Here is a 56,321-nt window from a genome sequence, read left to right on the forward strand (position 1 = left end):
TTGTGGAACATGCCAGGAGAGGTTAAAGTCGGCGAGTTTCGCCAGGCGAGAGTGTTCATGGCTGGTGACCGACAGAACCTTACAGTTGTGCAGACTGAACTGGCTGGCAAAGCGCAGGATCTCTTCTGTTTCACCAGATACGGAAAGCACGATCGCCAGCGCGTTTCTGGCCATGTCGTTAGTTACCGGGAAATAAGGATCGTCAATGTGATTACTGAATTTACCGACGTTTGAGAAAAAACGTGCGCCATATTTTGCCAGCGCTCCAGACGTTCCTGCTCCGACGAATATAATACGTTCGGACGATAATATAATATCAACAGCCTGATCGAGCAGTTTATCGAACTCGTCGTTATTGACGCCTTTAAAGAAACTGATAATTTCGCTGGCACCGAAATTAGCCTGTTGCGGTTCATTCTGCTCTAAATATAATTTGAAGCGCACGCGAAATTCTGAGTAACCCTCACATTTAAGCTTGCGGCAAAAGCGCAGTACGGTGGTAGTGGAAACACCCACGGCATCGGCCAGTTCGCGAATGGTCATGTACATGACTTTGTCACGGTTTTTGATGACATAGTTGTAGACCAACATCTCAAGATTGTTGAGACTGGCGATGGCAGCGTGGGAGAACATACTCACAATGGCAAAACTCACTCATCAGACTTCATCTACAGGGAATAATAACATGCAGCCAAATGACATCACTTTTTTTCAGCGTTTCCAGGATGACATTCTGGCCGGACGCAAGACCATCACCATTCGTGACGAGTCCGAATCACACTTCAAAGCCGGGGACATTTTACGGGTTGGGCGCTTCGAAGATGACGGTTACTTCTGCACGATTGAGGTTGTTGGCACCTCAACCGTCACGCTGGATACGCTAACGGATAAACATGCCCAGCAGGAAAACATGACGCTTGAAGAACTCAAACATGTGATTGCCGAGATTTATCCGAATCAGACGCAATTTTATGTGATTGATTTTAAATGCCTTTGATTTAAAGAAACATCTGTTAGTTGAAAAATCACTTATAACACAATGATTTTAAAGGATTAATATTAATGTGATATTTATTTTAGCTAACAGGTGTTCACTGGAACCATTCTCAGTTACGCTAGAGGCGCAATAACGAAAGTGTTCGTTTCTGGGGAGTAACTTATGGTTCAGAAGCCATTAATCGCGCAGGGATATTCGTTGGCAGAGGAAATAGCCAATAGCATCAGTCACGGTATCGGGCTGGTGTTTGGGATTGTCGGACTGGTGTTATTACTGGTCCAGGCAGTAGATACCAACGCCAGCGCTATGGCCATTACCAGCTATAGCCTGTACGGCGGCAGCATGATCCTGCTGTTCCTCGCCTCAACCTTGTATCACGCGATCCCCCATCAGAGAGCGAAAATCTGGCTGAAAAAATTTGACCACTGTGCGATTTATCTGCTGATTGCCGGGACCTACACGCCATTCCTGCTGGTGGGGCTTGATTCGCCGCTGGCACGTGGACTGATGATTGTTATCTGGAGCCTGGCGCTGATCGGTATTTTATTCAAACTGACCATTGCGCACCGATTTAAGGTTCTGTCGCTGGTAACCTACCTGACAATGGGCTGGCTATCGCTGATTGTGGTGTATCAACTGGCGGTTAAGTTGGCAGCGGGAGGCGTGACGTTGCTGGCTGTTGGCGGTGTGGTGTATTCCCTGGGCGTTATTTTCTACGTCTGTAAGCGCATTCCTTACAACCATGCGATCTGGCACGGCTTTGTGCTGGGCGGCAGCGTTTGCCACTTCCTGGCGATCTATCTGTACGTTGGTCAGGCGTAATCATTGACGCCGGATGGAGGCTAGCGCCTTATCCGGCCTACAAAAGAAAAGCCAGCATGCCTGATAGACGCATCGCAATCAGGCATTATTCATTTACTCTTCCAGCGAATACGGCAGCGGTACGATTTGCAGCGTTTTTGCGTCGTCACGAACGCGGAACACGCTGTCGGCCTCCATGTCGTTATTCATCACAACCTGCACCAGTACCTGACCATCGGCCAGTTTTACTGCGGCAAGTACGGTACCGGTACGACGCCAGTTCTCGCCCATTTTTAATTCAAGGTCTTCGCCAGCTTCCGGTACTCGACCGGCGGCACCCGCCAAAGTCCACATGGCGCGTTTATTGGCTCCGCGGAATTTTGCACGAGCAACCATTTCCTGACCGGTGTAGCAGCCTTTTTTAAAGCTGATCCCGCCCAGAGCCTGCAGATTGGTAGCCTGTGGAATAAACTGTGCGCTGTTGGCTGTATCAATAACGGGGATACCCGCTTCGATATCCAGCGCCAGCCACTGCTGGCTGTTATTTAACTCTGCTTCGCCACGCAGCTTTTCAACCAAGGTTTCTGCTGTGGTGGCATCAACGATCAGCAGAAAACGTTCAGCAGGGTGTTCGAACCACAATACCGTGGAGGCACCTTCGGTAATGACCTGCTTATCACTGTTCGGTAATTCGCTAAAGAGATTGGCCAGCGCTGCACGTGCCTGGAATCCCGCTACGCCCAGCAGGACACGCTCGTCATCCGGGGCAATCGCCACCTTCGAGAAGACCGCGTATTTTTTCAGCTCGGTGAGCTGCGCATCACGCAGGCTACGGCGCTCAAGCCATGCAAAACCGTCACCCTGTCGGAACAGACGCAGGTTGCTCCACATTTTACCTTTGGCGTCACAATGTGCAGCTAACAGGTGCTGATGCTCGGTCATCTGGCTGACATCCGCCGTGACCTGACCCTGAATATACTTCTCACTGTCGACACCGGTGATGGTGGCGAGCGCCCAGTCATCGAGCGTCATTAGCGTCAGAGGCAAACGCGTTGACGCGAAAGGCTGGCGAGGAGGAAAAGATGTAAAAGCCATAATAATGTCCTGATTTGCTTAACGCAGTGATAATGACTAATGGTAAAAGAGCTATGGCCCATTGCAAGCGGTTTAAACAGGCTATTTGTGCCATATATTGCGCTTTGCGAGGAAACATCAAAAAATGGTGAATCCTTTGGCTTAATAAGGTTTTATTTAGCGAGCGAGCTTCAGTTTACTGATATTCCCGTAAAAGAGCGGGAAAAACACGTTACAATAGCGGGATACTTCGTTTTCGCGAGACAGGGAGAAGAACATGGATATTAACAACAAAGCACGTATTCATTGGGCATGCCGCCGCGGTATGCGCGAGCTGGACATCTCGATCATGCCGTTTTTCGAACATGAATATGACAGCTTAAGTGACGAAGAAAAACGTATCTTTATCCGTCTGCTAGAATGTGATGATCCAGATTTATTTAACTGGTTGATGAATCATGGGAAACCAGCTGATGCTGAGCTGGAGCAGATGGTGCGACTTATCCAGACACGGAATCGGGAACGTGGTCCAGTGGCAATCTGATTTACGCGTATCATGGCGCGCGCAGTGGCTTTCACTGCTAATTCATGGGCTGGTCGCGGTGTTTATTTTATTGATGCCCTGGCCATTGAGCTACACCCCATTATGGCTGGTTTTGCTCTCTCTGGTGGTATTCGATAGCGTTCGCAGTCAGCGTCGAATCAACGCTTGTCAGGGTGAGATTCGGCTGTTGATGGATGGTCGTCTGCGCTGGCAAGGGCAAGAGTGGTCTATCGTTAGCGCCCCCTGGATGGTTAAAACAGGCATGATGCTGCGTTTGCGCTCTGATGCCGGAAAACGTCAACATTTGTGGCTGGCGGCAGACAGTATGGATGATGCAGAGTGGCGGGATTTACGGCGGTTGATGCTGCAAAAGGCGAAGCAGAAGTAGTACTGACGGTAAGGTTGCGAGCTTAGCCGTCAGTCGGCAGAAATTCAGGACCAGTGCTCGGCCATTTCGCCAAGAATTTGCTCGCACCAGGCCTGAATGCGTTCATCGCTGAGATCGTACTGGTTCGTTTCATCCAGCGCCAAACCAACAAACAGCTGTCCATCGGCAATGACGGGTTTATCGCTGGTGAATTCGTAGCCTTCGGTGGGCCAGTAGCCGACAAACTTTACACCTTTGGTGATCAGTTTATCGTGCAACATACCCAGCGCATCCAGGAACCATTCACCGTATCCCAACTGATCGCCCATACCGTAAAGCGCGACAATCTTTCCTTCCAGGTTGAGGTCGTCCAGTTGCTCCCAGACAGCTTCCCAGTCCTCCTGAATTTCACCGAAATCCCAGGTTGGGATGCCCAAAATGAGCACGTCATACTGCTCCATTAGGGTCGGGGAATCGTCTTTGAGGTTGTGCAGTGTCACCAGTTCGGGACCCAGGATATCGCGGATTTTTTCTGCTGCCATTTCGGTGTAGCAGGTGCTGGAACCGTAAAAAAGACCCATGTTCATGACGTAAACATCTCAATTCTGCTGTAGCGTTGCGGGTAGTGTAACAGAATCGCCGCAATCCCGGCACAATGAGGCATAATGCATCAAAAATGAGAGTGGAATAAGGGGCGCGAGTGGAACAGGATCTGGCGCGCATCGAGCAGTTTCTTGATGCCCTGTGGCTGGAACGAAATCTGGCGGAAAACACATTAAGTGCGTATCGTCGCGATCTGACCATGCTTGTGGAATGGTTACATCACCGCGGCGCTTCGCTTGCGACCGCGCAAAGTGATGATCTGCAAGCCTTGCTGGCTGAGCGGATGGATGGAGGGTATAAAGCCACCAGTTCTGCACGTTTGCTCAGTGCGACGCGACGTTTTTTTCAGCATCTGTACCGCGAAAAATATCGCGAAGATGACCCCAGCGCCTCGCTTGCATCACCTAAACTTCCGCAGCGTCTGCCCAAAGATCTCAGCGAAGCGCAGGTAGAACGACTGCTGCAGGCGCCGCTTATCGATCAACCGCTGGAGCTACGCGACAAAGCCATGCTGGAAGTGTTGTATGCAACGGGCCTGCGCGTGTCTGAACTGGTAGGACTGACGATGAGTGACGTCAGCCTGCGTCAGGGCGTGGTACGGGTGATCGGTAAAGGTAACAAAGAGCGCCTTGTCCCGTTGGGTGAGGAGGCAGTGTACTGGCTGGAAACATACCTGGAGCATGGGCGTCCATGGTTGCTCAACGGCGTATCGATTGATGTGCTGTTTCCTAGTCAGCGGGCGCAACAGATGACCCGTCAGACCTTCTGGCATCGTATCAAACACTATGCTGTGTTGGCGGGAATCGACAGCGAAAAGCTGTCACCGCACGTCCTGCGGCACGCATTTGCCACGCATCTGCTCAACCATGGCGCAGATCTGCGCGTGGTGCAGATGCTACTGGGGCATAGCGATCTCTCGACAACGCAAATTTATACTCATGTCGCAACGGAGCGCTTGCGGCAACTACATCAACAGCATCACCCGCGAGCGTGAGTGCTGACAGGATAGGATAGGCTATGAAAAAACGTTTTATGATGTTCACCCTGCTGGCGACGGCGTTTTCCGGCATGGTACATGCAGACGACGCGGCAATTCGCCAGTCATTAGCAAAGCTGGGTGTGCAGAGCACCGAGATTCAACCTGCTCCGGTTGCGGGCATGAAAACCGTACTAACCAATAGCGGTGTGCTGTACGTAACTGAAGACGGTAAACATATTATTCAGGGACCGATGTATGACGTGAGCGGCGCAAGTCCGGTGAACGTCACCAACCAACTGCTGATGAAGCATCTGAACGCGCTGGAAAAAGAGATGATCATCTACAAAGCGCCGCAGGAAAAACACGTCATTACCGTTTTCACCGACATCACTTGTGGTTACTGCCACAAGCTGCATGAAGAGATGAAAGATTACAATGCGTTGGGGATCACCGTACGTTATCTGGCCTTCCCACGTCAGGGGCTGGACAGCCAGGCTGAACAGGACATGAAGTCTATCTGGTGTGCTAAGGACAAAAACAAAGCCTTTGACGACGCGATGACTGGCAAGGGTGTAAAAGCGGCGACCTGTGATGTGGATATCGCTAACCACTATGCGCTGGGCGTACAGTTTGGCGTCAGCGGTACACCGGCGATTGTGCTGAGCAATGGCTATGTCGTACCTGGTTATCAGGGCCCGAAAGAGATGAAAGAATTCCTCGACGCACATGCAAAACAAACCAGCGGTAAATAATTCGCGTGAAACAACAGATACAACTTCGTCGGCGTGAGGCCGACGAGACCGCCGAGCTACCTGCAGACTTGCCGCCACTGCTGCGCCGTTTATACGCCAGCCGGGGTGTACGTAGCGCGCAGGAGCTTGAGCGTAGCGTGAAAGGCATGCTGCCGTGGCAGCATTTGAACGGCGTCGAAAAAGCGGTTGAGATCCTCTACAACGCCTTTCGCGAAGGAACCCGAATCATCGTTGTCGGCGATTTTGACGCTGATGGTGCGACCAGCACGGCGCTAAGCATCCTGGCGATGCGCGCGTTGGGCTGCAGTAACGTTGACTACCTGGTGCCAAATCGTTTTGAAGACGGTTATGGTTTAAGCCCGGAAGTCGTTGATCAGGCCCATGCCCGGGGCGCTCAGCTGATTGTCACCGTAGACAACGGCATCTCGTCTCACGCGGGTGTCGAACATGCCAGAACGTTGGGGATCCCGGTCGTTGTGACCGATCACCACCTGCCAGGGGATACGCTGCCGGGCGCAGAGGCAATCATTAATCCTAACCTGCCCGACTGTGAGTTCCCGTCGAAATCGCTGGCAGGCGTTGGTGTAGCCTTCTATCTGATGCTGGCGCTGCGTACTTTCCTGCGTGACAAAGGCTGGTTTGATGAAAGCGGCATTGCACCGCCGAACCTGGCGGATTTGCTCGATCTGGTTGCACTTGGCACGGTGGCGGACGTGGTCCCGCTGGATGCCAATAACCGTATTCTGACGTGGCAAGGCTTAAGCCGCATTCGTGCCGGAAAGTGTCGCCCTGGTATTAAAGCGCTGCTGGAGATTTCCAATCGCGACCCCCTAAAGCTGGCAGCCAGTGATTTGGGTTTTGCCCTCGGGCCACGGCTGAATGCGGCGGGCCGTCTGGACGATATGTCCGTTGGTGTGGCGCTGTTGCTGTGCGACAACATTGGCGAAGCGCGTGTGCTGGCCAATGAGCTGGATGCGCTCAACCAGACGCGCAAAGAGATCGAGCAGGGTATGCAGGCCGAAGCACTGACCTTGTGTGAAAAGCTGGAACGCAGTAGCGATACACTACCGGGCGGCCTGGCAATGTATCATCCCGAGTGGCATCAGGGCGTTGTGGGGATTCTGGCATCGCGTATTAAAGAGCGATTCCATCGTCCAGTGATAGCGTTTGCCCCGGCAGGTGACGGTACTCTCAAAGGGTCCGGGCGTTCGATTCAGGGGCTACACATGCGCGATGCGCTGGAGCGCCTGGACACCCTTTATCCGGGCATGATCCTCAAGTTTGGCGGTCACGCCATGGCGGCGGGTTTATCGCTTGAAGAGGCGCAGTTTGAGCGTTTCCAGCAGCGTTTTGGCGAACTGGTAACCGAGTGGCTGGATCCTGCCTTACTGCAAGGTGAAGTGGTGTCGGATGGCCCACTGAGCGCGGCGGAGATGACCATGGAGATCGCACAAATGCTGCGCGATGCCGGACCGTGGGGGCAAATGTTCCCGGAACCGCTGTTTGACGGGCATTTCCGTTTGCTCCAGCAGCGTCTGGTCGGTGAGCGTCATCTGAAGGTGATGGTCGAGCCCGTGGGCGGTGGTCCGCTGCTGGACGGTATTGCGTTTAATGTCGATACCACCTGCTGGCCGGACAACGGCGTGCGCGAAGTTCAGCTTGCCTACAAACTGGATATTAACGAGTTTCGCGGCAACCGCAGCTTGCAGATTATAATCGACAATATCTGGCCACTTTAGCGTCACTAATCGCTATAAAAAAGGGCGTGGATTAGTTACAATCCCGCTCTTATCACCGCATTTTGACTAGTCCAATAAAAGAAATCAGACAATGTTTGAAATTAATCCGGTAAATAACCGCATTCAGGACCTCACGGAGCGCTCTGACGTTCTTAGGGGGTATCTTTGACTATGATGCCAAGAAAGAGCGTCTGGAAGAAGTAAACGCCGAGCTGGAACAGCCGGACGTGTGGAACGAACCCGAACGCGCTCAGGCGCTGGGCAAAGAGCGTTCCTCCCTTGAGGCCATCGTTGATACGCTCGATCAGATGAGCCAGGGCCTGGAAGATGTCTCCGGCCTGCTGGAACTGGCTGTAGAAGCCGACGACGAAGAAACCTTTAACGAAGCCGTAGCAGAACTCGATACGCTGGAAGATAAGCTGGCCCAGCTGGAATTCCGTCGTATGTTCTCCGGTGAATATGACAGCGCGGATTGCTATCTCGATATTCAGGCAGGTTCTGGCGGTACGGAAGCGCAGGACTGGGCAAGCATGCTGATGCGCATGTATCTGCGTTGGGCTGAAGCGCGCGGCTTTAAGACTGAAATCATTGAAGAGTCTGAAGGTGAAGTCGCGGGTATTAAATCCGTGACCATCAGAATTGCTGGTGAATATGCTTACGGTTGGCTGCGTACTGAAACCGGCGTACACCGCCTGGTACGTAAGAGTCCGTTCGACTCCGGCGGACGTCGCCATACGTCGTTCAGTTCGGCGTTTGTTTATCCGGAAGTTGACGATGATATTGATATCGATATCAACCCGGCGGACCTGCGTATTGACGTTTACCGTGCCTCCGGTGCAGGCGGTCAGCACGTTAACCGTACGGAATCTGCGGTGCGTATTACCCACATCCCGACCGGGATTGTGACGCAGTGTCAGAACGACCGTTCCCAGCACAAGAACAAAGACCAGGCCATGAAGCAGATGAAAGCGAAGCTTTATGAACTGGAAATGCAGAAGAAGAATGCCGAGAAACAGGCGATGGAAGACACCAAGTCAGATATCGGCTGGGGTAGCCAGATTCGTTCTTATGTCCTTGATGACTCCCGCATCAAAGATCTGCGTACCGGGGTTGAAACCCGTAACACGCAGGCGGTGCTGGATGGCAGCCTGGATCAATTTATCGAAGCAAGTTTGAAAGCAGGGTTATGAGGAACCAACATGTCTGAACAACACGTACAGGGCGCTGACGCGGTAGCCGACCTTAACAATGAACTGAAAACGCGCCGTGAGAAGCTGGCGAGCCTGCGTGAGCAGGGGATCCCGTTCCCGAACGATTTCCGTCGCGATCATACCTCAGACCAACTGCATGCTGACTTCGACGCGAAAGAAAACGAAGAGCTGGAAGCGCTGAACATTGAGGTATCCGTTGCTGGCCGTATGATGACCCGTCGTATTATGGGTAAAGCATCATTCGTTACGCTGCAGGACGTTGGCGGCCGTATTCAGCTGTACGTTGCTCGCGATGACCTGCCGGAAGGCGTCTACAACGAGCAGTTCAAAAAATGGGATCTGGGCGATATCCTCGGCGCGAAAGGTAAGTTGTTCAAGACCAAGACCGGTGAGCTGTCTATCCACTGCACCGAACTGCGTCTGCTGACCAAAGCGCTGCGCCCGCTGCCGGACAAATTCCACGGTCTGCAGGATCAGGAAGCGCGCTATCGTCAACGTTACCTGGATCTCATCTCTAACGATGAATCCCGCAATACCTTTAAAGTGCGTTCACAGATTATGGCTGGCATTCGTCAGTTCATGGTTGCTCGCGGCTTTATGGAAGTCGAAACCCCTATGATGCAGGTGATCCCAGGCGGTGCGGCAGCGCGTCCGTTTATCACTCATCATAACGCGCTGGATCTGGACATGTACCTGCGTATCGCGCCGGAACTTTACCTCAAGCGTCTGGTAGTTGGCGGCTTCGAACGCGTATTCGAAATTAACCGTAACTTCCGTAACGAAGGCATCTCTGTTCGCCATAACCCAGAGTTCACCATGATGGAACTCTACATGGCTTATGCGGACTACAAAGATCTCATCGAACTGACTGAATCTCTGTTCCGTACGTTGGCGCAGAACGTTCTGGGAACGACTGAAGTGCCTTACGGTGAAGAAGTCTTCGACTTCGGTAAGCCGTTTGAAAAACTGACCATGCGCGAAGCGATTCAGAAATACCGTCCGGAAACCAACATGGCCGATCTGGATAACTTCGACTCTGCAAAAGCGATTGCTGAATCTATCGGCATCAAAGTTGAGAAGAGCTGGGGTCTGGGTCGTATCGTGACCGAGATCTTTGAAGAAGTTGCAGAAGCGCACCTGATTCAACCAACCTTCATTACCGAGTACCCGGCAGAAGTTTCTCCGCTGGCGCGTCGTAATGACGAAAACCCGGAAATCACCGATCGCTTCGAATTCTTCATCGGCGGACGTGAGATCGGTAACGGCTTCAGCGAGCTGAACGATGCCGAAGATCAGGCGCAGCGTTTCCAGGATCAGGTTAACGCCAAAGATGCGGGTGATGACGAAGCGATGTTCTACGACGAAGACTACGTTACCGCTCTGGAACACGGTCTGCCGCCGACTGCGGGTCTGGGCATTGGTATCGACCGTATGGTTATGCTGTTCACCAACAGCCACACCATCCGTGACGTGATCCTGTTCCCGGCGATGCGCCCGGTTAAGTAAGATGTGAAATGCCGGATGGCGGCTGACGCCTTATCCGGCCTACGATTCGTAATGTAGGCCGGATAAACGTAGCGCCATCAGGCAATAATTTGTTGGCAGTAATTCTGCAACAGCGCACGCGCTTCTTTGTTTGCAACCTGCATTACCATCCACGGGCTGAAAGCCCACGGCGTCGCGTCAATCCCGCTTAAGACATCCTCAAGATTGCTCCACTGGCAATCCATCACTTCATCTGGGTTTAGCTGTAGCTCACTGACGATATGTGCGGCATAAACCGGACATACTTCGTTTTCAACTATTCCACTCGGGTCCGTGGCGCGATAACGAAAATCAGCGTATACGGGGGTGAGCAAGTTGATATCTGCACCCAGTTCGAAGCGAGCCCGGCGGACAATAGCAGCTTCGTTGGTTTCACCTAACTGCGGGTGACCGCAGACAGAGTTGGTCCAGACACCTGGCCAGGCTTTTTTGTGCAGCGAGCGGCGGGTGACCAGCAGTTGGCCCTGCTCGTTAAATATCCAGCACGAGAAAGCGGAGTGCAGGGGGGTTGTGGCGGTATGCGCCGCATACTTCTCCAGCGTTCCGCAGGGTTGGTCCTGCTCATTCAATAAAATGACATGTTCCTGTCGCATAGCGTCCACCATCAATCTTAAGCACTCACATTATATGCTTAATTAAGTCAGAGTGATTAACAGAGGGTGTGAAATGCCAGAGCCGCCGGTTCGTTGCGCGATATGATTTGGCATCCGGTTTCTGGCTGCTATGATAAAGCGTCTGAAAATGTTGCGAGGTATTGTTTTGAGTGCAGGACGCCTGAAGAAAAATGGCCTGGGTATCGTGATGCTGCTGTGTGTCGGTCTGCTGTTAGTGGGCTGTTCCGGGAGCAAGTCGTCTGATACAGGAAGTTATTCCGGCTCCGTGTATACCGTGAAGCGGGGAGATACGCTATACCGTATTTCGCGCGCCACCGGTACCAGCGTGAAAGAGATCGCTCGCCTGAATAATATTTCACCGCCCTATACCATTGAAGTGGGGCAAAAGCTGAAGGTCAGCGGCGGCGCGAAAACCAGTTCTGGATCTGGCAAAACAACCAAGAAATCCTCAACCAAAACGGCGGCGGTCAGACCATCTTCTTCTGTGCCGCAGTCGTCCTGGCCACCAGTAGGGCAACGTTGCTGGCAGTGGCCTGCCAGCGGTAAGGTGATCCTGCCTTATTCTACGGCGGACGGCGGCAATAAGGGCATTGATATCTCGGCTGCGCGCGGTACGCCGATTTATGCGGCCGGAGCAGGGAAGGTGGTTTATGTCGGTAATCAGCTGCGGGGCTACGGTAATCTCATCATGATTAAGCACAGTGAGGACTACATCACTGCGTATGCGCATAATGACACCATGCTGGTGAACAACGGTCAAAACGTGAAGGCCGGGCAGAAGATAGCGACGATGGGCAGCTCGGATGCGACGACGGTGCGCCTGCATTTCCAAATCCGCTACCGGGCAACGGCTATCGATCCGCTGCGTTATTTACCGCCGCAGGGGAGTAAGCCAAAATGCTGACGGTGAATTAATCGCCAGTCAGTCTGTTAGTCCCTTGCCAAGAAGAGCGTAAGGTTTATAATCCCTTACGCACTTCAATGCGGGCGTAGTTCAATGGTAGAACGAGAGCTTCCCAAGCTCTATACGAGGGTTCGATTCCCTTCGCCCGCTCCAGATCTCTCCCCTTGTGGCAAAACTTCAATAAGACTCGTTTTGCTTTCAACTTACTTAACATAAGTTGTCGTGTTCGTTCTACCATTGAACGACGATTTACCAACACAAGGTACACTGTTAGTTGTCACGGATAGTTACTATGGAAGTAAGAGTATAACTATTCGGCGGCGGCAGTTGTAGCCCTCACACCGCGATAGCACAACGTGAAGGAAAAGCCTGATCCGGGCATTGTCTCTTACACCAGACTGATCACACGCATTCAAGCCCGATGTGTGGCCCTATGAGCCACGTAAACAGGTTTATGGTGATAACCGTACCTACAAACGACATGTAGGCTCTATCAGCGTTTCAGCCACGCTCCCGCAAGGGTACACGGTTATCCTGATAAGGTGTGATCCCTCTGACAGTCTGATGAAGTTGCTACGCTCCGCTTGTTGCTGTATCACCAACGGGGCTTTATGGCTTCTATTATCCAGAATCTTTGAGTTGCACATTTTCAGTGTGCTGGATAACCTGAGATTAATCCTAACCATCAGAGAAAAGATACTATGCAAATCACTGTCACATCCCAAAACGTAGACACACATAAGAAAAAGATAGAGCGTGACGGCCTCAAAGGGATTACCTACTTCATACAAATGGCAAACAGTGTGCGCGTTACTGCATCCCAGGATCATCAAGCAATAGTGCAAGGCGTTTTAGGGAAACCTGATAGCGATAACCACCATCAATTATCATCTTATTGGACATGGAATGATGTGGACGCCGTAAAGCTGGTTGATGTGCTGTACGCAGTCGCTAACGCATAAGGCACGAATAATTAAAATTAGTGCGAGCGGCTTAAAATGGGGAAGAGTATGTTAGAAGAAATCTATAATTTATTTTACTTTGCGTCATCATCTGATGAAAAAATAACACATGTGGGTATAGCTGTCCATAAAGTGAGTGGGAGTGATAGTGAAAAAATAAAGTACCTAAAAAACCACCTACTTTCTGATTTACCAAGGTGTGAGTATTTTGGAGTAGATCCAAGATCACTTGGTGATTCTGATTTTCTTACCAATAGTAGGTTTTTGGCGTTGGCAAGAGTGGGTGATCCAATACGTGTTTTTGAACAGGCTTTAATTGCTAAGAATGCGTCTGCTAACCCTCTAGTAATTTATACTGCTGTAGTAGATGGTCAGATTAAGGTAGATGCCTCGGTTTCTACAGACAAAGAAGTTAGACGAAGTGATTTTGAGGCCAATAGCATACCTGGGATTAAAGATTTGCCTGACTATATTGACAAGTATTTGGTTGGAAATAAATTTTTGATTAAAGATCTATTGGTTGATGATCATGTCAAACCAATACATTTATTATTTAACAATAAGCATTATTTATCTAGCATTAAACTGTTAATGTCATTTATTGATACTATAGCTTATCTTGAGTATGGTGATGTAAATAAAGCGTTTCCCATGTGGTTAGATACATACTGTGAATTATCTCACTTAGGCATAAGTTCAAATGAACTTTATGAATTAAGACACTCTCTTTTACACATGACTAGCTTGAACTCACGTAAGGTTGTACAGGGTAAAGAAAGACGAATAAGTTATAGCGTTGCCCCAGTCGGAACCCCTACGCGCACTCATTCAGGTATTGTATTTTTTAATTACGTTGATTTCATTCCCCTTTTTGAAAAAGGGTTAGATAAATGGTTAGCAACCTATAATAATGAAAAAATTTCTATTTTTGTTGAACGTTATGACCAAATTGTAAGAGAAGACCATTAAATAGCCGTGTTTGTTGGGGCTGTGATTAATGAATCCTTTTCTGCTATTCAGATACTAATTGGCAGAAAGAGACAGGCTGTTACTCTTTCTTAAACAGTTAATCCTCCTCGAATGTCCTAGTGTATTTGCACTGTTCGGACGGTCTGATCGTCACTGTCTCCGTATAATTGGCGTTGCTGTATACGCAAATCTTCGCGTTGTCTGTCTCCTCTTCATCCGTCAAAGTTAATGTGCTCCCTGCGTGGGCGAGGGTTGGTAATAGCGCCAGCGTCAGCACAATCAAGCGTTTCATGTTGATCACCATTCTAAAGAAAACTCCTCTATTAAATCGTCCTGCACGTCCTGACCATACCCGATGTAATACATCGTTGACCGTGGATCTGTTTGTCCCAGGAAATGGGCGATTGTCTCTATAGCCACCCCAGCATCGAACATCACGCGCCCACGGCTTTTACGTGGTGTATGGCATCCCACGTTAGAGAATCCCGCTCTCCTTCCCATCTTCCCAAATTCAGCAAACACGGTGTTACGGGTGACAGCGTGGCCTTTGCTGCGTAGAGTGGCTGCACTGAAAATGAAATCTGTAGCTATAGGCATCTTCGCTTGTTCTGCTTTGCGTTGTGCCACTACACATGAAATCTGGAAAGACTATCGGCTTGAACTCTTTGAAGAAATAATTAAGGAGGGACGCAAGTATGGCGTATACCTCACACTATCTAGTCAGCGGCCTGCGGACATTTCACCTACTATTGTTTCCCAGATTCACAATTTCTTCATACACCGATTGGTTAACGACCGCGACCTTATGCTGCTAGATAATACTATTAGCACGTTAGATTCCAGTTCTAAGGCTCTCATACCGACTCTAGCCAAGGGCTGCTGCGTAGTCACTGGTACCGCTTTTGATCTTCCAATGATATTGAAAATTGACCCGCTCTTGAAACAGCATCGACCCAGCAGCGACGATGTGAACCTTGAAGAACTTTGGGCGCTACCTCTAGCTTAATACAGCAACTTTGCAATTGCTGTGTATTTAACTCTAACAGAATGTGCCCTGTGAATGTCTTCAGGGCTTCTTTAATATAGAGGGTTACTCTAGACTATCTCGTTTTCCATACAAGACCTAGAGAGAACTTTTGCTTCTTTCATATATGAAAATTCAAATATAATTTTTGACATTGCAGTGTTATAGAGAGAAACTGCGAGATAATAGCAGGAGGGCTTATGCCACAATTATCAGCATTACAACTCTTCAAAAACCTCTCCGATGAAACCCGTCTAGGGATCGTACTGCTGCTCAGAGAGATGGGAGAGCTGTGCGTGTGCGACCTTTGCACTGCGCTAGAACAGTCACAGCCCAAAATCTCCCGCCATCTTGCAATGCTTCGGGAAAGTGGCCTATTGCTGGATCGCAAGCAGGGGAAATGGGTTCACTACCGCTTATCCCCGCATATTCCTTCCTGGGCCGCTCAGGTGATTGAGCAGGCCTGGCTAAGCCAACAGGACGACGTACAGGCCATCGCCCGTAAACTGGCATCGGCAAACTGCTCTGGTAGCGGTAAGGCTGTTTGCATCTAAAAAATTTTCCTGAACATATATGATTTTTCAAATGTGAGGTATTCAGAATGAAAACGTTAACGGTGTTTGACCCGGCAATGTGCTGCAGTACCGGTATATGTGGCTCAGATGTCGATCAGGTTCTGGTTGATTTCTCTGCCGATGTGCAGTGGCTTAAAGGGCGTGGGGTCCAGATCGAACGTTTTAACCTGGCGCAGCAGCCCATGAGCTTTGTTCACAATGAGAAAGCGAAAGCATTCCTCGAAGCATCTGGAGCAGAAGGGCTTCCGCTACTGCTGTTGGATGGTGAAACGGTGATGGCAGGGCGATATCCAAAACGCGCTGAGCTGGCTCGCTGGTTCGGTATTCCGCTGGAGAAGGTAGGGTTAGCTCCCACCAGCTGTTGTGGTGGTAATACTTCCTGTTGCTGAATATGTCAGGAGGACATATGAAATTCTTACAGAATATCCCACCTTATCTGTTTTTTACCGGTAAGGGAGGCGTAGGAAAAACGTCTATTTCCTGCGCGACGGCTATCCGTCTGGCTGAACAGGGTAAGCGGGTTTTGCTGGTCAGTACCGATCCTGCCTCTAATGTCGGCCAGGTATTCGATCAGGCTATCGGTAACACCATTCGCCCTGTGACAGCAGTTCCTGGGCTTTCTGCTCTGGAGATTGACCCGCAGGAAGCCGCCCAGCAATACCGCGCCAGAATCGTTGATCCTATCAAAGATCTTCTGCCTGATGACGTTGTTAACAGTATCAGCGAGCAGCTTTCAGGAGCCTGTACCACTGAGATTGCGGCGTTTGATGAGTTCACCGGCTTATTGACAGACGCTTCCCTGCTGACCCGCTTCGATCACATCATTTTTGATACAGCGCCGACGGGCCACACGATTCGCCTTCTCCAGCTTCCCGGTGCCTGGAGTAGCTTCATTGAGAGTAACCCGGACGGAGCTTCCTGTCTTGGCCCAATGGCCGGGCTGGAAAAGCAGCGTGAGCAGTATGCTCATGCGGTAGAGGCGTTATCCGATCCTGAACGTACCCGCCTGGTTCTGGTTGCACGACTGCAGAAATCGACGCTGCAGGAAGTCGCCCGCACCCATGAAGAACTCGCCGTAATTGGCCTGAAAAACCAGTACCTGGTTATTAATGGTGTGCTGCCTAAAGCCGAAGCTGAACATGACGCCCTGGCCGCTGCGATATGGCAACGTGAGCAGGAGGCACTGGCAAATCTTCCTTCCGGTTTATCTGGGCTACCGACAGATACCCTATTACTACAGCCAGTCAATATGGTTGGTGTTTCAGCATTGAAGGGACTGCTGGATACCGGTTCTGAGGCATTACCGCTCCCGGTAACGAACGTCCAGTACACGCCTGAAAATTTATCGCTCTCTGGTCTGGTCGATGATATCGCTCGCAGTGAACACGGCCTGATTATGCTGATGGGTAAAGGCGGTGTAGGGAAAACCACGATGGCTGCGGCTATCGCCGTCAGGCTGGCAGACATGGGGTTTGACGTGCATCTCACGACCTCTGATCCTGCTGCGCACCTGAGTACAACGCTGAACGGTAGCCTCAAAAATCTTCAGGTCAGTAGAATCAATCCACATGATGAAACCGAACGCTATCGCCAGCATGTCCTTGAGACGAAGGGAAGAGATCTGGACGAAGCAGGGAAACGGCTACTTGAAGAAGATTTACGCTCTCCCTGTACTGAAGAAATTGCCGTGTTTCAGGCCTTTTCCCGCGTGATTCGTGAAGCGAGTAAGCGGTTTGTTGTTATGGATACCGCCCCTACGGGACACACGCTTTTGTTGCTGGATGCGACCGGGGCTTACCACCGAGAGATTGCCAAAAAAATGGGGAATAAAGGTCATTTTACTACCCCAATGATGCAGCTTCAGGATCCGGATAGAACCAAAGTTCTGCTGGTTACGCTCCCTGAAACCACACCGGTACTGGAAGCGGCAAACCTGCAGGCTGACCTTGAAAGAGCGGGGATTCATCCGTGGGGCTGGATTATCAATAACAGCCTTTCCATTGCGGATACGCGTTCTCCGTTGCTTTGCCAGCGCGCCCGGCAGGAACGGCCTCAGATTGAGGCTGTTAAGAATCAGCACGCTGAGCGTATAGCGCTTGTTCCGGTGCTGGCGTCAGAGCCCGCCGGTATTGAAAAGCTCAGAGAGTTGATGAGTTAATTTTTGGCATATACAGGGCGACAAAGTCGCCCTGTCAGGAGGTTTTATGTTACTGGCAGGCGCTATTTTTGTCCTGACCATCGTTCTGGTTATCTGGCAGCCGAAGGGGTTAGGCATCGGCTGGAGCGCGACGCTGGGTGCGGTACTGGCTCTGATATCTGGCGTTGTGCATGTTGGCGATATTCCGGTGGTGTGGAATATCGTCTGGAACGCGACGGCGACCTTTATTGCCGTAATTATTATCAGTCTGCTGCTTGATGAGTCCGGTTTTTTCGAATGGGCAGCGCTGCATGTTTCCCGCTGGGGTAACGGTCGTGGACGTTTGCTCTTTACGTATATCGTTCTGCTCGGCGCAGCGGTGGCGGCACTGTTTGCCAACGATGGTGCGGCACTTATTCTGACGCCGATAGTCATCGCCATGCTACTGGCATTAGGGTTTAGCAAAGGCACGACACTGGCATTTGTCATGGCTGCCGGGTTTATTGCCGATACGGCCAGCCTACCGCTTATCGTGTCGAACCTGGTGAATATCGTATCGGCGGACTTCTTTGGTCTGGGATTCACCGAATATGCGTCGGTGATGGTTCCGGTTGATATTGCAGCCATTGTTGCCACGCTGGTTATGCTGCATCTGTTCTTCCGCAAAGATATCCCGCCGACTTACGATCTGGCTCTCCTTAAGACACCGACAAAAGCAATAAAAGATCCTGCTACGTTCCGCACCGGCTGGATAGTGTTGATTCTTCTGCTGGTTGGGTTCTTTGTTCTCGAGCCACTCGGGATCCCCGTTAGCGCAATTGCTGCAGTTGGGGCGGTAATACTGTTTACTGTGGCGAAACGAGGCCATGCCATTAACACCAGTAAAGTGCTGCGTGGCGCACCCTGGCAGATCGTCATCTTCTCACTGGGGATGTACCTGGTAATCTACGGTCTGCGCAACGCCGGGCTAACCGAATACCTTTCAGGTGTACTGAATGTACTGGCGGATAAAGGACTCTGGGCCGCGACGCTGGGTACTGGCTTCTTGACTGCTTTCCTGTCTTCCATCATGAACAACATGCCTACCGTGCTGGTTGGCGCTCTCTCTATTGATGGCAGCACCGCAACAGGCGTTATCAAAGAAGCGATGATCTACGCTAATGTGATTGGCTGCGATCTGGGACCTAAAATTACACCTATTGGTAGCCTGGCAACGCTGCTTTGGCTGCATGTCCTTTCACAGAAGAATATGACCATCACCTGGGGATACTATTTCCGCACCGGGATCGTCATGACTCTGCCCGTGCTGTTTGTAACGCTGGCAGCGCTGGCGCTACGTCTCTCTTTCACTTTGTAATGAGATACTGATATGAGCAATATCACCATTTATCACAATCCTGCCTGCGGCACGTCGCGTAACACGCTTGAGATGATCCGCAACAGCGGTACTGAACCGAACGTTATTCTTTATCTTGAAAATCCACCTTCACGCGATGAGCTGGTCAAACTGATTGCAGATATGGGCATTTCAGTCCGGGCTCTGCTGCGCAAAAACGTCGAGACTTATGAAGAACTGGGGCTTGCGGAAGATAAGTTTACTGACGATCAGTTAATCGATTTTATGCTTCAGCATCCGATCCTGATTAACCGTCCGATTGTGGTGACACCGTTGGGTACTAAACTGTGCCGTCCTTCCGAGGTGGTTCTGGATGTCCTTCCAGATGCTCAGAAAGCGGCTTTCACCAAGGAAGACGGTGAAAAAGTTGTTGATGATGCAGGTAAAAGACTGAAATAAAGATAAAGGGGGCAAATGCCCCCTTTATTGTTACTTCGTCATTTCTTCCAGCAGGTCAATACCAACCGGCTCTTCGCTCTGTAGCGCTGTTAATGCAATACGCTTTGCATACTGCTCTTCCACATTAGAGATGAGAGGCAGCTCGCGGTTCGCCCTGGTCTTCAGGAAAGGCGAAGACGGTTCAGTAGCTGCCAGGCTGTTATTAACAACCCATGCCCACGGCTCGATGCCAGCTCGACGCAGATCCTGCTGCAGGTTAGCTGCTTCCAGTACAGGTGTCGTTTCGGCAAGCGTCACGATAATCACCTTCGTCTTCTCCGGGTCCTGCAATTGCATCATTGGTGTCAACACATGATCATGCGTTTGCCCCATCTGGCGCACCATTTCCCGGTGATAGGCTCCTGTTGCATCCAGTAGCAGAAGTGTGTGACCCGTTGGCGCGGTGTCCATAATGACAAAATGGTCGTCTGCCTCTTTGATTATCCGCGAGAATGCCTGGAAGACGGCGATCTCTTCAGTACATGGCGAGCGGAGATCTTCCTCCAGCACCGCCAGCCCCTCAGCGTCTAATCCTTTGCCCTGATTTTCCAGTACAAAACGGCGATAACGTTCTGTCTCTACCTTCGGGTCGATACGGCTGACCTGCAGATTTGGCAGTGAGGCATCCAGCGTGTAAGACAGATGTGCTGCCGGATCGGATGTGGTCAGGTGGACTTTATGGCCGCGTTTAGCCAGCGATACCGCGACTGATGCCGCAATAGTCGTTTTGCCCACTCCGCCTTTACCCATCGTCATGACCAGACCTTTACCTGTCAGGCTGAGTTCATCCACCAGTGAAGCAAGTTTTGGTAAATCCAGAGTGTTTTGCGTTGTCGCAGGGAGCGGCAGCGAGGCTTTGCTCTGTGTAAATAACTCACGCAGGGCTTCCAGACCGACCAGATTAAATGGCTTAAGATACAGCTGCGAGCGGGGAAGATTAGCCAGATTATCAGGCATTGCCTGTAGTGCTTTTTCTTCCCGAGCCAGAATACTTTGCCCCAGTGGATCTTTTTCACCCACAAACGGCGGCAGTACACCATTGATGGCAAGGTGCTGATGCTGCAAACCGATAACAGACAGCTCATCGTGCGTATGGGATACCTCTTTCAGCGTTGAAGCCTGAGCACGTGCAACCAAAACTAAGCGCGTGAGTGCTGCATCAGACAACGCTTTAACCGCATCTGAGTACTGGTGCTGTTGTTTCTCCAGCCCTACCAGAGGCCCGAGATTAGCGGCAGCATCGGGATTCGCTTCCAGATAACCGCTCCAGGCTCCCGGCAACTCAAGCATGCGGATGGTATGACCGGTTGGCGCAGTATCAAATACGATATGGTCATACTTTTCCCGCAACTCATGGTTGGTAAGAAGACCAGTAAACTCATCAAATGCCGCGATTTCCGTGGTGCATGAGCCAGAGAGCTGCTCTTCAATGCTGCTGACCACCTCGGCTGGCATCAGCCCGCGAACCGGGTCGAGTACTCGGTCACGATAGGCTTGTGCTGCAGCCATCGGATCAACTTCCATCGCGGCAAGATTTTCTACGGTACTGATATCTGTGATTCGGTGGCCGATAGTCTGGCTAAATACCTGGCCGACATTGGAAGCCGGATCGGTACTCACCAGAAGCGTTCTCTTACCCTGATCGGCCAGCCATACCGCAGTAGCACAGGCCAGGGATGTTTTACCCACACCACCTTTGCCAGTGAAGAAGATGAACGGGGGAATGTCTTTTAAAAATGGCATATTCATCAGTAATAGCTCCTCTGGAATTAAGGCATGCGTGGAATGCTGCAGCAGCATGGTTGCGTGCTGTCTTCACTCCAGTCCTGAGTAAGCGGAATACCTGACCAACGGGCGATATCTTCTCGCGTCGGGAGTTTGCCTGCCATCACGAGCTTCCCATCGAGTAAGGTGACAGGGAGGGACTCCATCCCTGATGTGTTCAGAAACTCTTTGATGACAGGGGTATTCAGGAACTGCTGCGGGTTTTTCGCAAGGTTGTAGCGCTGAATATTAACGCCATTCTTTTTCGCCCATTCGGCGCTGGCGTTCCATTTGACGGCTTCGTCACTGACTACAACGCTACTGGTTGCGCAGCAGCCTGCTGCTTCAAAGATCTCAATTTTTGACATGGACTGTTTACCTCAGTGTTGAGTCATTTGGCTTTACACTGAGGTAAACGAAGGTGGTGGGGAAAGGATGCGCGATTAATTCATTTTTTTGTGGCAGCAGACGGAAGACGTGTCATCCGCCTCAATCTGACAACGTTCTGTCATCATCTCTTTCAGGTGTTTTCTGGCCCGAAGTAGTCGGGATTTAAACGCCGTAAGCGTGATGCCCAGTTCATCGGCCAGGGACTGCTGGGGACGCCGGTTAAGGTCGGACTCTTCAATCAACCACCGCTCATCTTCAGGTAATGCCTGCAATGTTTCAGGCAGGCAAATACCCAGCGTTGAGATTGCATCAGGGGATGCATCAGTTAATGGGGCATCTTCTTCCAGCTCAACGAATTCCCTGGTGGTGCGGTACTCATCAATCAGCAGATTCCTCGCCGCCCGATACAGCCAGGCTCGCGGATTCTCCATCTTGCAGAAACTGTCTGAATGAGCGCGGGCACGCAGGAATAGCTCTTGCAGAAGGTCTGCTGCTTTTTCGCTATCACCTGTCTTCGATGTCAGAAAGCGAGAGAGTTCGGCTTCATGTTGTCGCCAGAACACGCTCATGCAGTTATTGAATGCTGTTATATCACTCATACCAGCCCTCAAATTTTGCTCTGATTAACCCGCCGGGAAAGTTCTTCTGCAGACTCTTTTCGTTCGCTGTAGCGATCGACGAGATAGGCTGAGTGACCTCGGGTCAGCAGAGTAAATTTCACCAGTTCTTCCATTACATCCACGATGCGGTCGTAATAAGACGACGGTTTCATTCGACCATCTTCATCAAACTCCAGCCAGGCTTTTGCCACTGAGGACTGATTTGGGATGGTGATCATCCGCATCCAGCGGCCAAGAATACGCATCTGGTTAACGGCATTGAAGGACTGAGAGCCACCGCAGACCTGCATAACGGCCAGTGTCTTACCCTGCGAAGGGCGAACAGCGCCTTCTGCTAACGGTATCCAGTCAATCTGGGCCTTCATGATGCCGGTCATCGCACCATGGCGTTCAGGGGAACACCACACCATTCCTTCAGACCAACGAACCAGCTCGCGCAGTTCCATGACTTTAGGATGCGAGTCAGGCGCATCATCAGGAAGAGGCAATCCTGAGGGATTGAAGATCCGAACCTCTGCGCCCATGGCAGTCAGCAGCCTTGCTGCTTCCTCAGTTGCCAGTCGGCTGTAGGAACGTTCGCGTACAGATCCGTACAACATCAGGATACGAGGAGGATGGGGAACGGCAGGAACGCCGAATCTTGCCTCTGTGATTGAGGTGTCAAACAAACCCGAATCAACATTCTTCAGATCGCCTGTCATTTTACTTCTCCATCTTCTGGGGCAGGGTGAGGCAGTCGTCAGTCCCTGAGCAGCATTCTTCTGTCAGGAAGGTAATCAGAGCCTCAAGGTTTTCATATCGGGCATGGCAAAAGAGCGTTCTGCCCTGGCGCTCCTGGTGTACCAGAGAAACTGATATCAGCGAGGAAAGATGATGGCTCAGCGTAGAGGCAGGGATTTCGAGCCGCTTCTGCAGTTCGCCAACCGGTAGCCCTTCATGCCCGGCTTTAACCAACTCTCTGTACACGCATAGGCGCGTAGGATGACCCAGCTCTTTCAGGGTTTCTGCTGCTTTCGAAAGCTCCATTTGTATCTCATTTCTATATTTCCGGAATCATAGAAATATACTGTATCTTCCAATAAATACCAATAGTGAATGGGCCTTGCCCCTGAACATTTTGGATAAAGGGGGAGCATCATTGAGAAAATGTGGGGAGTAGCTCTGCTTTTTTTCCAGGAGTAAAACGGTTAGGCACAGATCGGAACTGATATTAGTGGCCGGTAAATAGCAGATATTCATCCATCATTTGCGTGAGGGATATGTTTTCCTCCTGCCGTCCAACCAGCCACAAGCCCAAATCTTCAGGTGCCTTACGTTTCAGGTTATCCAACCAGTCTTCCAGCGTCGCACGCATCATCAAATCGTACCAACAATGTTAAATAGCGACACCGAAATCCGGTGGTAGTGTGCTGTTACCTTCACCCAGATTACGTTGTAGCAATACCGTGTCGAGCCATAGTCCATGTTTGAAGCCAATGTTTTTCAGTGTGCCGATTTCCGTAAATCCGGCCTGCTGATGGACTTTTAACGATCCCTGATTATTGCTGTCGCCGACGATGGCAATCAGTTGCCGATAGCCCTGTGCTTCAGCCCAGCCGATCACATGACGCAGTAAAGCTTTTCCTACACCCTGACGCTGAGCCGTTGGAGCAATATAAATCGAATCCTCAAGGGTATAGCGGTAGGCATAACGCTCGCGATAGCGGGTGAGGTAGCAATACCCGATGACCTTATCTTCCTGTAGCGCGACGACCCACGGCAGCCCGAGGCTGCGGATTTTTTCCAGACGAGCAAACATCTGGTGAGCATCCGGAGGGTCGGTTTCAAAGCTGCCGGTACCGTGAAGAACATGATGTGCATAAATATCGCGTATGGCGGGGATGTGCTTTTCTTCTGCGTTAACGATTTTCATTGACCGGCTCCCATTGGCGTCTTTGCCCAGATTACCTGAAAGACTGAGGGGAAGGTAAGTGCAAAAAATTATGCTTCGAACAGTTGCTTGCAATGCTAATAGGCTTTCATATTGTAAGGGGAAATAATTGATTGTGGTTGATGTTGTCAATAATACGCAAGGTTGGTAAATACATTAACGTGTAGAGTAATACACAATTATTCGTGCATGTTTTCGAGCGTGTATCCAAATGCCAATTATGGTAGGTTTCGAAAAATGATGAAGAAAGTTATTTGATTTCAATGTGTTGTTTCTGTATCTAATTCTTCTTGCGCCTGTACCCTTATTTTCATTTCATTGGCCCTGTTTGAGCCCTAAAAATTAAGTTATATTTTGTTGTTAGCAGAGAGCCTATTATCAGATTTTTCTCTATTCATCTCTCAAAATAGTTACCATGCAAACAGTTGCGCGGTGTAGCTATGCTAACCAGCAATAGTAAGCATCGTCACATTATGTCACCGGGTAAACTTTGTTTAAATCCAGAATTCAATCCCAAGAGTATTAGGATTATTTAGTCTAAAATACTTTTTTGACTAAGACTTTTCTTATTACGTAGCCATGAACTACATGGAGTGATAAAATTCCCGAGTTTATGCCTCCTGCTCAACGATTAGAGGACGCGGTGCGGGTAGTCAATAAGACGAAAGAATTAATTGCTTTATAACCCTATTACGAAATAAGCGGCAGTGCATCTTACATGGTCGGCAATCGTCAGGGATTGACCTTAACTTATTGAAAACGCTTATTTTTACTCTGATGTAAGATATAAGGGCAGATATGTTCAGTATGCGTCGACATGCCAACTTCATTAAACGTTTTAAGTCCGTAAGCTGTTTATTTACGGCCAGCATTCTTTTCCCTATGCAAATCTCTGCTGCGGTATCTGATTATGATGCTTTGGTTATTGAAGCGCGGGGGGGGAATAGTGCGCCGCTATTGCGCTACCTTGAGGATCAGGGAAAGAAAAGCGCGCTAACGCCAAACCAGGTTGCCGACTGGCTGCAAGTTTCTAGTTGGGTTGAGAACAACGATAAAACAACAATTGAAATCTGGCAGCGGTATCGTGGTCAGATGGATGTGCCTGCACGGGGAAAAGTCGCCGCAGCGCGTGCGTATCGTAACCAGAAAAACTGGAATGATTCATTGGCGGTGTGGGAACGCGTTTTACAGGAAGAACCTGATAACGTGGATGTACGCACCGGCTGGATAATGACGCTGGCAGATGCGCGCTACAATCAGCAAGCCCTTACCGAAGCGAATAAATGGGCTCAGGCGCATCCGGGGGCTGATTCCGATGCGCTACTTGCCTATGTCTATCACTCTCAGGGGAAAAACTGGGACGCGCTGTTGGTTGCCAGCCAGGCGGATGACGTCGATCCTGGCAACAAAAATGCAAAATCCACGCTGCTGTCTGCGCTGTCAGCGAACCGTGTTTCCGGACCAGCCTTAAATATGGCGGAAGTCGTACCCACGGCAGATCCGGTGAAGCGTCGCCTTGAGCTTGATGCGGCGGCTGAAATGGTCCGATCCTCTTATACGTCCGCACGTAATGAAGAAGAACGTTTTATCGTAGCAGATAAAGCGCTGGCCCGTTATGACCAGTTGTTGGCGGCCTGGAAAGATGAGCCGTCTGCGCAGAATGATGTCCGCCGGGCGAGAATAGACCGTATGGGTGCCCTGTTGGTGCGTAAACGTACTGCCGAAGTGATCGAGGAATATGAGTCCCTTTCCGCAAGCGGCGAAGTACCAAACTACGCAAAACGTTGGGTGGCATCAGCATGGTTAAGCGAGCGTCAGCCGGAAAAAACCGAAGCGATGTTGGCGAGCATCTACTACCCGAATGGGCCTATTCCGGTGACGCCGCTCAGTCCAGAGGATCAACAAGATCTGTTCTATGCACACATTGATAATGAAAACTTCGATGCTGCCAAAAAACAAGTCGATGATTTGATCAAAGAGAGTCCGTATCTGCGGCGTATCTATGGCTCGCCAACGCCACAGCCTAACGATAACTGGCTGCTCGGACAGTCGCTGCTGACGCAATATCATATCGCTGCCAATGAACTGCCAGAGGCAGAAAAGCTCGCAGAGCATCTGGCACGAACAGGCTCCGGTAACCAGGGACTGCGCATTTCCTATGCCTCTGTGCTTGAAGCGCGTGGATTGCCGCATGCAGCGGAGAAAGAGCTTAAGCTGGCGGAAGTGATTGAGCCAAGCAACCTGGAGCTGGAGCGTCAGCAGGCTTACGTTGCGCTGGATCTCCAGGAATGGAAGCAGGCCGATGAACTGACGGATGACGTTATTGCCCGTAGCCCGGATGATGAAGCGACGCTGCGCCTTGCGCGTATTCGTGATGTCCACAAAATGTCGGAAGTGCGCATTAGCGGCACGCAGGGGATCTCGTCCGATAGCCCGGTCAGCGGTAAGAATGACTTCAACATCAACACGGCTATTTACAGTCCGCCGATTAATGACAACTGGCGACTGTTTACTGGATTCAACTTCGCTACCGGTGAATTTGAGGAAGGGAAGGGCATCAGCCGCGATCTGGCGGCGGGTGCAGAATGGACTTCCCGTGATTACTGGGCGGAAATGGAAGTGTCTGGCCGAAATTATGGCGATGGTCAGAAGATTGGGGGGCGTCTATCCGGCTGGCATGACTTCAATGACAACTGGCGCGTAGGCGGTTCGGCCGAGCGCTTGTCGCGTAATACGCCATTGCGCGCGCTGCGTAGCGGTGTGTATGCCAACGGCGGCGATATGTTCGTTCGCTGGTATCAAAACGAACGACGTGAATATCAACTGTCGTTTGCTGCATCACATTTCTCAGACGGTAACGATCGCATCGAATACGGACTCAGCGGAAAAGAGCGCATCTGGACCACGCCTCGCTTCACGCTGGACTTTACGCCGGGCATTGGCGGGAGCACCAACACCAAAGAGAATGTGCCGTATTACAACCCGAAGAGTGATTTTTCGGTTGTCCCTGGCCTGAGCGCAGAGCAGGTTCTTTACCGCCACTATGATACCGTCTGGACGCAGCAAGGTCTGGCAGGCGTAGGTGGCTACTGGCAGCAAGGTGAAGATGCAGGCGCTATCGTCCAGGTAGGATACGGACAACGGCTTAAATGGAACAACGTCGTAGATGGCGGGGTGATGCTGATTTGGGATAAACGCCCCTATGACGGTAAACGTGAGCGGAATATCTCCCTCGCTTTCGATTTAAATGTCAGGTTTTAAGGATTGTTCATGCTGAAAAGATGCCTGTGGCTTAGCGCATTAATCGCTGGCTGGTTGATGATTACCGCGTGCAGCAGCGCGCACAATACAACGCCTCGCTATGTTCCTCCTGGGGAGAGAACACCGCTGACGGCGGATCATCAGTGGCCGAAAAATAGTTTCCTGGTACTGGGTTATCACGATGTTGAAGATGGTGCTGCCGACCAGCGTTACCTCTCTGTGCGTACCAGCGCGTTGAGCGACCAAATGGCCTGGCTGCGTGATAATGGCTATCAGCCGATCAGCGTGCAGCAAATTCTGGATGCCCATGACGGTAAAATTGTACTGCCGGAAAAAGCGGTATTACTCACCTTTGATGACGGGTATAGCAGTTTTTATACCCGCGTCTGGCCATTGCTGAAAGCCTACAACTGGCCTGCGCTCTGGGCGCCAGTAGGCAGTTGGGTTGATGCACCAGCCAACAAAAAAGTCGATTTTGGCGGCTTAATGACAGCGCGAGATAAATTCGCCACCTGGAAAATGGTCGAAGAAATGGGGAAATCGCCGTTGGTGGAAGTCGGTGCGCACACCTGGAACTCGCACTTTGGCGCTGAGGCCAATCCGCAGGGGAGTAAAGAGCCAGCGGTAGCGAACCGCCTGTATGATAAGAAAACCGGCACTTATGAAACGGACGAACAGTACAAGCGACGTATAAACACGGATATTTCTCTGATCACTAACAAGATAAAATCGGTGACCGGGAAATCGCCGCGCGCGTGGGTATGGCCGTACGGCGCAGCCAACGGCACGACGTTAAACCTGGCCAAAGAGCATGGCTATAAGATGGCCTTTACGCTTAATGAAGGGTTGGCGAATGCCGCGTTTCTCGATGATATTCCGCGCGTGCTGATCTCTGATAACCCATCCCTTAAGCGCTTTGCCAGTCAGGTCGCTCAGGTCCGTGAGCCACAGACGATGCGCGTGATGCATGTCGATCTGGATTACGTGTATGACAAGGACCCTGCTCAGCAGAAGCGAAATATCGATAAGCTGATCCAGCGCGTTTATGACATGCGTATTTCTCATGTCTTCCTGCAGGCGTATGCCGACCCAAAAGGTGACGGGAATATTCGTGAGGTCTATTTCCCCAACCGCTGGCTGCCGATGCGTGCCGATCTCTTTAACTATATCTCCTGGCAATTACAAACGCGGGCAGGGGTGACGGTATATGCCTGGATGCCGGTTCTGGCTTTCGATCTCGACGCGTCTATTCCACGCGTAACCGCATGGGATCCGAAAACGGGACGTACTGCTATCAATCACGAGAACTATGTCCGCCTTTCACCCTGGAGCAGCGAAGCGCGTCAGCGCATCACTGAAATCTATGAAGACCTGGCGAAACACGCCAGTTTCAAAGGTATTTTGTTTCATGACGATGCTTTCCTGACGGACTTTGAAGATGCGTCACCGGAGGCGTTAGCCGCTTACCGCGCCGCAGGGCTTCCGGGCAGTATCGAGCAAATACGTAATAATCCTCAGGCGTTCGAGCGCTGGACGCGCCTGAAAAGTAAGATGCTGATCGACTTCACCAAACAGCTGACCCAGTCTGTGCGTAATATTCGCGGTCCACAGGTGCAAACTGCGCGCAATATTTACGCCATGCCGGTACTGGAGCCTGAAAGTGAAGCCTGGTTTGCACAAAACCTGAATGATTTCCTCAATACCTATGACTGGACGGCGCCGATGGCGATGCCATTCATGGAACAGATCCCGGCCAATGATGCCAACGCATGGCTTGACCGACTGGTGAATGCCGTTGCACAAAACCCTGGAGCGCTGGATAAAACCGTGTTTGAACTGCAGGCACGAGACTGGCGTAAATCCGGGGATCAGGCTGAAATCAGCGGAAAACAAATAGCCGAATGGATGCGCCAGCTGAAATTAAGCGGTGCAGGTAACTACGGCTATTACCCGGATGATTTCATCAGCGACAAACCTGAGATGTCAGAGATTCGCTCGACGTTCTCCTCATACTGGTATCCGCAAAAATGACCGATCGCATTATTGCTTTCCTGATACTTTGCCTGATGTTCAGCCTGCCGTTTGGCGTGGCTGTCATCTTTACAGGTGAAGTGATGTTGAACTTCGTCTTCTTCTGGCCTTTGTTCATGTCTGCTTTGTGGATAAGCGGCGGAGTCTATTTCTGGTTTTACCGTGAACGTCACTGGAAATGGGGAGATGACACGCCACCACCGACCCTGCCGGGGAATCCACTGGTTTCCATTCTGATCCCCTGTTTTAACGAAGGGATCAACGCGCGTGAAACCATTGAGGCCGCACTGGCACAGCGATATAAGAATATCGAAGTGATTGCCATCAACGATGGTTCAACGGATGACACTCACGACGTGCTGGAACAACTGGCAGTGGAATACCCCAGCCTGCGGGTGATTCATCTGGCTGAAAACCAGGGCAAAGCGCTGGCGCTCAAGACCGGTGCGGCCGCGGCGCGCAGCGATTACCTGGTGTGCATTGATGGCGATGCGTTACTGGATCGTGATGCCGTTGCCTATATTGTGGCTCCGCTAATCCAGTTCCCACGTGTTGGCGCAGTGACGGGGAACCCGCGTATTCGAACCCGCTCTACGTTAATCGGTCGTGTGCAGGTCGGTGAGTTCTCTTCCATTATCGGTTTAATTAAGCGTACTCAGCGAGTCTATGGGCAGATCTTTACCGTTTCTGGCGTAGTTGCGGCGTTTCGTCGTCGCGCGCTGGCTGAGGTCGGTTACTGGAGCCCGGACATGATCACTGAAGATATCGATATCAGTTGGAAGCTGCAATTGCGCCACTGGTCGGTATTCTTTGAGCCGCGCGCACTGTGTTGGATCCTGATGCCTGAAACGTTAAAAGGGCTGTGGAAACAGCGTTTGCGCTGGGCGCAGGGTGGTGCAGAGGTGTTTATCGTTAACATGCGTCGTCTGTGGTCGTGGGAGTTCCGTCGCATGTGGCCGCTGTTTCTTGAGTTTTGTTTTTCTACCGCCTGGTCGTTTGCCTATGCGATCAGTATCGTGCTGTTCCTGTTAGGGCTGATGATCCCGATGCCGGACTCGCTGTATGTGCAGCATCTGTTCCCGCCAGCCTTTACCGGACTTATCCTCGGCGTGGTGTGCTTGCTGCAGTTTGCGGTGAGCCTGATGATTGAACGACGTTATGAAAAAGGCATTGGCGCCTCGTTGTTCTGGATTATCTGGTTCCCGGTGGTGTACTGGATGCTAAGCCTGTTCACCACGCTGGTCGCGTTCCCGAAAGTGATGCTTAAACGCAAACGCGGCAGAGCGCGTTGGGTGAGTCCTGACCGTGGAATTGGGAGGATCGAATCGTGAATCAGCCACTGATCTTTACGGAGCGGCGTCTGCTGCCTCGCATTATCGATGTGTTGTTGACGCTCATCGCCTGGGTTGGTTTCTTATACCTGATCTATAAAGGATTGATCACGGCCCTGGCGCATTCACCGTATATGGGGGTGCGACCCTTTTTCACCACGCTGGATACGGTCACGTTTTATATCCTTGTCGCCCTGGTCAACGGCCTGGTGCTGATTGGCTGGGCTAAGTACAACCAGTTTCGTTTTCGGGTGGAACGCCGCAGTCGCAGACCCGGGCTGGAAGACCATGAGCTGGCAGAAAGTTTGCGTATTACCCGGGAGCTGGTTACGGAACTGAACAAGGCGAGGGTGCTTACGGTCCACCATCATGAGAATGGCGAAATCAGTCATATCGATGTGGACAGGGATATTGCCGATAACCGCCTCCCGCCGCCAACGCCTGCGATGCTGGAGTATTTGCCACCAGAGCAGCAGCCGTCGTTGCAGAACAGGCCCGAGTGATATTTCTGCTTTCAGCAGCTTCCTTCAGCCTCGCATAGGTCTATGATTAGACCCAGACAATAAAAAAATGTGAGGCAATGTCGTGGATAAGGAACTACTGGATGCAGGTTACCGGTCCTATACCGGCGAGAAGATTGACGTCTATTTCAACACGGCGATATGTCAGCATTCGGGCAATTGCGTGCGGGGAAGCGCGAAACTGTTTAACCTGAAACGTAAACCGTGGATCATTCCGGATGAAGTGGATGTCGAGACGGTCATCAAGGTCATCGATACCTGTCCGAGCGGTGCGCTGAAATATCGCCAGAAATGAGTGAGGGGACCATGGAAATTCTTGCAGGCCACAACAAGTTTTATGTCAATGATGCTGAGGGCAACCAGGTTGCCGAGATAGTATTTGTGCCGACGGGCGAGCATCTGAGCATCATTGAACATACCGATGTCGACCCCAGCCTGAAAGGTCAGGGCGTCGGCAAACAGCTGGTGGCGAAAGTGGTAGAGAAGATGCGCGCTGAAAACCGCAAAGTTATTCCGCTGTGCCCGTTTGCCAAACATGAATTTGATAAAACCCGCGAGTACGACGATATCCGCGCCTGATCATTTTATGTGTACCGGAAGGTATAACAGCCATCCGGTTCATCACTCCCGATGCAGCAGATCCTGATAAATCCCCGTCAGTATCCCTTGTGGCCCAAACTCTTTTTTAATCCACTGAGTTACACGACCGGTTGCCGAATGCTGGGTGGCCAACAGCATTCGTGAATCCTGACGCGGGTTGTGGATCTGCCGCGTCACCAGCAACGACTTTTCCATCGCCTCGCGCACCATGTAGTCCGGCAGAAAACCGATGCCTTCACCCAGGATCTGGCACTGGCACTTGGTATTAAAATCGGGAACCAGAATCGACTCCTGTCCGTGTAACAGCCAGCCGACCTTCTTGTTGATGGTGTGTGCGGTGTCTTCCACCATGATGTTCGGGTACAGGCGTAACTGGCTCTCAGAAATGGGTTCCGGCATAAAGGCGAGGGGATGATCCGGGGCAATCGCAAACGACCAACGGATCGCGCCGATCTCGGTGTAATCAATTCCGCCGCCGTCCAGTAACGTATCGGGTGCGCCAATGGCGATATTAGCCAGGTTGTTGATGATCGAATCCCAGACGCCGTTATACACCTCGGTGGTGACGGTTATCTGGCAGGTTGGAAACTGTTTCTTGAGTACCTGCAGCAGCCGCGCTGTATGTTGAGGGGTATACAAAAGCTGGTTAATGCAGATGCGTACCCGGGCTTCAATGCCCTGAGCGATGGTATCAATGCTGCGCTTGATTGCGTGGAAATCGTTGAGCAGGTCGGTCGCCTTGCGAAACAGGTAGCGCCCGGACTCGGTCAGTTCAATGCTGCGAGTACTGCGGGTAAACAGCACCACGTCGAGACCCATTTCCATGCGCTTAATGGTGTAACTAATTGCCGATGTGGTTAAGCCAAGCTCTTCAGCCGCCTTGCTAAAGCTGCTGTAGCGGGCAGCCATCGTAAACGCCAGTAGGTTTTCCTCGGTAAATATTGAATTCATCTTTCTCCCCTCCGGCGACAATGCGTATCCGCAACACGATGATTGTTGAATGTATTTGTAATCCTTATACAGAGCAATCAGTTTTGAACAAAATTTAACACTAGTTTTACATTTGATTTGAAGGCAATCACACTTCTGTATTTTAATTGCAGGCCGCTATCCGTGCAGCATACCGCCTGATTCACCGGACTACTGATTAGTGGCTAAAAGGGCCCCAGCCATAAGGGAAAGATTGCACTACAGCACGTTTTGTTCTCATTGTTAAAATTGATTCAATAATCGATGCGCTAACGATGAATGAAATTTAAGCGGATGTTATTCTCTGCACTCTGTTGCTATTCTCAGGTTATCGGATATTTAAAAAGTCTAAAAAACTGCAGGAGAGCGATTATGTCAGAGAAAGAACTCATTACTGAATTTCTGCTGGCGGCAGAACAGGGCAATGCCGATGGATTAAAATCCTGTCTGGCAAAAAATGTGGATATTAATGCCACTAACCGCCAGGGGCGTACTGCCATTATTATTGCCAGCCTGAATAAACATTATGACTGTGTTTCTTTATTGATTGCTGAGGGTGCCGATATTAATAAACAAGATCAAACTTGTTTTAACCCCTTCCTGATTAGCTGCTTGACGAATGATTTAACGCTGTTGCGTACGGTATTACCGGCTAACCCTGACCTTAATTGTCTGAGCCGTTTTGGCGGTGTCGGTATTACGCCAGCCAGCGAAAAAGGTCATGTTGAGATCGTGCGTGAGCTGCTGCTGCGTACCGATATCAATGTCAACCATACTAATTTTGTTGGCTGGACGCCGCTCCTGGAAGCCATCGTACTTAATGACGGTGGCGCGAAGCAGCAGGAGATCGTTAAGCTGCTGCTCGACCATGGCGCAAATCCGCACATGACGGATAAATACGGTAAAACCCCGCTGGAACTGGCGCGAGAGAAAGGGTACCACGAGATTGCCGAGCTGCTGATTGCGGCCGGAGCCTGACACAGGAGCGCCATTATCGCTACGCCATCACGGCGATGCGTACGGGCGCTAACCGCAGACAGCGCGTTTCTCACTTTCCGGGGAACGGGACGGGTTGAACAGGTTTTTTCCCACGCGGTAAACCTGTTGATACCTGAACAGCAGCGGTTGCTGACGTTACTGAGTGAAGATTGTGATAACGCACCTAACAGCTGTCGGCTGGCGCTGACGCATTGTGAAGACCTGTTTCATCCCGGTGAGCTGGTCAATTTTAGCGGGTCGGGAATAGTTGTTGGCAATGATAAATGGATAGAAACCGCCGGTTGCCTGCTGTGGCGAATACCACGGTGGACATCTGATGCAGCAAGTCTTGCCGCAGTCGGCTGGCAGCATTGGGATGAGGTTATCCGCCAACAGCTAAGAAGCGACGACACATTATTTCTGTATCAGGGTGACAATCCGTTTTTTCAGGAAATCACCCGTCAATTACACAACCGCCGACAAACATTACTGACGGCGTTGCGTACAGGAGAAAATATCTCTACAGCGGTCAGCCATTTAATTGGTCTGGGGATTGGTCTGACGCCCTCATCGGATGATTATTTAGTGGGCCTAAGCACTATTCTATTTATTCCCGGACATCCGCTGAGGAAATATCGTGAAGATTTTTTAGCAGCTTTACAATATGCCGGAAATAATACGACGCTACTCAGCAAAATAACGTTAGAGGAAGCTTTTCATCAGCGTTATCGGGAAAGCGTTGGACGGCTGCTCAACCAATTTATTACTGAGCAAAAACCCGTTTCTACGCAATATATTACTGACATTAAAAATATTGGCTCAAGTTCTGGCTGCGACATGCTGTATGGCATGGCGGATGCCTGCGCCCTGAGCCACAGGTCCGGAGGGAATTATGTCGATCAGGATAGTTGTTAAAAAGAACACGTATTTTGATTCTGTCTCACTGATGTCTATCTCCACGCGCGCAAATAAGCTCGATGGTGTTGAGCAGGCGTTCGTAGCTATGGCGACAGAAATGAATAAGGGCGTACTGAAGAATCTCGGCCTGCTCACGCCTGAGCTGGAAGAGGCGAAGAGTGGCGATCTGATGATTGTCATTAAAGGCGCGAGCGACGAAGCAAACGCGCAAACGCTGGTGGCGATTGACGATCTGTTTACGCATAAAGAGCAGGGTGGCCAGCACGAAGCGCGCTATGCCACGCTCGCCAGCGCGAAGAAGCACGTTCCCGACAGCAACCTGGCGGTGATCTCGGTCAATGGCCTGTTTGCCGCGCGTGAAGCGCGTCAGGCGCTGCAAAATAACCTCAACGTGATGTTGTTCTCTGACAACGTCTCTCTTGAAGACGAGCTGACGCTTAAGCAACTGGCGCACGAAAAAGGACTGTTGATGATGGGGCCAGACTGCGGAACCGCCATCATTAACGGCGCGGCGCTGTGTTTTGGCAACGCAGTGCGTCGCGGCAACATCGGAATTATTGGTGCGTCCGGTACCGGTAGCCAGGAGCTGAGCGTACGCATTCACGAGTTTGGCGGCGGAATTTCTCAACTGATTGGCACCGGTGGACGCGATCTGAGTGAGAAGATTGGCGGCCTGATGATGCTTGACGCGATTGGCATGCTGGAGGCCGATCCGCAAACTGAGATCATCGCGCTTATCTCTAAACCTCCTGCGCCAGCGGTGGCGCGCAAGGTGCTGGAACGTGCGCGCGCCTGTCATAAGCCCGTGGTGGTGTGTTTCCTCGGACGTGAAGCCGCGCCTGCGGATGAAAAAGGCCTACAGTTTGCCCGCGGTACTAAAGAGGCGGCGTTGAAAGCGGTACTGCTGACCGGCGTGAAAAAAGAGAGCCTGGATCTGCATCCGCTCAACTGGCCGCTGATTGAAGAGGTTCGTGCCCGTCTGACCCCGCAACAAAAGTACATCCGTGGCTTGTTCTGCGGTGGCACGTTGTGCGATGAGGCGATGTTTGCTGCCATGGAAAAACATGCCGAAGTTTACAGCAACATTCATCCGGATCCGGCGTTCCGCCTGCAAGATCTCAACCGCAGCGTGGCGCATACCTTCCTCGATTTCGGTGATGACGATTTTACCAACGGTAAACCGCACCCGATGATCGATCCCACCAACCGCATTAGTCGTCTGTTGCAGGAAGCGCGCGATCCTGAAGTCGGCGTGATCGTGATGGACTTCGTCCTTGGTTTTGGATCGCATGAAGATCCGGTTGGCGTGATGCTCGACGCGATCGTTGAAGCCAAAGCGATCGCCGCCGCAGACGGTCGTCCGCTTGAGATTCTCGGCTATGTGCTGGGAACCGATCTTGATACGCCGTCGCTGGAAAAACAATGTCAGATGCTGACTGATGCGGGCGTTATCTGGGCGAGCAGTAGCACCAACACCGGATTGCTGGCGCGTGAATTTATCTGTAAAGGGGAGGAAGCCTGATGAGCCAGACACTGTTTAACCAGCCGCTGAATGTGATTAATGTCGGTATCGCGATGTTCAGCGATGACCTGAAAAAGCAGAACGTTCCCGTGACCCAGCTCGACTGGACGCCGCCGGGCCAGGGCAACATGCAGGTGGTTGCTGCACTGGACGAGATTGCCGATTCGCCGCTAGCAGACAAAATCGCTGCCGCTAACCAGCAGGCGCTGGAACGCATTATTCAGTCGCATCCGGTGCTGATTGGCTATGACCAGGCAATCAATGTCGTGCCGGGGATGACCCGCAACACCATCCTGCACGCCGGGCCGCCGATCCGCTGGGAAAAAATGTGCGGTGCAATGAAGGGCGCGGTAACCGGGGCGCTGGTGTTTGAAGGACTGGCGAAAGATCTGGATGAAGCTGCCGAACTGGCCGCCTCGGGTGAAATTATCTTCTCACCATGTCACGAGCATGACTGCGTTGGCTCGATGGCGGGTGTGACGTCAGCGTCGATGTTTATGCACATCGTTGAGAACAAAACCTACGGCAACCGCGCATATACCAATATGAGCGAGCAGATGGCGAAGATCCTGCGTATGGGCGCGAACGATCAGAGCGTTATCGATCGTCTGAACTGGATGCGTGATGTGCTGGGACCGATGCTGCGCGACGCCATGAAGCTGGCGGGCGAAATCGATCTGCGCCTGATGTTGGCGCAGGCGCTACACATGGGCGATGAGTGCCATAACCGTAACAACGCCGGGACGGCGCTGCTGATTCAGGCGCTGACGCCGTGGATTATTCAGACCGGCTATCCGGTTGAGCAGCAGCGTGAGGTGTTCGAGTTCGTCCTCAGTAGTGATTATTTCTCCGGACCGACCTGGATGGCGATGTGTAAAGCCGCAATGGACGCTGCACACGGCATTGAATACAGCACCGTGGTGACGACGATGGCGCGTAACGGCGTTGAGTTCGGTCTGCGCATTAGCGGCTTACCGGGCCAGTGGTTTACCGGTCCGGCGCAACAGGTGATTGGCCCGATGTTTGCGGGCTACAAGCCGGAAGATTCCGGACGTGATATTGGCGATAGCGCGATCACCGAAACCTACGGCATTGGCGGTTTCGCTATGGCGACGGCGCCGGCCATCGTGGCACTGGTGGGTGGTACGGTCGAAGAGGCCGTTGATTTCTCGCGCCAGATGCGTGAAATCACTCTCGGCGAAAACCCCAACGTTACCATTCCGCTGCTTGGTTTTATGGGCGTACCGACCGCTATCGATATTACGCGCGTGGGCAGCACCGGCATTCTGCCGGTGATCAACACCGCAATTGCGCACAAAGATGCGGGGATCGGCATGATCGGTGCCGGAATAGTCCACCCGCCGTTCGCCTGTTTTGAAAAGGCGATCCTCAACTGGCGCGACCGCTACTGCCAATAACAACAACCGGGGCTAACGCGGTTAGCCCCACAGTAGCGAAGCGAAAAACGTTGCTTACCTGCAGGGCTGGGCGATCTCCGCGATCGCAAACGATGCTTAACCTGTTAAGGATATTCCATGAACAGCATAAAACTAGAATGGAAACGTGGTGACTGGGCAGCTTACTTTGGGCTGATGACCAACAACCTGACTAACCTGCTGACAATGATGGGGCTGCTCATTTTTGTCGTCGGGATCCCTACCGAAATTGTCTATGGTCGCATTGCGCCTGCCTTTGGTCTGGCGGTGCTGGTGGCCAGCGTCTGCTACGCCTGGTTTGGCCTGCAGATGGCAAAGCACACCGGGCGTAAAGACGTGACGGCGCTGCCGTCCGGACCGAGCGCACCGTCAATCTTTACCGTCACCTTCCTGGTACTGATGCCGGTTTATCAGCAAACCAAAGATGCCAACTTCGCTATCCAAATCGCGCTGGTATGGTGCTTTGTCGAAGCGTTGATCCTGGTCGGCGGCTCCTTCCTGGGCGAGACCATCCGCAAGATGATCCCACGTACGGTACTGCTTTCTTGTCTGTCCGGCCTGGGACTGTTGCTGCTGGCGATGAACCCGATGCTGCAGGCATTCGAAGCGCCGACCGTCTCTTTCATCGTCCTGTTGCTGATCTTCATTAACTGGTTCGGTAAGAAGCCGATTTTTGCCCGTATTCCTACCGGTTTGCTGCTGCTGATTGCCGGTACGGCCCTGGCGTGGATCTCCGGTTTACAAAGCCCGGAAGCCATTAAAGCGTCGATGTCTTCCTTTGGCTTCAACCCGCCGGAAATTCATGTCGACAGCTTCCTGCAAGGTTTGCCGCATGCACTGCCGTATCTGGCTTCTGCGGTTCCTCTGGGTCTGGCGAACTACATTTTCGACCTTGAGAACATTGAAAGTGCACACGCGGCGGGGGATGAGTACAACACCCGTAAGGTGATGATGGCGAACGGCTTTGCCTCCATGCTCGGCTGCATGCTGGGCAACCCGTTCCCGGTGACCGTGTATGTTGGGCATGCGGGCTGGAAAGCGATGGGCGCCAGTATCGGCTATACCCTCGCTTCAGGCATCACCATGTTCCTGGTACCGCTGTTTGGCCTGGGCGCGTTTATGCTCGCCATTATTCCGATGACTGCGATAGTGCCGATTCTGGTGTTTATCGGCGTGGTGACCGCCAACCAGGTGGTGCGAGAAACGCCCAAAGTCGAGGTTCCCGTTATCTTCATCTGCCTGTTCCCGTGGATCGCTAACTGGGCATTGACCATCGTTAACAGCGTGATGGGCGCCGCCGGAACATCCGCGGGGAAACTGGGTAGCGACTTACTGCACAGCAAAGGTGTCTATTACGACGGACTGGTGCATCTGGGAAGCGGCGCGCCGCTGGCCAGCATGCTGTGGGGCTGCGTCGCTATCTTCGCCATTATGAATAAGCCGCTGCGCGGGGCGATTGCCGCAGCCTTTGGGGCACTGTTATCGCTGTTTGGCGTGATCCACTCCCCGGCAGTTGGCTTTGCTGAGGGCAGCTCGATGATGTTTGTTGTGGCCTACCTGATGATGAGCGGCATGTTTGTCCTCAAGCATGTTCTTGATAGCCGTGAAGCGGTGACTGCGCCTGAGCAGGAACCGACGAAAACGACCTGAATCGCCTGTAAGCGGAAGATAACACTATGAAAGAACTTGTGGTCGTTGCCATTGGCGGCAACAGCATTATCAAAGATAACGCCAGCCAGTCGATTGAGCACCAGGCTGAAGCGGTGAAGGCGGTGGCGGATACGGTGCTGGAGATGTTGGCATCGGACTACAACATTGTGCTTACGCACGGTAACGGGCCGCAGGTGGGGCTGGATCTCCGACGTGCGGAAATCGCGCACGAGCGTGAAGGGTTACCGCTTACCCCGCTGGCAAACTGCGTCGCCGATACGCAGGGGGGCATCGGCTATTTGATCCAACAGGCGCTGAACAACCGTCTGGCGCGGCGCGGCGAGCAGAAGGCAGTCACGGTGGTCACGCAGGTGGAGGTCGACAAAAACGATCCGGGCTTTGCTAATCCGACCAAGCCTATCGGGGCGTTCTTTAGCGCAGTGCAGCGCGATGAGTTGCTGCGGGTCAATCCAGGCTGGCGCTTTGTTGAGGATTCGGGGCGTGGCTACCGCCGGGTTGTGGCTTCCCCTGAACCAAAACGTATTGTTGAAGCAGAGGCGATCAAAACGCTGACCCAGCAGGGGTTTGTAGTGATTGGTGCGGGTGGTGGTGGCATCCCGGTGGTGCGTAGCAATCAGGGGGATTACCAGAGCGTGGATGCGGTGATTGATAAAGATCTCTCCACGGCGTTGCTGGCACAGGAAATCCGTGCCGACATTCTGGTGATCACCACCGGCGTCGAGCAGGTCTGTATTCATTTTGGCAAACCTAACCAGCAGGCGCTGGATACGGTGGATGTCGCCACGATGACCCGTTACATGCAGGAGGGACATTTCCCGCCGGGCAGCATGTTACCCAAGATTGTTGCCAGCCTGGCGTTTCTGGAGCGTGGCGGTAAACGAGTGATCATCACCACGCCGGAATGCCTGCCCGCCGCACTGCGCGGCGAAACGGGCACCCATATTGTCCATTCCTGAGAGGAGATGCGAATGAAGGAAAGTAACAGCCGCCGTGAATTTTTAAGCCAGAGCGGAAAAATGGTCACTGCTGCCGCGCTGTTTGGCGCAGTCGCCCCGGTCGCGTATGCTGCTAATCCTGTCGGGAACACCTGCGGGTCGAAGAGCACAATGACGATTAACGATAAGCACTATTACCTGGATAACGTCCTGCTGGAAGCGGGGTTTGATTACGAAAACTCAGTGGTGGTGCACACCCGTACCGCGCTGCAAACCGTTGAAATCCAGGACGGGAAAATAGTTGCGCTGCGCGAGAATAAGCAGCATCCGGATGCGACGCTGCCGCACTACGATGCGGGTGGAAAGCTGATGCTGCCCGCCATGCGCGACATGCATATCCATCTGGATAAAACCTTTTACGGCGGTCCCTGGCGTTCGCTGAACCGTCCGGCGGGCACCACCATTCAGGATATGATCCGCCTGGAACAAAAGCTGCTGCCTGAACTCCAGCCTTACACCCAGGAGCGCGCGGAAAAGCTGATCGATCTGCTGCAATCAAAAGGTACCTCGATTGCCCGCAGCCACTGCAACATAGAACCGGTTTCCGGACTGAAAAACCTGGAGAACCTGCAGGCGGTGCTGGCGCGTCGCCAGCCGGGTTTTGCCTGTGAAATTGTGGCATTTCCACAGCATGGCCTGCTGTTATCAAAATCTGAACCGCTAATGCGTGAAGCGATGCTGGCGGGAGCGCATTATGTCGGCGGTCTGGACCCAACCAGCGTGGATGGGGCGATGGAAAAATCACTCGATACCATGTTCCAGATTGCGCTCGATTACAACAAAGGCGTGGATATCCATCTGCATGAAACCAGTCCGGCGGGCGTGGCGGCGGTGAATTACATGGTAGAAACGGTGGAGAAAACGCCGCAGTTAAAGGGCAAACTGACCATCAGCCACGCGTTTGCGCTGTCTACGCTGAACGAACAGCAGGTGGATGAACTCGCAACCCGCATGGCGGCGCAGCAGATTACCATTGCCTCGACGGTGCCGATTGGCACGATGCACATGCCGCTAAAACAGCTGCGCGACAAAGGCGTGGAAGTGATTACCGGGACCGACAGCGTGATTGACCACTGGTCGCCGTACGGCCTGGGAGACATGCTGGAGAAGGCGAATCTGTACGCGCAGCTCTATATTCGCCCGAATGAACTCAACCTGTCGCGGGCGCTGTTTCTCGCTACCGGTGATGTGCTGCCGCTTAACGATAAAGGTGAGCGCGTCTGGCCGAAAGCGCAGGATGAAGCCAGCTTTGTGCTGGTAGATGCCTCATGCTCAGCGGAAGCGGTCGCGCGAATCTCCCCACGCACTGCGACCTTCCATAAAGGGCAACTGGTGTGGGGGAATGTCGCAAGCTAGCCTGGTTCTACGCGCAGCGGCTATCGCTGCTGCGCTCCCATATATTAACCGACGATCCCCATATAGCCGTGAATCCCCATATATAAGCCGACCATTGCAATGAGCACGCTGGAAAAATAGGGCGCTTTGCGTGCCAGCGTGTTAAATCCGCTCCAACGCTTGGCCGCCTGCTGCACGCTGATTGCCGCACCCACGCCCACCGTTACCAGTGTCAGCGCCAGCCCGAGGCTGAAGCACAGCACCATGGTGGCGCCCAGCGTGAAGGCTTTGAGCTGGATGCATATCAGCAGCACCGTAATGGCAGCTGGGCACGGGATCAGCCCGCCAGTCAGACCGAACAGTAATATTTGGCCGTTGGTGACCTCTTTGCCCGCAAAGCGGCGCTGAATATCGGTGGCATGCGCCCGTTCGTGGGCATCCTGATACTCTTTCGAACCCTCGCTCAGCCCTGCTAACGCGGCATGGTTATGATCGTGGTCATGATGATGGTGATGATCGTCATCGTGATCATGATGATGGTGGTGATAGTCGTCATGAACATGGTGGTGGTGATGTCCGTGATCGTGGTCGTGATGCGTCTGGGCCAGCCAGTTCTGCTCTCCCTGCCAGGTTCGCCAGAACATCCAGAATGCGGTCCCGAGAATAATTATCGCCGAGACAAATTGCAGCCAGGGCTCAACGGCCTGGGCGGTAAACGCTTTGCTGATATACATCCCACCGAGCGCAATCAGCCATACTACGGCGGTATGCGACAGCGTTGCTGCCAGCCCCAGCATCACCGCCTGTTTGATTGTCCCCTTAATAGCAATAATAAAGGCCGCCATCATCGTCTTGGAATGCCCTGGTTCCAGACCGTGCAACACACCTAATAGAATCGCGCTGGGAATGAAAAACCAGGCGTTGCCTTGCTGAAGAAGCGTAGAAAACTCACCCATGAGAATGATTCTTAGTTGTTTAATTTCGCCTGATTCTACTCCCCCCCAGTATCAAATACTACCCCCCAGTAGAATGTCGATGGTATTGTCCCTTCAGCCAGACGTTAAAAAGGTAAAGTTATGTCACATACGATCCGCGACAAACAAAAGCTGAAAGCCCGAACCAGCAAGATTCAGGGGCAGGTAGCGGCGTTGAAAACCATGCTGGATGAACCGCATGAATGCGCGGCGGTATTGCAGCAAATAGCGGCGATCCGCGGGGCAGTAAATGGATTAATGCGCGAAGTGATTAAAGGTCATCTGACCGAGCACATTGTGCATCAGGGCGATGAAATTAAGCGCGAAGAAGATTTGGATGTGATTCTGAAGGTACTGGATTCGTACATCAAATAAGACAGTTTAACGGCTCATCCACACACTGATGAATGAGCCGTTGATAACGTCATTTAGCCAAAAAACATCACAGATACGCACAGCAGACCGACAATCAGGGTGATCAGATTACCCACTGAACGGTACGGCTTCAGCGCCGGGATCAGATAGGTAGACAATGTCGGCATGATAAACAGAATCATGGCAATCAGCGGCCCACTAATCGCGTAAATCATTGAAATAGCATTAGGATTAATGCAGCAGATGATAAACGTGATAGCCGAGACCAGCATGATGGACAGGGCGCGGTTAAAGGCCCGGCTTTTCTTCACACCCACCTGATGCAACGATGTTTTTACTACCTCCGTTGCCCCTTCAATCACGCCAAAGTAGGTGCCGAGGAACGATTTTGACATCGCCACGACGGCAACGATGATCCCTGAAATCGACAGCCATGCCGGTGCGTTAGGCATCATCGATAGTGCTGACAGAATGGTCACGCCTTCATTTTTTGCATCCTCGATATAGTTTGTCGGAATCGAAAGCAAACAGCTGAAAACGAAAAACAGCACGCTCAGGCAGATGATGACATAGGCTACCTTCATGATTTTTTTGCATTTACCCATGGCCTGCTCGCCATATTTCTCACGTCGATCAATGGCAAACGTGGAGATAATTGGCGTATGGCTAAAAGCGAAAACCATCACGGGAATAGATATCCAAACCTGATGAAGCGTGTGCTGATCGACAGACATCTGGCCGGTGAGTAACGTTGGCTGCCAGCTTCCGGTCAGGTAGAGCGAAAGGAATAAAAAATACGCGATGAGCGGGAACACCAGAAAGCCCATCACCCGGATGGTGGCTTGTCGACCCATCAGAAAAATTAAATTCAGCACCAGTACCACGCCCAGACTGACCAGCATGCGGATCCGCAGGTCGATAGTGATATGTTTTGCCAGCTGTTCAGTGAGTGAGTTGGTTATCGCCACGGCGTAGATCAGCACCACCACAAAGAAGGCAATAAAATAGAGGGTGGTGATCAGGCTGCCAATCTTCTTGCCGTAGTAGTGTGTAACCGCGCCAGTAATCCCTTCACCAGCCGACGTTTTTGAAGACAGGATAAACTGGCATAGCGCCTTGTGCGGCCAGTAGGTTAAAGGCCAGGCGACGAGAGCAGTGATAAACAATACCACCGCACCTGCAGAACCCAGCTGTATGGGGAGGAAGAGGGTTCCTGCGCCGACGGCAGTCCCATATAGTGCGAAGCTCCAGAGAGTCTCTTCTTTTGACCAAAATTTCGACATTATTTGAACGTATCAACTATAAAATAAACAAAAAGAAGCGCAATTTACCACAAATGGCAGGGGCTGGGGGAGATGTGAACAAGCGGGCTGGTGAATGGATGAATAGCCGGAACCGAGAAAATTCCGACTATTGTTTGAATAATCAGGCAGTAACGCGCTGCTGGCGGCGCTTCATAACACGCTCGCGTAACGTGTCATAAGCCCAGTTATAGAACATGGTATACGGCAGGAAGAACAGGAAGAAACCTATTTCCAGCGTGAATGCCTGAAGCAGGCTGACGTTCAGCACATACGACACGATGCTCACCCCGATCACAATAAAACCGCTCTCAAAACCTAAGGCGTGAAATGCTCGCACTTTCGCCGTACGTTTTACCAGGTGCGACGGCCACAGACGGTCAAACAGGGCGTTATAAATGATATTCCAGATCATCGCTGTAGTGGCGAGAAGAATGGTCAGTCCGCCCATTTCCAGCACCGAGCGCTGCATCAACCATGCGGTGGTTGGTGCGAGAACAGCGGTGGCAATGCCTTCAAAGCAGACGGCATGAAAAATACGCTCTACTAACGAGCGGCGTTGGACTGTATCGTGTTGCATAACCTAAAACCTTCTTTGATGCCCGGATAACGGAATGGTGGCAATTTTATCGTTTAATGTGATATCTAAAAGATAGTATCCATCGATAAAGTAGATAGTTCATGCGTTACTCTCCTGAAGCGTTAACGGCATTTGTAGAGACCGTTTCCTGCGGCTCATTTTCTGCTGCGGCTCGTCGGCTGCGTAAAAGCCAGTCCACTATCAGTACGGCCATTGCGCATCTGGAAGCCGACCTTGGTTTTGCGCTGTTTGACCGTTCATCACGCCAGCCAACGCTGACCGAAGAAGGTAAGCGGGTGCTGGGTTATGTGCAGGCGATTCTGACGGCCAGCGAACGACTGGATGAAGCGGCGATTTCGCTGTCGGGTGAAACGGAAGCGCGTCTGACCTTCGTGTTGTCAGACACGCTGCATCCGGATGTGCTGGAAGAGTTGATGGTGCAGTTTGATCGCAAGTTTCCCCATACCGAGTTTGAATGTCTGATTGGCGAAGACGAGGACGTGATCGATCTGCTGCAAAAAGGACGTGCTCAGGTGGGGTTGATCGAAGCGCGGGAGGATTACCCGACCGACATGGGCGTTACGCGTCTGCCGATGCAAACCTGGATGGGATTATACGTGGCGGCATCGCATCCGTTGGCGGCTCAAGAAAAACTGCAGTGGGAGCAGCTACACACCTGGCGCGAGCTGCGTTTGAATACCTATCTGGAAAGCGGGACTAACGTGGCGCGCGGTCCCGTCTGGTCGGCTCCTAACTACCTGTTATTGCTAAGTATGGCTGTTCAGGGATTCGGCTGGTGCGCGCTCCCGTGTGCGCTGGTGGAGGAGTTTGCGGCAGAAAAACCATTGGTTCAATTAAAGCTGCCCGGCTGGCCAAAGGCTATCTCTATCGATCTGTTGTGGAATAAGAAATCACCGCCTGGCGTGGCGGGAAGTTGGCTGCGCGACCATTTACAGCAGAGTGGCGTTCAGATGACCAATAAATGATACGAATTTCCTTTGTGATAAAAATCACCGTTTTTAAACAACCTTGATAACTCTTTTTAACAATCATCTACTATTGCGGTGTTATTTTGCGCTGAGGTGGTGATGAAAGAGGTTGTGATAGTCGGGGCGTTAAGGACACCGATTGGTTGCTTCCAGGGGACGCTGGCGCGCCATTCTGCCGTTGAATTAGGCAGCATGGTGGTCAGGGCTTTACTGGAACGCACAGGCGTGGACGTTCATGCTGTGGATGAAGTGATCCTCGGTCAGGTGCTTACCGCAGGTGCCGGGCAGAATCCGGCGCGTCAGTCTGCCATCAATGGTGGGCTACCCAATACCGTTTCTGCCATCACCATTAACGATGTCTGCGGTTCGGGCCTGAAAGCGCTGCATCTGGCGACCCAGGCTATCCAGTGCGGCGAAGCCGACATTGTGATTGCGGGCGGGCAAGAGAATATGAGCCGTGCCCCGCATGTCCTTACCGATAGCCGCACCGGCGCACAGCTGGGGAACAGCCAACTGGTCGACAGCCTGGTACATGACGGTCTGTGGGATGCATTCAACGATTATCACATGGGCGTTACCGCGGAAAACCTGGCGCGAGAATACGGCATTAGCCGCGAATTGCAGGATGCCTACGCGCTGCACTCGCAGCACAAAGCGCGGATGGCAATTGATGCTGGACGCTTTAAAGATGAAATCGTGCCGGTGGTAACACAGCGTAATGGGCAATCATTGGTGGTGGATACCGACGAGCAGCCCCGTACCGATGCCAGCGCCGAAGGGCTGGCGCGTCTGGATCCTACCTTTGACAGGCTCGGTTCGGTAACGGCAGGTAACGCGTCATCCATCAATGACGGCGCCGCTGCGGTGATGATGATGAGCGAGGCCAAGGCGCAAGAGTTGAACTTACCTGTACTGGCCCGTATTCGCGCCTTTGCCAGCGTCGGGGTCGACCCTGCGCTCATGGGGATTGCGCCAGTGTATGCGACGCGCCGCTGCCTTGAGCGTGTGGGCTGGCAACTGGCAGATGTTGATCTTATCGAAGCTAATGAGGCCTTCGCCGCGCAGGCATTATCCGTTGGGAAAATGCTGGAGTGGGATGAACGGCGGGTGAATGTTAACGGCGGAGCCATTGCGCTCGGTCACCCGATTGGCGCATCTGGCTGCCGAATTCTGGTTTCGCTGGTGCATGAAATGGTGAAGCGTCGGGCGCATAAGGGCCTGGCAACGCTGTGTATCGGTGGTGGTCAGGGTGTGGCGCTCGCTATCGAACGAGATTAACGATCTTACATTTACCGTCTTAAACGCCTTTCTACGTGTTTTCCCTACACCTGTAAAAAAGCCCTCCAGCAGGAGGGCAAGGCCAGTTACAGAAACATACACTCTAAACACAGTTAACTTATCAAAACATTGTTTCATTTCATGTGATTAACTGCGCACTTTGTTAGAAAAGGTGTCTTTTCGACTGATCATCTCGGCTGAATTTTCCATTTTTTATCCCTGCCCCAAATGAATAAATAAATTTATCGTATTGTTATTCAATCATTTTATTAAGGTCCATTTCGCTATTCATACGCGCTAGCGTGATCGCACTTACACTTTTGATAATAAGATGCGAAAAAAGTGAAACATCGTTTTATTTATAATTGAAAACACATTCAGGGAGGAATATCATGAGTGCATAAGATAAAACGGAACAGCGTTTTGCTATTCGTTTAAGCATTCACGGTCAATTTATCACTGGAGGTAAATGTGGACGTAAGACAAAGCATCCATAGTGCGCATGCGAAAACCCTGGACACTCAGGGGCTGCGTAATGAGTTTTTGGTCGAAGAAGTGTTTGTCGCAGATGAATACACCATGGTCTACAGCCACATCGACCGCATCATTGTTGGCGGCATTATGCCAGTGGCCAAAACCGTCTCTGTGGGTGGCGAAGTCGGCAAACAGCTGGGCGTAACCTATTTCCTCGAACGTCGTGAACTGGGTGTGATCAATATCGGCGGCCCGGGCACGATTACCGTTGACGGCCAGTGCTATGAAATTGGCCATCGCGACGCGCTGTACGTCGGGAAAGGGGCAAAAGAAGTGGTATTCGCCAGTATTGATACGACAAAACCGGCGAAGTTTTACTACAACTGCGCGCCGGCCCACACGACTTACCCAACTAAGAAAGTCACGCCTGCAGACGTTGCGCCAGTGACGCTGGGCGATAACCTCACCAGTAACCGTCGTACCATCAACAAATACTTTGTGCCGGATGTTCTGGAAACCTGCCAGTTGAGCATGGGTCTGACTGAACTGGCACCGGGTAACCTGTGGAACACCATGCCGTGTCATACCCATGAACGTCGTATGGAAGTCTATTTCTACTTCAATATGGAAGAAGATACCTGCGTATTCCACATGATGGGGCAGCCTCAGGAAACGCGTCATATTGTGATGCACAACGAGCAGGCGGTGATTTCTCCAAGCTGGTCTATTCACTCCGGTGTCGGCACAAAAGCGTATACGTTCATTTGGGGCATGGTCGGCGAAAACCAGGTCTTTGATGATATGGACCATGTTGCAGTAAAAGATCTGCGCTAGTTGCGGGCGACTGCCGTGCCTGCTGCGGCGGGCATTATAAAAAATTAAGGATTTACAATGATTTTGAATGCATTCTCTCTTGAAGGTAAAGTCGCCGTTGTGACCGGTTGTGACACCGGTTTGGGTCAGGGTATGGCGCTGGGCCTGGCGGAAGCGGGCTGCGATATCGTCGGTATCAACATTGTTGAACCGACAGAAACCATCGAACGTGTGACCGCACTGGGCCGCCGTTTTTTAAGCCTGACCGCCGATCTGCGTCAAATCGACGGTATTCCGGCGCTGCTGGAGCGCGCAGTGGCAGAATTCGGCCATATCGATATTCTGGTCAACAACGCGGGTCTTATCCGTCGTGACGATGCGATCGATTTCAGCGAAAAAGACTGGGATGACGTGATGAACCTGAACATTAAGAGCGTGTTCTTTATGTCTCAGGCCGCGGCGAAGCACTTTATCGCCCAGGGTAACGGCGGTAAAATTATCAACATCGCCTCTATGCTTTCCTTCCAGGGCGGGATCCGCGTGCCGTCTTACACCGCGTCTAAAAGCGGCGTAATGGGTGTTACCCGTCTGATGGCGAACGAGTGGGCAAAACATAACATCAACGTCAACGCGATTGCGCCGGGTTACATGGCGACGAATAACACTCAACAGTTGCGTGCTGATGAGCAGCGTAGCGCAGAAATCCTCGATCGTATTCCGGCGGGGCGTTGGGGTCTGCCGAGCGACCTGATGGGGCCTGTCGTGTTCCTGGCGTCCAGCGCATCTGACTATATCAACGGCTATACCGTTGCGGTAGACGGCGGCTGGCTGGCGCGTTAATTGCTTTCCAGAGCCAACAAACCCTGCTAAATGGCAGGGTTTTTTTTACTTTTGAATCATTAAAATCCATATTGTGGTTATAAATTATTCCATATTAAATTTCATACGTATCAATTTATTGTTTTTAATATTCTTTAATATCAATAAATTAAATTTAATTGAGTGATTGTCGGTAAATTTTAAAATTGGAATATCCATCACATAACGATGTGGTGTAGCTATTTAATCCATGTTTTTGCCGTTTCCCGCCTGACGCTTCCTGCAAGGGATCCCTTACTTTCAATGGCATGGTTACTCTGTATCTGGCAGGAAAAAATGGTCTCAATAAATAATGATGCTGCTTTAGCGCCGCGCCCAGTGCGCGATACGCGACGTATGAATATGTTTGTTTCTATCTCTGCGGCTGTCGCAGGGTTGTTATTCGGCCTGGATATTGGCGTGATTGCCGGGGCGTTGCCTTTCATCACCGATCACTTTGTGTTGACCAGCCGCCTGCAGGAGTGGGTGGTCAGCAGCATGATGCTGGGCGCGGCAATTGGTGCGCTGTTTAACGGTTGGCTGTCATTCCGCCTGGGACGTAAATACAGTCTGATGGCGGGGGCGATCCTTTTCGTCGTCGGATCTCTGGGCTCGGCGTTTGCCTCCAGCGTAGAAATGCTCATTTTTGCCCGCGTGGTACTGGGCGTTGCGGTGGGGATCGCCTCTTACACCGCACCGCTCTATCTCTCTGAAATGGCAAGCGAAAACGTGCGTGGCAAGATGATCAGTATGTATCAGCTGATGGTGACGTTGGGCATCGTTCTGGCCTTTTTGTCTGATACCGCGTTCAGCTACAGCGGTAACTGGCGCGCTATGCTGGGCGTGCTGGCGCTTCCGGCTGTATTGCTGATTATTCTGGTTGTGTTCCTGCCCAACAGCCCGCGCTGGCTGGCGGAAAAAGGTCGCCACATTGAAGCTGAAGAAGTATTGCGCATGCTGCGCGATACGTCAGAAAAGGCCCGCGATGAGCTGAACGAAATCCGTGAAAGCTTGAAGCTGAAGCAGGGTGGTTGGGCGCTGTTTAAAATTAACCGTAACGTGCGCCGCGCAGTTTTTCTTGGGATGTTACTGCAGGCGATGCAGCAGTTCACCGGGATGAACATCATCATGTATTACGCGCCGCGCATTTTCAAAATGGCGGGTTTTACCACCACAGAGCAGCAGATGATTGCCACGCTGGTGGTTGGCTTAACGTTTATGTTCGCTACCTTTATTGCCGTCTTCACGGTCGACAAAGCAGGACGTAAACCGGCGCTGAAAATTGGGTTCAGCGTAATGGCCATCGGGACGCTGGTGCTCGGATATTGCCTGATGCAGTTTGATAACGGCACGGCTTCCAGTGGACTATCCTGGCTGTCAGTTGGCATGACGATGATGTGTATTGCAGGCTATGCGATGAGCGCCGCGCCGGTGGTGTGGATCCTGTGTTCGGAAATTCAGCCGCTGAAATGCCGTGATTTTGGTATTACCTGCTCCACCACCACCAACTGGGTGTCGAACATGATCATTGGTGCAACGTTCCTGACGCTGCTCGATAGCATTGGCGCGGCTGGTACGTTCTGGCTATATACTGCGCTGAACGTCGTGTTTATCGGTATTACGTTCTGGCTGATTCCAGAAACCAAAAACGTCACGCTTGAGCATATCGAACGTAAGCTGATGGCAGGTGAGAAGTTAAGAGATATTGGCGTGTAAGTGAGCAGGGAGCCCGATAGAACAACTGATTATCGGGCTCTCATTACTACTTATTTCAGTGTGGAGCCGCCTGCCTTGCGAGGAGATCCTTAGCAGACAGCCCGGTTATCTTTAGTATAATTTCATGGCTAATACCATTCGCTAACATCATCTGGGCAATGCGTAACGCTTCTTGTTGTTTGGCTTCTTGTTGCAACACTTCCGCAATAGTCATCAGACTTTCCTTTTGCTGTGGTACCCGCTGAGCGACTTCACGGATAAATTTATCTACGTGAGGCGTATTTCCAAACTGCATCATGTAATTAAATAGCGTTTTGAGCTGGCTGTCATTAGCGTATCCCGTAGCCAGCAACGAGACCAGTTGTTCCACTAATCCCATTAAATCACGCTTGCGGATATGTTTTTGCATCAATTCCAGCAGTGCTATACGGCGATGTTGCATAATTTCGTCATCGGGTATTACGGTGATATCTACCAGCGGAAATGTTGCTGAGTATAGCTGTCGTGCCACTATGGGGTCGTCAAACTCATCCAGCCAGCAGAGTGAAAAGGGGTAGGGGCTGAGTGCGCCATGATAAAACAGCATCGGTATCACCAAAGGTAATGTTTTATGGCCAGCATCCAGATGGCGTTGCATTGCGGCCATTGCATAGCGCATTAGCCGAAATGCCATGTGAGCGTCTGGCGAACTCTGATGCTCGATAACAACATAGATATACCCATCGCCTTCATTTGTTTTTAATGACCACAGTACGTCGGAGTAGCTGGCTCGCAGGCTATCCTCAATAAAACTGCCTGATTCCAGTTTTAGTGTTTGCAGATCACATAGCTCCCGCAAGGTTGATGGAAGATAGATATCCAGAAAATCTCTTGCGGTATCAGGATGGTACAAGAACTGTTTGAAGACTGCGTCATGTGGAGTGGATGTTGTCATTTTTGTCATGGCGATCCGTCACCGTTAATTAAGATAACGTGACTGTAATCGCCCACATGGCGAGACGCATCGGGTGATTAATGCTTATGCGAATTGGTATCGAAGGAAAATGCCCCGCATTGTAACGTATTCATTTTTAGGGAACTGAGTACGCATTTTAGCGTGTTCTCAAACCGGTCAGTAGCACGGCTTGAGAACAACGAAATTACCCGTGTAGAAAATCTTCGCGTATGGGCGTAAAGGTATCCAGCAGCGTTCCCGGTTTTAAACAGACGCAGCCATGCATAATGTTGGGTTGTTTATACAGGGTATCGCCCGCCCTAACGACATGCTTTTCTTCGCCGATGGTAAATTCAAACTCACCGGACAACACGTAAGTCAGCTGCTCGTGCGGATGATTGTGCATCGGGCCTATCGCGCCTTGCTCGAAGTTCACCTCAACCGCCATCATGTTACCGTCGTGAGCAAGAATGCGCCGGGTAACGCCATTGCCCAGATCGTCAAGCGTGGTCTTTTTATGAAAAATAAACATCCGGCCTTCCTGTAATTAATTAAAACAATGTTTCATTAAACCTATATCAGAAAATTAAAAAAAGAAATGCACGCCAACATATGTGGAAAGTTGATCACATCTTTGGTTCACTGAAGAGACAACAACGAGTCAGGGGAAATGATGAAAACGATCGGTCTGTTAGGCGGTATGAGCTGGGAATCTACCATTCCTTATTATCGACTCATTAATGAAGGGGTAAAACAGCGCCTGGGCGGCCTGCATTCAGCGCAGATCCTGCTGCACAGCGTGGATTTTCATGAGATTGAGTTGTGTCAGAGTCGCGGTGAGTGGGAAAAAGCAGGCGATATTCTGGCGCAGGCGGCGCTGGGGTTACAGCAGGCGGGTGCGGAAGGGATTGTGCTGTGTACCAACACCATGCACAAGGTTGCTGAGGCGATTGAAGCCGCCTGTGATGTGCCATTCCTGCATATTGCCGACGCGACGGGGCGGGCGATACAAAAGCAGCAGATGAGCAACGTGGCGCTACTGGGTACGCGCTACACCATGGAACAGGATTTTTACCGCGGTCGTTTACAGACTGAATTTGGCATTAGCACGCTGATTCCTGAAGCTGATGACCGTCAGAAAATAAACCAGATTATTTTCGATGAGCTGTGTCTCGGTGAGTTCAGCGAGGCTTCCCGCGATTATTACCTGGGCGTCATCGACCAACTGGCGAAACAGGGGGCGCAAGGGGTGATATTTGGCTGTACTGAGATTGGTCTGCTGGTTCCCGCCGAGCTAAGCCCACTACCGGTTTTCGACACCGCGGCAATCCATGCGCAAGATGCGGTGGCATTTATGCTTTCGGTTGTGGATGCAAAATAGCCTCCAGCGGGTCAATAAGACTTGGTAGATGGTCCTGCAGATGCGCCGTAAAAGCATCAACCAGCGCCGAGGCGGGGCGATGAAGTGGGTGAATCAGGCTGACCGTAAAGGGTACCGAAATACTGAAGCGGCGGATGACGACCCCGCTACTGGCGTAATCCAGCGCGGTCAGTGGGTTTACCACCGAGATCCCCACGCCTGCCCGCACCATTGCACAAATTGAAGCGGCGCTATGGGTTTCAATCACCATACGGCGCTTCACCTGGTGCTCATTAAACAGGGTATCCAGTAGCTGACGGTAACTGTCGGTCCGTGACAGGCTGATGTAGTTTTCCCCCTGAAAATCCTGCGGCGTTAACACCGCTTTCTTAGTCAGCGGATGCCCCTGGGGCAGCACGCACACTTCATCCAGCGCCAGCAATTCGGTGCGTTTTGTTCCGGCAGGCGTATGCAGCGTTTCCGTTAACCCCAGATCGTGGCGCTGCGCTGACAGCCACTCTTCCAGTAGCGGTGACTCCTGCGGCACTATCTGAATATTGACCTGCGGATAGCGTGCGAGGAATGGCTGCAGTAGTGGCGGTAAAAAGGACTGTGAGAATACCGGCAGGCAAACAATCGACAATTCGCCCTGGCGAAACTCGCGCAGGCTTTCGGCGGCGCTCACAATTCTGTCCAGGCCATACCACGAACGTTGCACCTCTTCAAACAGACGTAACCCTTGTACGGTTGGGTGCAGCCGGCCACGCGTGCGTTCAAACAGCGTTAATCCCAGTACTTTCTCGAATCGGGCCAGTTCCCGACTGACGGTGGGCTGCGAGGTATGTAGCATGCGCGCGGCTTCCGTCAGATTGCCTGCCGTCATGATGGCGTGAAAAATTTCGATGTGTCGCAGGTTAACGGCGGGCATGGGCAATCCTCGAATGAACCAATCCATATCATTTTTGCATAGACTCACGATAAAACGATATTTTTTATTCTTTTCGGGCTGTGGCGTAATCATAAAAAAGCCAATACCGGAGCACACCATGCCACGCCCACTCAACAACACAGACACTGACCTGACCGCCGACAACCTGCTGCGCCTGCCTGCCGAATTCGGCTGCCCGGTGTGGGTCTATGATGCGCAGATTATCCGCGCGCAGATTGCCAAACTGAGCCAGTTTGACGTGGTGCGTTTTGCCCAGAAGGCATGCTCGAATATTCATATTCTGCGCCTGATGCGCGAGCAGGGCGTGAAGGTGGATTCCGTCTCGCTGGGCGAAATTGAACGTGCACTAGCGGCAGGTTTTGTACCGGGGAAAGATGAAATCGTCTTTACCGCCGATATGATCGATGACGCGACGCTCGCCCGGGTGCATGAATTGAGCATTCCGGTAAATGCCGGTTCAGTGGATATGCTGGAACAACTGGGTCAGGTCTCGCCGGGCCATCGCGTGTGGCTACGCGTAAACCCTGGCTTTGGGCATGGGCACAGTCAGAAAACCAATACCGGCGGCGAAAACAGCAAGCACGGGATCTGGTATAGCGATCTTCCCGCGGCGCTGGAGGTGATTCAGCGCTACAAGCTGAAGCTGGTGGGGATTCATATGCATATTGGCTCCGGTGTGGACTACGCGCATCTGGAGCAGGTGTGCGGTGCGATGGTGCGTCAGGTGATTGAATTTGATCAGGATCTGGAGGCGATCTCTGCGGGCGGCGGTTTATCAATCCCGTATCGCGAAGGTGAAGAGGCGATCGATACCGATCACTACTTTGGATTGTGGAACGCTGCGCGTGAGCAGATTGCTAAATACCTGGGGCACCCGGTCGCGCTTGAGATAGAGCCGGGTCGTTTTCTGGTCGCGGAAGCCGGCGTGCTGGTAGCACAGGTACGCAGCGTAAAAGAGATGGGTAGCCGTCACTTTGTGCTGATCGATGCGGGCTTCAACGATCTGATGCGCCCGGCGATGTACGGCAGCTATCACCATATCTCCGCGCTGGCTGGGGATGGTCGGTCTCTGGAACACGCCCCGCAACGGGAAACCGTGGTGGCCGGGCCGCTGTGCGAATCTGGCGACGTGTTTACCCAGCAGGAGGGCGGAAATGTGGAAACCCGTCTGTTGCCTGCGGTGGTGCCGGGTGATTATCTGGTCTTGCATGATACCGGGGCGTACGGCGCGTCTATGTCGTCAAACTACAATAGCCGTCCTCTGCTGCCGGAGGTTTTGTTCGATAACGGCGTGGCGCGGCTGATTCGCCGTCGCCAGACCATTGATGAGCTGTTAGCGCTGGAATTAATCTGATTACAGCGTGGTGAAATGCCGGATGGCGCTACGTTTATCCGGCCTACGAAATTAACTGTGGGCGCTGTTGGCCGGATAAGGCACTTGTGCCGCCATCCGGCATTTAATTACTTAAAATACGGCCCGAGCGTTACTGAGTCACGTAGTACCAGTTTGCCGGTAAACGGTGGGATTGGCTCGACGCTCTCGCCGTTGGCCAGCCGGATAGCCTGGTCGATTGCCGTGGTTATCATGGTATCAATCGGCAGATAAACGGTAGACAGCCCCGGCTCCAGCCATTTGGCGCTGGGTGCATCATCAAAACCAAACAGTGAGACGTCCGTTGGGATCCTCAGCCCGGCCTGATGTAACGCTTTTGATGCGCCCAATGCCATGTCATCGTTACAGGCGAACAGTGCGCTGAATTTCACCCCTTCCTCCAGCAGTTCACGACAGGCTTCATAGCCTCGTGTCATCGTGGAGT

At 51.8% G+C, this 56,321-nt stretch carries 58 protein-coding genes, 1 tRNA gene and 2 pseudogenes (2 of these 61 running past the window's edge); 40 read left to right on the forward strand and 21 right to left on the reverse strand.

Translation table 11 applies throughout. From position 1 onward, the window contains the following. Nucleotides 1-633: the 5' portion of a MurR/RpiR family transcriptional regulator gene (locus tag OGV57_RS10410; RefSeq protein ID WP_003838265.1), read on the reverse strand. Its footprint begins 96 nt before the window's first position; the window shows 633 of its 729 coding nt (coding positions 1-633); it begins with the start codon at nt 631-633; its stop codon lies beyond the left edge, outside the window. 52 nt (nt 634-685) lie between these two features. Here OGV57_RS10410 and yqfB point away from each other — a divergent pair, with 52 nt between their 5' ends. Together yqfB and trhA are read left to right on the forward strand one after the other, a co-directional pair. Further along, entirely contained in the window at nt 686-997 is a 312-nt protein-coding gene (gene yqfB, locus OGV57_RS10415) for a N(4)-acetylcytidine aminohydrolase (RefSeq protein WP_003026949.1), read from the forward strand. Between the two features lie 162 nt (nt 998-1,159). Next, nucleotides 1,160-1,819 carry a PAQR family membrane homeostasis protein TrhA gene (trhA, locus tag OGV57_RS10420; protein ID WP_003838267.1) on the forward strand — a complete coding sequence of 220 codons (660 nt, stop codon included), beginning with the start codon at nt 1,160-1,162 and terminating at the stop codon, nt 1,817-1,819. A 93-nt stretch (nt 1,820-1,912) separates the two neighbouring features. Here the strand turns inward: trhA and ygfZ are convergent, their stop codons facing one another. Next, nucleotides 1,913-2,893, reverse strand: a complete 981-nt coding sequence (gene ygfZ, locus OGV57_RS10425) for a tRNA-modifying protein YgfZ (protein ID WP_003026944.1) — start codon at nt 2,891-2,893, stop codon at nt 1,913-1,915. Between the two features lie 256 nt (nt 2,894-3,149). Between ygfZ and sdhE the strand changes: the two genes are divergently transcribed. Both sdhE and OGV57_RS10435 read left to right on the forward strand, forming a co-directional pair. Beyond that, a complete protein-coding gene (sdhE, locus tag OGV57_RS10430; protein WP_003026938.1) occupies nt 3,150-3,416 on the forward strand; it encodes an FAD assembly factor SdhE in 267 nt (88 codons plus the stop codon). Continuing rightward, nucleotides 3,397-3,804, forward strand: a complete 408-nt coding sequence (locus tag OGV57_RS10435) for a protein YgfX (protein WP_003026936.1) — start codon at nt 3,397-3,399, stop codon at nt 3,802-3,804. Before sdhE ends, OGV57_RS10435 begins: the two co-directional genes overlap by 20 nt. 44 nt (nt 3,805-3,848) lie before the next feature. Here OGV57_RS10435 and fldB read toward each other — a convergent pair whose 3' ends face one another. Continuing rightward, a complete protein-coding gene (gene fldB / locus OGV57_RS10440; RefSeq protein WP_003026933.1) occupies nt 3,849-4,370 on the reverse strand; it encodes a flavodoxin FldB in 522 nt (173 codons plus the stop codon). A gap of 113 nt (nt 4,371-4,483) precedes the next feature. Here fldB and xerD point away from each other — a divergent pair, with 113 nt between their 5' ends. The 5 genes from xerD to lysS all read left to right on the forward strand — a co-directional run bounded on the left by xerD (nt 4,484) and on the right by lysS (nt 10,573). Then, on the forward strand, nt 4,484-5,380 hold the full coding sequence (gene xerD, locus OGV57_RS10445; RefSeq protein ID WP_003026928.1) for a site-specific tyrosine recombinase XerD: 897 nt from the start codon (nt 4,484-4,486) through the stop codon (nt 5,378-5,380). Nucleotides 5,381-5,403: 23 nt separating this feature from the next. Further along, nucleotides 5,404-6,117, forward strand: coding sequence for a bifunctional protein-disulfide isomerase/oxidoreductase DsbC (gene dsbC, locus OGV57_RS10450; RefSeq protein WP_003825520.1), 714 nt, complete (start codon nt 5,404-5,406; stop codon nt 6,115-6,117). A 5-nt stretch (nt 6,118-6,122) separates the two neighbouring features. Continuing rightward, the gene (gene recJ, locus OGV57_RS10455; protein WP_054528765.1) at nt 6,123-7,856 is read left to right on the forward strand and encodes a single-stranded-DNA-specific exonuclease RecJ; all 1,734 of its coding nucleotides are present in this window, start codon (nt 6,123-6,125) and stop codon (nt 7,854-7,856) included. A gap of 91 nt (nt 7,857-7,947) precedes the next feature. Next, nucleotides 7,948-9,046 (forward strand): peptide chain release factor 2 gene (prfB, locus tag OGV57_RS10460; protein WP_096878465.1). Its coding sequence is split into 2 segments (ribosomal slippage): nt 7,948-8,022 and nt 8,024-9,046, totalling 1,098 coding nucleotides; the frame shifts between segments, so codons are not numbered across the junction. Between the two features lie 9 nt (nt 9,047-9,055). Further along, nucleotides 9,056-10,573 carry a lysine--tRNA ligase gene (gene lysS / locus OGV57_RS10465; protein WP_003026911.1) on the forward strand — a complete coding sequence of 506 codons (1,518 nt, stop codon included), beginning with the start codon at nt 9,056-9,058 and terminating at the stop codon, nt 10,571-10,573. Nucleotides 10,574-10,650: 77 nt separating this feature from the next. Here lysS and idi read toward each other — a convergent pair whose 3' ends face one another. After that, nucleotides 10,651-11,205, reverse strand: a complete 555-nt coding sequence (gene idi, locus OGV57_RS10470) for an isopentenyl-diphosphate Delta-isomerase (RefSeq protein WP_032948043.1) — start codon at nt 11,203-11,205, stop codon at nt 10,651-10,653. Nucleotides 11,206-11,371: 166 nt separating this feature from the next. Between idi and actS the strand changes: the two genes are divergently transcribed. From actS to OGV57_RS10490, 4 genes are all read left to right on the forward strand, one after another. Next, the gene (gene actS / locus OGV57_RS10475; RefSeq protein WP_054528925.1) at nt 11,372-12,130 is read left to right on the forward strand and encodes an amidase activator ActS; all 759 of its coding nucleotides are present in this window, start codon (nt 11,372-11,374) and stop codon (nt 12,128-12,130) included. 79 nt (nt 12,131-12,209) lie between these two features. Further along, nucleotides 12,210-12,283: transfer RNA gene (locus tag OGV57_RS10480), tRNA-Gly, on the forward strand. A 548-nt stretch (nt 12,284-12,831) separates the two neighbouring features. Continuing rightward, the gene (locus OGV57_RS10485; protein WP_023300783.1) at nt 12,832-13,092 is read left to right on the forward strand and encodes a hypothetical protein; all 261 of its coding nucleotides are present in this window, start codon (nt 12,832-12,834) and stop codon (nt 13,090-13,092) included. Between the two features lie 48 nt (nt 13,093-13,140). After that, nucleotides 13,141-14,061 (forward strand): hypothetical protein, encoded by a 921-nt coding sequence (locus OGV57_RS10490; protein WP_054528764.1) that lies wholly within the window; start codon nt 13,141-13,143, stop codon nt 14,059-14,061. Between the two features lie 97 nt (nt 14,062-14,158). Here OGV57_RS10490 and OGV57_RS10495 read toward each other — a convergent pair whose 3' ends face one another. Further along, on the reverse strand, nt 14,159-14,365 hold the full coding sequence (locus OGV57_RS10495; RefSeq protein WP_054528763.1) for a hypothetical protein: 207 nt from the start codon (nt 14,363-14,365) through the stop codon (nt 14,159-14,161). Next, a pseudogene (locus OGV57_RS10500) lies at nt 14,359-14,691 on the reverse strand (tyrosine-type recombinase/integrase); the annotation flags it as partial. The gene OGV57_RS10495 and the pseudogene OGV57_RS10500, both read right to left, overlap by 7 nt. Before the next feature lie 4 nt (nt 14,692-14,695). On the opposite strand from OGV57_RS10500, the pseudogene OGV57_RS10505 reads away from it, so the two are divergent. The 6 genes and pseudogenes from OGV57_RS10505 to arsC form a co-directional block, all read left to right on the forward strand. Then, a pseudogene (locus OGV57_RS10505) lies at nt 14,696-15,067 on the forward strand (ATP-binding protein); the annotation flags it as partial. A 218-nt stretch (nt 15,068-15,285) separates the two neighbouring features. Continuing rightward, complete coding sequence (gene arsR / locus OGV57_RS10510; RefSeq protein WP_003841023.1) at nt 15,286-15,639, forward strand: As(III)-sensing metalloregulatory transcriptional repressor ArsR; 354 nt, start codon at nt 15,286-15,288, stop codon at nt 15,637-15,639. 47 nt (nt 15,640-15,686) lie between these two features. Next, entirely contained in the window at nt 15,687-16,049 is a 363-nt protein-coding gene (gene arsD / locus OGV57_RS10515; RefSeq protein ID WP_003841020.1) for an arsenite efflux transporter metallochaperone ArsD, read from the forward strand. Nucleotides 16,050-16,066: 17 nt separating this feature from the next. Next, entirely contained in the window at nt 16,067-17,818 is a 1,752-nt protein-coding gene (gene arsA / locus OGV57_RS10520) for an arsenite efflux transporter ATPase subunit ArsA (RefSeq protein ID WP_054528762.1), read from the forward strand. Between the two features lie 46 nt (nt 17,819-17,864). Then, nucleotides 17,865-19,154, forward strand: a complete 1,290-nt coding sequence (gene arsB / locus OGV57_RS10525; protein WP_054528761.1) for an arsenite efflux transporter membrane subunit ArsB — start codon at nt 17,865-17,867, stop codon at nt 19,152-19,154. A gap of 12 nt (nt 19,155-19,166) precedes the next feature. Further along, nucleotides 19,167-19,592, forward strand: a complete 426-nt coding sequence (arsC, locus tag OGV57_RS10530) for a glutaredoxin-dependent arsenate reductase (RefSeq protein ID WP_054528760.1) — start codon at nt 19,167-19,169, stop codon at nt 19,590-19,592. Between the two features lie 30 nt (nt 19,593-19,622). On the opposite strand, the gene arsA (OGV57_RS10535) is transcribed toward arsC, so the two are convergent. From arsA (OGV57_RS10535) to OGV57_RS10565, 7 genes are all read right to left on the reverse strand, one after another. Further along, complete coding sequence (arsA, locus tag OGV57_RS10535) at nt 19,623-21,380, reverse strand: arsenical pump-driving ATPase (RefSeq protein WP_054528924.1); 1,758 nt, start codon at nt 21,378-21,380, stop codon at nt 19,623-19,625. 20 nt (nt 21,381-21,400) lie between these two features. Next, the gene (locus tag OGV57_RS10540; protein ID WP_054528759.1) at nt 21,401-21,763 is read right to left on the reverse strand and encodes an arsenic metallochaperone ArsD family protein; all 363 of its coding nucleotides are present in this window, start codon (nt 21,761-21,763) and stop codon (nt 21,401-21,403) included. Between the two features lie 75 nt (nt 21,764-21,838). After that, nucleotides 21,839-22,384, reverse strand: coding sequence for a sigma-70 family RNA polymerase sigma factor (locus tag OGV57_RS10545; protein WP_054528758.1), 546 nt, complete (start codon nt 22,382-22,384; stop codon nt 21,839-21,841). An 8-nt stretch (nt 22,385-22,392) separates the two neighbouring features. Continuing rightward, nucleotides 22,393-23,106: an arsenical resistance protein ArsH gene (gene arsH, locus OGV57_RS10550; protein ID WP_054528757.1), complete on the reverse strand. Its 714-nt coding sequence runs from the start codon at nt 23,104-23,106 to the stop codon at nt 22,393-22,395. 1 nt (nt 23,107) lies between these two features. Continuing rightward, nucleotides 23,108-23,431: an ArsR/SmtB family transcription factor gene (locus OGV57_RS10555; RefSeq protein ID WP_054528756.1), complete on the reverse strand. Its 324-nt coding sequence runs from the start codon at nt 23,429-23,431 to the stop codon at nt 23,108-23,110. Nucleotides 23,432-23,615: 184 nt separating this feature from the next. Continuing rightward, a complete protein-coding gene (locus OGV57_RS10560; protein WP_003841003.1) occupies nt 23,616-23,762 on the reverse strand; it encodes a hypothetical protein in 147 nt (48 codons plus the stop codon). An 18-nt stretch (nt 23,763-23,780) separates the two neighbouring features. Continuing rightward, complete coding sequence (locus OGV57_RS10565) at nt 23,781-24,317, reverse strand: GNAT family N-acetyltransferase (protein ID WP_003033852.1); 537 nt, start codon at nt 24,315-24,317, stop codon at nt 23,781-23,783. A gap of 816 nt (nt 24,318-25,133) precedes the next feature. Here OGV57_RS10565 and pgaA point away from each other — a divergent pair. The 6 genes from pgaA (at nt 25,134) to OGV57_RS10595 (ending at nt 32,058) form a co-directional block, all read left to right on the forward strand. Next, nucleotides 25,134-27,596, forward strand: a complete 2,463-nt coding sequence (pgaA, locus tag OGV57_RS10570; protein WP_044713448.1) for a poly-beta-1,6 N-acetyl-D-glucosamine export porin PgaA — start codon at nt 25,134-25,136, stop codon at nt 27,594-27,596. Nucleotides 27,597-27,605: 9 nt separating this feature from the next. Beyond that, nucleotides 27,606-29,627: a poly-beta-1,6-N-acetyl-D-glucosamine N-deacetylase PgaB gene (gene pgaB / locus OGV57_RS10575; RefSeq protein WP_054528755.1), complete on the forward strand. Its 2,022-nt coding sequence runs from the start codon at nt 27,606-27,608 to the stop codon at nt 29,625-29,627. Further along, nucleotides 29,624-30,958, forward strand: coding sequence for a poly-beta-1,6-N-acetyl-D-glucosamine synthase (pgaC, locus tag OGV57_RS10580; protein WP_003033859.1), 1,335 nt, complete (start codon nt 29,624-29,626; stop codon nt 30,956-30,958). Before pgaB ends, pgaC begins: the two co-directional genes overlap by 4 nt. Next, nucleotides 30,955-31,461: a poly-beta-1,6-N-acetyl-D-glucosamine biosynthesis protein PgaD gene (gene pgaD / locus OGV57_RS10585; RefSeq protein ID WP_003033860.1), complete on the forward strand. Its 507-nt coding sequence runs from the start codon at nt 30,955-30,957 to the stop codon at nt 31,459-31,461. Before pgaC ends, pgaD begins: the two co-directional genes overlap by 4 nt. An 82-nt stretch (nt 31,462-31,543) precedes the next feature. Continuing rightward, nucleotides 31,544-31,774, forward strand: coding sequence for a 4Fe-4S mono-cluster protein YjdI (yjdI, locus tag OGV57_RS10590; RefSeq protein ID WP_054528754.1), 231 nt, complete (start codon nt 31,544-31,546; stop codon nt 31,772-31,774). Nucleotides 31,775-31,785: 11 nt separating this feature from the next. Further along, complete coding sequence (locus tag OGV57_RS10595) at nt 31,786-32,058, forward strand: GNAT family N-acetyltransferase (RefSeq protein ID WP_003033869.1); 273 nt, start codon at nt 31,786-31,788, stop codon at nt 32,056-32,058. Between the two features lie 42 nt (nt 32,059-32,100). Here the strand turns inward: OGV57_RS10595 and OGV57_RS10600 are convergent, their stop codons facing one another. Then, nucleotides 32,101-33,030, reverse strand: a complete 930-nt coding sequence (locus tag OGV57_RS10600; protein WP_003033874.1) for a LysR substrate-binding domain-containing protein — start codon at nt 33,028-33,030, stop codon at nt 32,101-32,103. A gap of 390 nt (nt 33,031-33,420) precedes the next feature. On the opposite strand from OGV57_RS10600, the gene OGV57_RS10605 reads away from it, so the two are divergent. From OGV57_RS10605 to OGV57_RS10635, 7 genes are all read left to right on the forward strand, one after another. Continuing rightward, nucleotides 33,421-34,026, forward strand: a complete 606-nt coding sequence (locus OGV57_RS10605; RefSeq protein ID WP_003033877.1) for an ankyrin repeat domain-containing protein — start codon at nt 33,421-33,423, stop codon at nt 34,024-34,026. Between the two features lie 15 nt (nt 34,027-34,041). Further along, nucleotides 34,042-34,941 (forward strand): oxamate carbamoyltransferase subunit AllH family protein, encoded by a 900-nt coding sequence (locus tag OGV57_RS10610; protein ID WP_072143923.1) that lies wholly within the window; start codon nt 34,042-34,044, stop codon nt 34,939-34,941. After that, complete coding sequence (fdrA, locus tag OGV57_RS10615; RefSeq protein ID WP_003033884.1) at nt 34,919-36,466, forward strand: acyl-CoA synthetase FdrA; 1,548 nt, start codon at nt 34,919-34,921, stop codon at nt 36,464-36,466. Before OGV57_RS10610 ends, fdrA begins: the two co-directional genes overlap by 23 nt. Next, the gene (locus OGV57_RS10620; protein ID WP_003033887.1) at nt 36,466-37,884 is read left to right on the forward strand and encodes a YlbE family protein; all 1,419 of its coding nucleotides are present in this window, start codon (nt 36,466-36,468) and stop codon (nt 37,882-37,884) included. Before fdrA ends, OGV57_RS10620 begins: the two co-directional genes overlap by 1 nt. A gap of 117 nt (nt 37,885-38,001) precedes the next feature. Beyond that, the gene (locus OGV57_RS10625; RefSeq protein WP_003840986.1) at nt 38,002-39,552 is read left to right on the forward strand and encodes a hypothetical protein; all 1,551 of its coding nucleotides are present in this window, start codon (nt 38,002-38,004) and stop codon (nt 39,550-39,552) included. 26 nt (nt 39,553-39,578) lie between these two features. After that, entirely contained in the window at nt 39,579-40,529 is a 951-nt protein-coding gene (locus OGV57_RS10630) for a carbamate kinase family protein (RefSeq protein WP_054528752.1), read from the forward strand. A gap of 12 nt (nt 40,530-40,541) precedes the next feature. After that, nucleotides 40,542-41,924: an amidohydrolase family protein gene (locus OGV57_RS10635; protein ID WP_054528751.1), complete on the forward strand. Its 1,383-nt coding sequence runs from the start codon at nt 40,542-40,544 to the stop codon at nt 41,922-41,924. Between the two features lie 44 nt (nt 41,925-41,968). Here OGV57_RS10635 and OGV57_RS10640 read toward each other — a convergent pair whose 3' ends face one another. After that, nucleotides 41,969-42,859, reverse strand: a complete 891-nt coding sequence (locus OGV57_RS10640) for a nickel/cobalt efflux protein RcnA (RefSeq protein WP_003840982.1) — start codon at nt 42,857-42,859, stop codon at nt 41,969-41,971. Nucleotides 42,860-42,979: 120 nt separating this feature from the next. Here OGV57_RS10640 and rcnR point away from each other — a divergent pair, with 120 nt between their 5' ends. Beyond that, nucleotides 42,980-43,252: a Ni(II)/Co(II)-binding transcriptional repressor RcnR gene (rcnR, locus tag OGV57_RS10645; RefSeq protein WP_003033900.1), complete on the forward strand. Its 273-nt coding sequence runs from the start codon at nt 42,980-42,982 to the stop codon at nt 43,250-43,252. Between the two features lie 53 nt (nt 43,253-43,305). Here the strand turns inward: rcnR and OGV57_RS10650 are convergent, their stop codons facing one another. Together OGV57_RS10650 and OGV57_RS10655 are read right to left on the reverse strand one after the other, a co-directional pair. Next, the gene (locus OGV57_RS10650) at nt 43,306-44,535 is read right to left on the reverse strand and encodes an amino acid permease (protein WP_048218539.1); all 1,230 of its coding nucleotides are present in this window, start codon (nt 44,533-44,535) and stop codon (nt 43,306-43,308) included. Between the two features lie 142 nt (nt 44,536-44,677). After that, nucleotides 44,678-45,133, reverse strand: coding sequence for a multidrug/biocide efflux PACE transporter (locus OGV57_RS10655; protein ID WP_054528750.1), 456 nt, complete (start codon nt 45,131-45,133; stop codon nt 44,678-44,680). A 101-nt stretch (nt 45,134-45,234) separates the two neighbouring features. Between OGV57_RS10655 and OGV57_RS10660 the strand changes: the two genes are divergently transcribed. From OGV57_RS10660 to araE, 5 genes are all read left to right on the forward strand, one after another. Next, nucleotides 45,235-46,119: a LysR family transcriptional regulator gene (locus OGV57_RS10660; RefSeq protein ID WP_003033908.1), complete on the forward strand. Its 885-nt coding sequence runs from the start codon at nt 45,235-45,237 to the stop codon at nt 46,117-46,119. Nucleotides 46,120-46,221: 102 nt separating this feature from the next. After that, nucleotides 46,222-47,400: an acetyl-CoA C-acetyltransferase gene (locus tag OGV57_RS10665; RefSeq protein WP_003033912.1), complete on the forward strand. Its 1,179-nt coding sequence runs from the start codon at nt 46,222-46,224 to the stop codon at nt 47,398-47,400. Nucleotides 47,401-47,871: 471 nt separating this feature from the next. After that, on the forward strand, nt 47,872-48,708 hold the full coding sequence (kduI, locus tag OGV57_RS10670; RefSeq protein WP_003840972.1) for a 5-dehydro-4-deoxy-D-glucuronate isomerase: 837 nt from the start codon (nt 47,872-47,874) through the stop codon (nt 48,706-48,708). Nucleotides 48,709-48,765: 57 nt separating this feature from the next. Next, nucleotides 48,766-49,527, forward strand: coding sequence for a 2-dehydro-3-deoxy-D-gluconate 5-dehydrogenase KduD (gene kduD / locus OGV57_RS10675; RefSeq protein ID WP_003033923.1), 762 nt, complete (start codon nt 48,766-48,768; stop codon nt 49,525-49,527). Nucleotides 49,528-49,842: 315 nt separating this feature from the next. Beyond that, the gene (gene araE / locus OGV57_RS10680; RefSeq protein ID WP_003033926.1) at nt 49,843-51,261 is read left to right on the forward strand and encodes an arabinose-proton symporter AraE; all 1,419 of its coding nucleotides are present in this window, start codon (nt 49,843-49,845) and stop codon (nt 51,259-51,261) included. 55 nt (nt 51,262-51,316) lie between these two features. Here araE and OGV57_RS10685 read toward each other — a convergent pair whose 3' ends face one another. Then, entirely contained in the window at nt 51,317-52,204 is an 888-nt protein-coding gene (locus OGV57_RS10685; protein ID WP_003033929.1) for an Rpn family recombination-promoting nuclease/putative transposase, read from the reverse strand. Between the two features lie 196 nt (nt 52,205-52,400). After that, on the reverse strand, nt 52,401-52,727 hold the full coding sequence (locus OGV57_RS10690) for a cupin domain-containing protein (protein WP_054528749.1): 327 nt from the start codon (nt 52,725-52,727) through the stop codon (nt 52,401-52,403). Nucleotides 52,728-52,868: 141 nt separating this feature from the next. Between OGV57_RS10690 and OGV57_RS10695 the strand changes: the two genes are divergently transcribed. After that, nucleotides 52,869-53,576, forward strand: coding sequence for an aspartate/glutamate racemase (locus OGV57_RS10695; protein WP_054528748.1), 708 nt, complete (start codon nt 52,869-52,871; stop codon nt 53,574-53,576). Here OGV57_RS10695 and OGV57_RS10700 read toward each other — a convergent pair. Further along, on the reverse strand, nt 53,548-54,483 hold the full coding sequence (locus OGV57_RS10700; protein ID WP_003033937.1) for a LysR family transcriptional regulator: 936 nt from the start codon (nt 54,481-54,483) through the stop codon (nt 53,548-53,550). The two genes, OGV57_RS10695 and OGV57_RS10700, sit on opposite strands and share 29 nt — an antisense overlap. Before the next feature lie 118 nt (nt 54,484-54,601). Between OGV57_RS10700 and lysA the strand changes: the two genes are divergently transcribed. Beyond that, nucleotides 54,602-55,858 (forward strand): diaminopimelate decarboxylase, encoded by a 1,257-nt coding sequence (lysA, locus tag OGV57_RS10705; protein ID WP_044699776.1) that lies wholly within the window; start codon nt 54,602-54,604, stop codon nt 55,856-55,858. Nucleotides 55,859-55,965: 107 nt separating this feature from the next. On the opposite strand, the gene OGV57_RS10710 is transcribed toward lysA, so the two are convergent. After that, nucleotides 55,966-56,321: the 3' portion of a LacI family DNA-binding transcriptional regulator gene (locus tag OGV57_RS10710; protein WP_054528747.1), read on the reverse strand. The gene runs 655 nt beyond the window's last position; the window shows 356 of its 1,011 coding nt (coding positions 656-1,011); its start codon lies off the right edge, out of view — the gene reads right to left on this strand; the stop codon is at nt 55,966-55,968.

This window comes from Citrobacter sp. Cf087 (assembly GCF_030334285.1).
GTDB classification, from domain to species: Bacteria; Pseudomonadota; Gammaproteobacteria; order Enterobacterales; family Enterobacteriaceae; genus Citrobacter; species Citrobacter freundii.

What these genes read in the sequence shown, in the direction of transcription:
- yqfB (WP_003026949.1), top strand. Translation starts at nt 686, where the DNA reads ATGCAGCCAAATGACATCACTTTTTTTCAGCGTTTCCAGGATGACATT.
- trhA (WP_003838267.1), top strand. Translation starts at nt 1,160, where the DNA reads ATGGTTCAGAAGCCATTAATCGCGCAGGGATATTCGTTGGCAGAGGAA.
- ygfZ (WP_003026944.1), bottom strand. Translation starts at nt 2,893, where the DNA reads ATGGCTTTTACATCTTTTCCTCCTCGCCAGCCTTTCGCGTCAACGCGT.
- sdhE (WP_003026938.1), top strand. Translation starts at nt 3,150, where the DNA reads ATGGATATTAACAACAAAGCACGTATTCATTGGGCATGCCGCCGCGGT.
- fldB (WP_003026933.1), bottom strand. Translation starts at nt 4,370, where the DNA reads ATGAACATGGGTCTTTTTTACGGTTCCAGCACCTGCTACACCGAAATG.
- dsbC (WP_003825520.1), top strand. Translation starts at nt 5,404, where the DNA reads ATGAAAAAACGTTTTATGATGTTCACCCTGCTGGCGACGGCGTTTTCC.
- lysS (WP_003026911.1), top strand. Translation starts at nt 9,056, where the DNA reads ATGTCTGAACAACACGTACAGGGCGCTGACGCGGTAGCCGACCTTAAC.
- idi (WP_032948043.1), bottom strand. Translation starts at nt 11,205, where the DNA reads ATGCGACAGGAACATGTCATTTTATTGAATGAGCAGGACCAACCCTGC.
- OGV57_RS10485 (WP_023300783.1), top strand. Translation starts at nt 12,832, where the DNA reads ATGCAAATCACTGTCACATCCCAAAACGTAGACACACATAAGAAAAAG.
- OGV57_RS10490 (WP_054528764.1), top strand. Translation starts at nt 13,141, where the DNA reads ATGTTAGAAGAAATCTATAATTTATTTTACTTTGCGTCATCATCTGAT.
- OGV57_RS10495 (WP_054528763.1), bottom strand. Translation starts at nt 14,365, where the DNA reads ATGGTGATCAACATGAAACGCTTGATTGTGCTGACGCTGGCGCTATTA.
- arsR (WP_003841023.1), top strand. Translation starts at nt 15,286, where the DNA reads ATGCCACAATTATCAGCATTACAACTCTTCAAAAACCTCTCCGATGAA.
- arsD (WP_003841020.1), top strand. Translation starts at nt 15,687, where the DNA reads ATGAAAACGTTAACGGTGTTTGACCCGGCAATGTGCTGCAGTACCGGT.
- arsA (WP_054528762.1), top strand. Translation starts at nt 16,067, where the DNA reads ATGAAATTCTTACAGAATATCCCACCTTATCTGTTTTTTACCGGTAAG.
- arsB (WP_054528761.1), top strand. Translation starts at nt 17,865, where the DNA reads ATGTTACTGGCAGGCGCTATTTTTGTCCTGACCATCGTTCTGGTTATC.
- arsC (WP_054528760.1), top strand. Translation starts at nt 19,167, where the DNA reads ATGAGCAATATCACCATTTATCACAATCCTGCCTGCGGCACGTCGCGT.
- arsA (WP_054528924.1), bottom strand. Translation starts at nt 21,380, where the DNA reads ATGAATATGCCATTTTTAAAAGACATTCCCCCGTTCATCTTCTTCACT.
- OGV57_RS10540 (WP_054528759.1), bottom strand. Translation starts at nt 21,763, where the DNA reads ATGTCAAAAATTGAGATCTTTGAAGCAGCAGGCTGCTGCGCAACCAGT.
- OGV57_RS10545 (WP_054528758.1), bottom strand. Translation starts at nt 22,384, where the DNA reads ATGAGTGATATAACAGCATTCAATAACTGCATGAGCGTGTTCTGGCGA.
- arsH (WP_054528757.1), bottom strand. Translation starts at nt 23,106, where the DNA reads ATGACAGGCGATCTGAAGAATGTTGATTCGGGTTTGTTTGACACCTCA.
- OGV57_RS10555 (WP_054528756.1), bottom strand. Translation starts at nt 23,431, where the DNA reads ATGGAGCTTTCGAAAGCAGCAGAAACCCTGAAAGAGCTGGGTCATCCT.
- OGV57_RS10560 (WP_003841003.1), bottom strand. Translation starts at nt 23,762, where the DNA reads ATGATGCGTGCGACGCTGGAAGACTGGTTGGATAACCTGAAACGTAAG.
- OGV57_RS10565 (WP_003033852.1), bottom strand. Translation starts at nt 24,317, where the DNA reads ATGAAAATCGTTAACGCAGAAGAAAAGCACATCCCCGCCATACGCGAT.
- pgaA (WP_044713448.1), top strand. Translation starts at nt 25,134, where the DNA reads ATGTTCAGTATGCGTCGACATGCCAACTTCATTAAACGTTTTAAGTCC.
- pgaB (WP_054528755.1), top strand. Translation starts at nt 27,606, where the DNA reads ATGCTGAAAAGATGCCTGTGGCTTAGCGCATTAATCGCTGGCTGGTTG.
- pgaC (WP_003033859.1), top strand. Translation starts at nt 29,624, where the DNA reads ATGACCGATCGCATTATTGCTTTCCTGATACTTTGCCTGATGTTCAGC.
- OGV57_RS10595 (WP_003033869.1), top strand. Translation starts at nt 31,786, where the DNA reads ATGGAAATTCTTGCAGGCCACAACAAGTTTTATGTCAATGATGCTGAG.
- OGV57_RS10600 (WP_003033874.1), bottom strand. Translation starts at nt 33,030, where the DNA reads ATGAATTCAATATTTACCGAGGAAAACCTACTGGCGTTTACGATGGCT.
- OGV57_RS10605 (WP_003033877.1), top strand. Translation starts at nt 33,421, where the DNA reads ATGTCAGAGAAAGAACTCATTACTGAATTTCTGCTGGCGGCAGAACAG.
- fdrA (WP_003033884.1), top strand. Translation starts at nt 34,919, where the DNA reads ATGTCGATCAGGATAGTTGTTAAAAAGAACACGTATTTTGATTCTGTC.
- OGV57_RS10620 (WP_003033887.1), top strand. Translation starts at nt 36,466, where the DNA reads ATGAGCCAGACACTGTTTAACCAGCCGCTGAATGTGATTAATGTCGGT.
- OGV57_RS10625 (WP_003840986.1), top strand. Translation starts at nt 38,002, where the DNA reads ATGAACAGCATAAAACTAGAATGGAAACGTGGTGACTGGGCAGCTTAC.
- OGV57_RS10630 (WP_054528752.1), top strand. Translation starts at nt 39,579, where the DNA reads ATGAAAGAACTTGTGGTCGTTGCCATTGGCGGCAACAGCATTATCAAA.
- OGV57_RS10635 (WP_054528751.1), top strand. Translation starts at nt 40,542, where the DNA reads ATGAAGGAAAGTAACAGCCGCCGTGAATTTTTAAGCCAGAGCGGAAAA.
- OGV57_RS10640 (WP_003840982.1), bottom strand. Translation starts at nt 42,859, where the DNA reads ATGGGTGAGTTTTCTACGCTTCTTCAGCAAGGCAACGCCTGGTTTTTC.
- rcnR (WP_003033900.1), top strand. Translation starts at nt 42,980, where the DNA reads ATGTCACATACGATCCGCGACAAACAAAAGCTGAAAGCCCGAACCAGC.
- OGV57_RS10650 (WP_048218539.1), bottom strand. Translation starts at nt 44,535, where the DNA reads ATGTCGAAATTTTGGTCAAAAGAAGAGACTCTCTGGAGCTTCGCACTA.
- OGV57_RS10655 (WP_054528750.1), bottom strand. Translation starts at nt 45,133, where the DNA reads ATGCAACACGATACAGTCCAACGCCGCTCGTTAGTAGAGCGTATTTTT.
- OGV57_RS10660 (WP_003033908.1), top strand. Translation starts at nt 45,235, where the DNA reads ATGCGTTACTCTCCTGAAGCGTTAACGGCATTTGTAGAGACCGTTTCC.
- OGV57_RS10665 (WP_003033912.1), top strand. Translation starts at nt 46,222, where the DNA reads ATGAAAGAGGTTGTGATAGTCGGGGCGTTAAGGACACCGATTGGTTGC.
- kduD (WP_003033923.1), top strand. Translation starts at nt 48,766, where the DNA reads ATGATTTTGAATGCATTCTCTCTTGAAGGTAAAGTCGCCGTTGTGACC.
- araE (WP_003033926.1), top strand. Translation starts at nt 49,843, where the DNA reads ATGGTCTCAATAAATAATGATGCTGCTTTAGCGCCGCGCCCAGTGCGC.
- OGV57_RS10685 (WP_003033929.1), bottom strand. Translation starts at nt 52,204, where the DNA reads ATGACAAAAATGACAACATCCACTCCACATGACGCAGTCTTCAAACAG.
- OGV57_RS10690 (WP_054528749.1), bottom strand. Translation starts at nt 52,727, where the DNA reads ATGTTTATTTTTCATAAAAAGACCACGCTTGACGATCTGGGCAATGGC.
- OGV57_RS10695 (WP_054528748.1), top strand. Translation starts at nt 52,869, where the DNA reads ATGAAAACGATCGGTCTGTTAGGCGGTATGAGCTGGGAATCTACCATT.
- OGV57_RS10700 (WP_003033937.1), bottom strand. Translation starts at nt 54,483, where the DNA reads ATGCCCGCCGTTAACCTGCGACACATCGAAATTTTTCACGCCATCATG.
- lysA (WP_044699776.1), top strand. Translation starts at nt 54,602, where the DNA reads ATGCCACGCCCACTCAACAACACAGACACTGACCTGACCGCCGACAAC.